59 protein-coding genes and 1 pseudogene (1 of these 60 running past the window's edge) are annotated in these 57,671 nt (G+C 53.1%); 56 read left to right on the top strand and 4 right to left on the bottom strand.

Annotated elements, in window-relative coordinates; genetic code table 11:
* A protein-coding gene (locus tag NUV48_07595; protein MCR4442004.1) for a metalloregulator ArsR/SmtB family transcription factor crosses the window boundary here: on the bottom strand, positions 1–114 show its 5' portion. It extends 234 nt beyond the left edge of the window; only the first 114 of its 348 coding nucleotides appear in the window; it begins with the start codon at positions 112–114; the stop codon falls past the left edge of the window.
* A gap of 216 nt (positions 115–330) precedes the next feature.
* Here NUV48_07595 and NUV48_07590 point away from each other — a divergent pair, with 216 nt between their 5' ends.
* The 6 genes from NUV48_07590 (at position 331) to NUV48_07565 (ending at position 3,860) form a co-directional block, all read left to right on the top strand.
* Positions 331–810, top strand: coding sequence for a permease (locus NUV48_07590; GenBank protein MCR4442003.1), 480 nt, complete (start codon positions 331–333; stop codon positions 808–810).
* Positions 807–1,334 carry a permease gene (locus NUV48_07585; protein ID MCR4442002.1) on the top strand — a complete coding sequence of 176 codons (528 nt, stop codon included), beginning with the start codon at positions 807–809 and terminating at the stop codon, positions 1,332–1,334. Before NUV48_07590 ends, NUV48_07585 begins: the two co-directional genes overlap by 4 nt.
* 129 nt (positions 1,335–1,463) lie before the next feature.
* On the top strand, positions 1,464–1,793 hold the full coding sequence (locus tag NUV48_07580) for a nucleotidyltransferase domain-containing protein (protein MCR4442001.1): 330 nt from the start codon (positions 1,464–1,466) through the stop codon (positions 1,791–1,793).
* Positions 1,783–1,971, top strand: coding sequence for a HEPN domain-containing protein (locus tag NUV48_07575; GenBank protein ID MCR4442000.1), 189 nt, complete (start codon positions 1,783–1,785; stop codon positions 1,969–1,971). The genes NUV48_07580 and NUV48_07575 overlap by 11 nt, the downstream gene beginning before the upstream one ends.
* Before the next feature lie 401 nt (positions 1,972–2,372).
* Positions 2,373–2,630 carry a thioredoxin family protein gene (locus NUV48_07570; GenBank protein MCR4441999.1) on the top strand — a complete coding sequence of 86 codons (258 nt, stop codon included), beginning with the start codon at positions 2,373–2,375 and terminating at the stop codon, positions 2,628–2,630.
* Between the two features lie 63 nt (positions 2,631–2,693).
* Entirely contained in the window at positions 2,694–3,860 is a 1,167-nt protein-coding gene (locus NUV48_07565; protein ID MCR4441998.1) for a permease, read from the top strand.
* Positions 3,861–3,959: 99 nt separating this feature from the next.
* On the opposite strand, the gene arsB is transcribed toward NUV48_07565, so the two are convergent.
* Complete coding sequence (gene arsB / locus NUV48_07560) at positions 3,960–5,015, bottom strand: ACR3 family arsenite efflux transporter (GenBank protein ID MCR4441997.1); 1,056 nt, start codon at positions 5,013–5,015, stop codon at positions 3,960–3,962.
* A gap of 237 nt (positions 5,016–5,252) precedes the next feature.
* Here arsB and NUV48_07555 point away from each other — a divergent pair, with 237 nt between their 5' ends.
* The gene (locus tag NUV48_07555) at positions 5,253–5,696 is read left to right on the top strand and encodes a MarR family transcriptional regulator (protein ID MCR4441996.1); all 444 of its coding nucleotides are present in this window, start codon (positions 5,253–5,255) and stop codon (positions 5,694–5,696) included.
* A gap of 19 nt (positions 5,697–5,715) precedes the next feature.
* Positions 5,716–6,993: an arsenite methyltransferase gene (arsM, locus tag NUV48_07550; protein MCR4441995.1), complete on the top strand. Its 1,278-nt coding sequence runs from the start codon at positions 5,716–5,718 to the stop codon at positions 6,991–6,993.
* Here arsM and NUV48_07545 read toward each other — a convergent pair.
* Positions 6,940–7,743 carry a polysaccharide deacetylase family protein gene (locus tag NUV48_07545; protein ID MCR4441994.1) on the bottom strand — a complete coding sequence of 268 codons (804 nt, stop codon included), beginning with the start codon at positions 7,741–7,743 and terminating at the stop codon, positions 6,940–6,942. The genes arsM and NUV48_07545 overlap by 54 nt on opposite strands.
* 240 nt (positions 7,744–7,983) lie before the next feature.
* Between NUV48_07545 and NUV48_07540 the strand changes: the two genes are divergently transcribed.
* From NUV48_07540 to NUV48_07415, 26 genes are all read left to right on the top strand, one after another.
* The gene (locus NUV48_07540) at positions 7,984–9,180 is read left to right on the top strand and encodes an alanine--glyoxylate aminotransferase family protein (protein MCR4441993.1); all 1,197 of its coding nucleotides are present in this window, start codon (positions 7,984–7,986) and stop codon (positions 9,178–9,180) included.
* A gap of 1 nt (position 9,181) precedes the next feature.
* The gene (locus NUV48_07535; protein ID MCR4441992.1) at positions 9,182–10,078 is read left to right on the top strand and encodes a dihydrodipicolinate synthase family protein; all 897 of its coding nucleotides are present in this window, start codon (positions 9,182–9,184) and stop codon (positions 10,076–10,078) included.
* A gap of 353 nt (positions 10,079–10,431) precedes the next feature.
* On the top strand, positions 10,432–11,346 hold the full coding sequence (locus NUV48_07530) for a phosphate butyryltransferase (protein MCR4441991.1): 915 nt from the start codon (positions 10,432–10,434) through the stop codon (positions 11,344–11,346).
* A gap of 28 nt (positions 11,347–11,374) precedes the next feature.
* Entirely contained in the window at positions 11,375–12,451 is a 1,077-nt protein-coding gene (gene buk, locus NUV48_07525; protein MCR4441990.1) for a butyrate kinase, read from the top strand.
* 146 nt (positions 12,452–12,597) lie between these two features.
* Positions 12,598–13,473 carry a B12-binding domain-containing radical SAM protein gene (locus tag NUV48_07520; protein ID MCR4441989.1) on the top strand — a complete coding sequence of 292 codons (876 nt, stop codon included), beginning with the start codon at positions 12,598–12,600 and terminating at the stop codon, positions 13,471–13,473.
* 39 nt (positions 13,474–13,512) lie between these two features.
* A complete protein-coding gene (locus tag NUV48_07515; GenBank protein MCR4441988.1) occupies positions 13,513–13,935 on the top strand; it encodes a DUF3842 family protein in 423 nt (140 codons plus the stop codon).
* A 215-nt stretch (positions 13,936–14,150) separates the two neighbouring features.
* Positions 14,151–14,762 carry a 4Fe-4S binding protein gene (locus tag NUV48_07510; GenBank protein MCR4441987.1) on the top strand — a complete coding sequence of 204 codons (612 nt, stop codon included), beginning with the start codon at positions 14,151–14,153 and terminating at the stop codon, positions 14,760–14,762.
* A complete protein-coding gene (locus tag NUV48_07505; protein MCR4441986.1) occupies positions 14,763–16,202 on the top strand; it encodes a hypothetical protein in 1,440 nt (479 codons plus the stop codon).
* A 47-nt stretch (positions 16,203–16,249) separates the two neighbouring features.
* Positions 16,250–17,494 carry a benzoate/H(+) symporter BenE family transporter gene (locus NUV48_07500; protein ID MCR4441985.1) on the top strand — a complete coding sequence of 415 codons (1,245 nt, stop codon included), beginning with the start codon at positions 16,250–16,252 and terminating at the stop codon, positions 17,492–17,494.
* 28 nt (positions 17,495–17,522) lie between these two features.
* Positions 17,523–18,341: a quinolinate phosphoribosyl transferase gene (locus tag NUV48_07495; GenBank protein ID MCR4441984.1), complete on the top strand. Its 819-nt coding sequence runs from the start codon at positions 17,523–17,525 to the stop codon at positions 18,339–18,341.
* Between the two features lies 1 nt (position 18,342).
* Positions 18,343–19,245: a molybdopterin-binding protein gene (locus NUV48_07490; protein ID MCR4441983.1), complete on the top strand. Its 903-nt coding sequence runs from the start codon at positions 18,343–18,345 to the stop codon at positions 19,243–19,245.
* 27 nt (positions 19,246–19,272) lie between these two features.
* Positions 19,273–20,058: a fumarylacetoacetate hydrolase family protein gene (locus tag NUV48_07485; GenBank protein ID MCR4441982.1), complete on the top strand. Its 786-nt coding sequence runs from the start codon at positions 19,273–19,275 to the stop codon at positions 20,056–20,058.
* Between the two features lie 18 nt (positions 20,059–20,076).
* Positions 20,077–20,985 (top strand): acetaldehyde dehydrogenase (acetylating), encoded by a 909-nt coding sequence (locus NUV48_07480; protein ID MCR4441981.1) that lies wholly within the window; start codon positions 20,077–20,079, stop codon positions 20,983–20,985.
* Complete coding sequence (gene dmpG, locus NUV48_07475; GenBank protein ID MCR4441980.1) at positions 20,982–21,989, top strand: 4-hydroxy-2-oxovalerate aldolase; 1,008 nt, start codon at positions 20,982–20,984, stop codon at positions 21,987–21,989. The genes NUV48_07480 and dmpG overlap by 4 nt, the downstream gene beginning before the upstream one ends.
* Positions 21,990–22,021: 32 nt before the next feature.
* Positions 22,022–23,134 carry a Xaa-Pro peptidase family protein gene (locus NUV48_07470; GenBank protein ID MCR4441979.1) on the top strand — a complete coding sequence of 371 codons (1,113 nt, stop codon included), beginning with the start codon at positions 22,022–22,024 and terminating at the stop codon, positions 23,132–23,134.
* Positions 23,135–23,209: 75 nt separating this feature from the next.
* Positions 23,210–23,983 (top strand): IclR family transcriptional regulator, encoded by a 774-nt coding sequence (locus NUV48_07465; GenBank protein ID MCR4441978.1) that lies wholly within the window; start codon positions 23,210–23,212, stop codon positions 23,981–23,983.
* A gap of 373 nt (positions 23,984–24,356) precedes the next feature.
* Positions 24,357–25,757, top strand: a complete 1,401-nt coding sequence (locus tag NUV48_07460) for a sigma 54-interacting transcriptional regulator (protein MCR4441977.1) — start codon at positions 24,357–24,359, stop codon at positions 25,755–25,757.
* Between the two features lie 23 nt (positions 25,758–25,780).
* The gene (locus NUV48_07455) at positions 25,781–27,877 is read left to right on the top strand and encodes a sigma 54-interacting transcriptional regulator (protein MCR4441976.1); all 2,097 of its coding nucleotides are present in this window, start codon (positions 25,781–25,783) and stop codon (positions 27,875–27,877) included.
* 287 nt (positions 27,878–28,164) lie between these two features.
* On the top strand, positions 28,165–28,851 hold the full coding sequence (atoD, locus tag NUV48_07450) for an acetate CoA-transferase subunit alpha (protein ID MCR4441975.1): 687 nt from the start codon (positions 28,165–28,167) through the stop codon (positions 28,849–28,851).
* Between the two features lies 1 nt (position 28,852).
* Positions 28,853–29,506 (top strand): CoA transferase subunit B, encoded by a 654-nt coding sequence (locus tag NUV48_07445; GenBank protein MCR4441974.1) that lies wholly within the window; start codon positions 28,853–28,855, stop codon positions 29,504–29,506.
* Positions 29,507–29,560: 54 nt separating this feature from the next.
* The gene (locus NUV48_07440) at positions 29,561–30,736 is read left to right on the top strand and encodes an acetyl-CoA C-acetyltransferase (GenBank protein ID MCR4441973.1); all 1,176 of its coding nucleotides are present in this window, start codon (positions 29,561–29,563) and stop codon (positions 30,734–30,736) included.
* Between the two features lie 145 nt (positions 30,737–30,881).
* Entirely contained in the window at positions 30,882–31,271 is a 390-nt protein-coding gene (locus NUV48_07435; protein MCR4441972.1) for a hypothetical protein, read from the top strand.
* A gap of 22 nt (positions 31,272–31,293) precedes the next feature.
* Positions 31,294–31,848 carry a UbiX family flavin prenyltransferase gene (locus tag NUV48_07430; protein MCR4441971.1) on the top strand — a complete coding sequence of 185 codons (555 nt, stop codon included), beginning with the start codon at positions 31,294–31,296 and terminating at the stop codon, positions 31,846–31,848.
* A 68-nt stretch (positions 31,849–31,916) separates the two neighbouring features.
* Positions 31,917–32,963: a branched-chain amino acid aminotransferase gene (locus NUV48_07425; GenBank protein ID MCR4441970.1), complete on the top strand. Its 1,047-nt coding sequence runs from the start codon at positions 31,917–31,919 to the stop codon at positions 32,961–32,963.
* A 22-nt stretch (positions 32,964–32,985) separates the two neighbouring features.
* Complete coding sequence (locus tag NUV48_07420) at positions 32,986–33,609, top strand: nitroreductase family protein (protein ID MCR4441969.1); 624 nt, start codon at positions 32,986–32,988, stop codon at positions 33,607–33,609.
* 22 nt (positions 33,610–33,631) lie between these two features.
* Positions 33,632–33,871, top strand: a complete 240-nt coding sequence (locus NUV48_07415; GenBank protein ID MCR4441968.1) for a thioredoxin family protein — start codon at positions 33,632–33,634, stop codon at positions 33,869–33,871.
* 329 nt (positions 33,872–34,200) lie between these two features.
* Here the strand turns inward: NUV48_07415 and tyrS are convergent, their stop codons facing one another.
* A complete protein-coding gene (tyrS, locus tag NUV48_07410) occupies positions 34,201–35,436 on the bottom strand; it encodes a tyrosine--tRNA ligase (GenBank protein MCR4441967.1) in 1,236 nt (411 codons plus the stop codon).
* A 192-nt stretch (positions 35,437–35,628) separates the two neighbouring features.
* Here tyrS and NUV48_07405 point away from each other — a divergent pair.
* The 22 genes and pseudogenes from NUV48_07405 to NUV48_07300 all read left to right on the top strand — a co-directional run bounded on the left by NUV48_07405 (position 35,629) and on the right by NUV48_07300 (position 57,473).
* Positions 35,629–35,928 (top strand): annotated as a pseudogene (locus NUV48_07405) (hydroxylamine reductase).
* Between the two features lie 108 nt (positions 35,929–36,036).
* The gene (locus NUV48_07400) at positions 36,037–36,564 is read left to right on the top strand and encodes a DUF2148 domain-containing protein (GenBank protein MCR4441966.1); all 528 of its coding nucleotides are present in this window, start codon (positions 36,037–36,039) and stop codon (positions 36,562–36,564) included.
* An 18-nt stretch (positions 36,565–36,582) separates the two neighbouring features.
* Complete coding sequence (locus NUV48_07395; protein MCR4441965.1) at positions 36,583–37,233, top strand: class II aldolase/adducin family protein; 651 nt, start codon at positions 36,583–36,585, stop codon at positions 37,231–37,233.
* A 202-nt stretch (positions 37,234–37,435) separates the two neighbouring features.
* Positions 37,436–38,566, top strand: a complete 1,131-nt coding sequence (locus tag NUV48_07390) for a hypothetical protein (protein ID MCR4441964.1) — start codon at positions 37,436–37,438, stop codon at positions 38,564–38,566.
* Positions 38,563–39,804 (top strand): CpaF family protein, encoded by a 1,242-nt coding sequence (locus NUV48_07385; GenBank protein ID MCR4441963.1) that lies wholly within the window; start codon positions 38,563–38,565, stop codon positions 39,802–39,804. Before NUV48_07390 ends, NUV48_07385 begins: the two co-directional genes overlap by 4 nt.
* Before the next feature lie 10 nt (positions 39,805–39,814).
* Positions 39,815–40,672, top strand: coding sequence for a type II secretion system F family protein (locus NUV48_07380; protein MCR4441962.1), 858 nt, complete (start codon positions 39,815–39,817; stop codon positions 40,670–40,672).
* Between the two features lies 1 nt (position 40,673).
* Complete coding sequence (locus NUV48_07375) at positions 40,674–41,498, top strand: type II secretion system F family protein (protein MCR4441961.1); 825 nt, start codon at positions 40,674–40,676, stop codon at positions 41,496–41,498.
* Positions 41,499–41,527: 29 nt separating this feature from the next.
* Positions 41,528–41,722 (top strand): hypothetical protein, encoded by a 195-nt coding sequence (locus tag NUV48_07370; GenBank protein MCR4441960.1) that lies wholly within the window; start codon positions 41,528–41,530, stop codon positions 41,720–41,722.
* Positions 41,723–41,728: 6 nt separating this feature from the next.
* Positions 41,729–42,385 carry a hypothetical protein gene (locus tag NUV48_07365; protein MCR4441959.1) on the top strand — a complete coding sequence of 219 codons (657 nt, stop codon included), beginning with the start codon at positions 41,729–41,731 and terminating at the stop codon, positions 42,383–42,385.
* A 4-nt stretch (positions 42,386–42,389) separates the two neighbouring features.
* Positions 42,390–44,171, top strand: coding sequence for a DUF5702 domain-containing protein (locus NUV48_07360; GenBank protein ID MCR4441958.1), 1,782 nt, complete (start codon positions 42,390–42,392; stop codon positions 44,169–44,171).
* A 12-nt stretch (positions 44,172–44,183) separates the two neighbouring features.
* Positions 44,184–45,062 (top strand): hypothetical protein, encoded by an 879-nt coding sequence (locus tag NUV48_07355; protein ID MCR4441957.1) that lies wholly within the window; start codon positions 44,184–44,186, stop codon positions 45,060–45,062.
* A gap of 66 nt (positions 45,063–45,128) precedes the next feature.
* Entirely contained in the window at positions 45,129–46,175 is a 1,047-nt protein-coding gene (locus NUV48_07350) for a DUF6382 domain-containing protein (protein MCR4441956.1), read from the top strand.
* Between the two features lie 50 nt (positions 46,176–46,225).
* Positions 46,226–46,897, top strand: coding sequence for a DUF2225 domain-containing protein (locus NUV48_07345; protein MCR4441955.1), 672 nt, complete (start codon positions 46,226–46,228; stop codon positions 46,895–46,897).
* Positions 46,898–47,167: 270 nt separating this feature from the next.
* Entirely contained in the window at positions 47,168–48,160 is a 993-nt protein-coding gene (locus NUV48_07340) for an efflux RND transporter periplasmic adaptor subunit (GenBank protein MCR4441954.1), read from the top strand.
* A gap of 5 nt (positions 48,161–48,165) precedes the next feature.
* Positions 48,166–49,077, top strand: coding sequence for an ABC transporter ATP-binding protein (locus tag NUV48_07335; protein MCR4441953.1), 912 nt, complete (start codon positions 48,166–48,168; stop codon positions 49,075–49,077).
* Positions 49,077–50,000: an ABC transporter ATP-binding protein gene (locus tag NUV48_07330; protein MCR4441952.1), complete on the top strand. Its 924-nt coding sequence runs from the start codon at positions 49,077–49,079 to the stop codon at positions 49,998–50,000. Before NUV48_07335 ends, NUV48_07330 begins: the two co-directional genes overlap by 1 nt.
* Positions 49,993–51,102, top strand: coding sequence for an ABC transporter permease (locus NUV48_07325; protein MCR4441951.1), 1,110 nt, complete (start codon positions 49,993–49,995; stop codon positions 51,100–51,102). Before NUV48_07330 ends, NUV48_07325 begins: the two co-directional genes overlap by 8 nt.
* Positions 51,103–51,119: 17 nt before the next feature.
* Positions 51,120–51,731 (top strand): TetR/AcrR family transcriptional regulator, encoded by a 612-nt coding sequence (locus tag NUV48_07320; GenBank protein ID MCR4441950.1) that lies wholly within the window; start codon positions 51,120–51,122, stop codon positions 51,729–51,731.
* A gap of 128 nt (positions 51,732–51,859) precedes the next feature.
* Positions 51,860–53,557 (top strand): sensor histidine kinase, encoded by a 1,698-nt coding sequence (locus NUV48_07315; protein ID MCR4441949.1) that lies wholly within the window; start codon positions 51,860–51,862, stop codon positions 53,555–53,557.
* A gap of 25 nt (positions 53,558–53,582) precedes the next feature.
* Complete coding sequence (locus tag NUV48_07310) at positions 53,583–54,326, top strand: LytTR family DNA-binding domain-containing protein (GenBank protein ID MCR4441948.1); 744 nt, start codon at positions 53,583–53,585, stop codon at positions 54,324–54,326.
* A gap of 300 nt (positions 54,327–54,626) precedes the next feature.
* Entirely contained in the window at positions 54,627–56,183 is a 1,557-nt protein-coding gene (locus NUV48_07305) for a hypothetical protein (protein ID MCR4441947.1), read from the top strand.
* Positions 56,184–56,261: 78 nt separating this feature from the next.
* Positions 56,262–57,473 (top strand): CoA transferase, encoded by a 1,212-nt coding sequence (locus NUV48_07300; GenBank protein MCR4441946.1) that lies wholly within the window; start codon positions 56,262–56,264, stop codon positions 57,471–57,473.
* Positions 57,474–57,671 lie beyond the last annotated feature (198 nt).

The following is a 57,671-nucleotide window of genomic DNA, read 5'->3' as shown; positions in this document are numbered from 1 at the left end:
GATTATTTCGCACACGCACATTTCTTCCGCGGCGAGCATCTCCACAATTTTGAGACGCGTGGGTTCGGCGACCGCTTTCAGGCGCTCGGCGGCCCTTGAATACTTGTCGGCCATGTTAACCTCCTTAAAAGAGCAGAATTTTAAGATTCCATCCTGATTTTTTCGTTATTGTTATATTTATTATAACTCATATGGTTGTCTTCAAGCATATATAAAAGAATTTAAATTTATAAAAATTATCATATGCCAAATTATTGAAATGCCGGCCGGTATTGATTATAATTACAATTACGCGTAAAGCGAAAAACCGAAAGGCTGGTGACATATGAGATGTTTACCGCTTTTTTATATGCTGCCGCGGCCGTTTTTTTGGTCTGGTCTTACGCCAGGGACTCGAAGAAAACCAAAACGGCGTTGATCAAGGCGTGGAAGGCTTTTGCCAATATCCTGCCGGATTTTGCGGTCGTCTTGGCTCTTATCGGGATTATGCTGACTTACCTTTCGCCGGAGACGATCGCTGCCCTGATTGGCCAAGAGAGCGGTATCGCCGGAATGATCCTGTCGTCGCTGGTCGGGTCCGCCACCCTGATACCCGGGTTTGTGGCTTTTCCCCTGGCCGCGTCATTGCTCAAGCAGGGGGCCGGGGTGATGCAGATCGCCGTCTTTGTGTCCACCCTGATGATGGTGGGGCTCGTTACCGCTCCCTTGGAAACGAAATATTTCGGCCGCCGTGAAACCATGATCCGCAACTTTTACAGCTTCGTCTTTTCCTTTTTTGTTGCGGCGGTGATCGGGGTGGTCGTAGGATGAAGGCGGAATTGAAAAGGTATCGCTGGTTCTTTTTGCTCCTTGTTATTGATTTGTTGCTGGCCGCGTATAATCCGGACGAAGGCAGAACTGTTTTCAAGCACACCTCCGCCATCTTTCTTCAAATGTTGGGTGTTCTCCCTCCGATCTTCCTGATCCTCGGCCTGCTGGACACCTGGGTTCCGCGAGAGACCGTCATCCGGCACTTGGGCGAAGAGTCGGGGATAAAAGGGATCGGTTTGAGTTTTCTGCTCGGCGCGGCAGCCGCAGGGCCTCTTTATGCCGCTTTTCCGATTGCGGCACTGATGGCCCAAAAAGGGGTAAAGTACCGGAACATCATCATCTTTCTTGGGGCATGGTCCACCATGAAGATCCCCATGTTTCTTTTCGAGCTGACTTCGCTGGGCAGCCGGTTTGCCGTTACCCGCCTGCTCTTCAATGTTCCGGGGATCCTTCTCATGGCCTGGCTGGTGGACAGGGTGGTCGGGGAAGCGGAAAAAGAATCCTTTTACCGCAGGCACAGCTGAAGCTCAGGCAAGCATAATTCTCGGAATGTTAGATGTTCTAGAGTCTAGAGTATAAAAATATGGGGGGAAAATATAGTCAGATCATGATTATAGAACCAATAAATAGTATAATATAACCGGGTGGTGCATATGGAACAAATAACAAACTACATAGAATTGAACAGAGTTGTGGATGCTCTCCAGAAAAACCTCAGCCCGAAGAAAATATACCTGTTTGGTTCTTATGCTTATGGTCAACCAGATCAGGGAAGCGATATCGATCTTTGCATTATTACTGATGATAGCAGCAAAAGAAAGATAGAGGTTTTAAGACAGGCAAGGCGGGCTTTGGCATATATTGTTTCGCTGCCTGTAGACCTTTTAGTCTATAGAAATGAAGAATTTGAGGAACGGGCGCGTCTTTCAACTACTTTGGAGCACAAGATTATGAACGAAGGGATTATTATTTATGAACAATAGGGAAATCGCCAGGGAATGGTTTCTCTATGCCGCCCAAGACCTTCAATCGGCTGTTTACCTTCAGGGTATGAGGCCTGTTCCTGTGGAAATTATCTGCTATCACTGCCAGCAGAGCGCTGAAAAATATCTTAAAGGTTATATTGCATTAAACGGCGGAGAAATTAAAATAGACAGATGATACTTATATCAGTAGATTTAGCGGACCATGAAGCTTGTCTGACCACAGTGAAAGACTGTGGTTCTTATATTTTGGTGTAAAACCAAAAAAGTAATAATACAAGACCGCTTGGAGGTGCTCAGTTATCTTGTTCCATAATGTTCTTATGAACATAAATCGTCGATATCAGAAGCTAGATGGCAAAAATGATGCCTAATTTGAATAATATGCTTTCATTCATTCATTTTGCCTCCCTGAAAGTGTTTGCAATCCGCCGACCGATTAAGTAATATAATCATATAAAAATATATTTATATAAATCGAGGAGAGATGAAAAAATGGCGAAAAACTGGTACCCGGTTATTGACTATTCCTTTAAATAAAATCAGCATTTATTAAAATAAACTCATGGAGGTGCAATCGTGGATATTAAAATTGTCGGCACAGGGTGCGCAAAATGCAAAAAGCTCGAGGAAGTTGTCCGCGAAGCAGTGCAGGAATTAAACGTGGACGCTCAAATAGGAAAGATTTCCGACCTCAAAGAAATCGCCAAAACCAGCATCTTAATGACCCCCGGTCTGATTATCGACGGGAAAGTGAAACTTTCCGGGAAAGTGCCCTCCAAGGAAGAGACAACCAAGATCATCAAGGCGTCTCTTCCTTATAAACAGGTATTCTGAGGGACATTTTTAGGGAGTTCAAATAAAATTATTTAAATATGATTATTCAGAGGTAATATGAAAATGAAAGAATGGCAAAAATTCATGCTTTACCTGGGGGTTTTTCTGGTCGCCTACCTGATGCCCTTCAATAACTCTGCCGTGGCGGCGGCCACCCTGGAAGCGTTTAAAATGTTGAATGAGTACGCCCGGGAACATGTGCTTTTTTGTCTTGTTCCCGCTTTCTTTATCGCCGGCGCGATTGCCATCTTTGTCTCCCAAAATGCGGTCCTGAAGTATTTCGGCTCCGGGGCCAAGAAATGGCTTTCCTACTCGGTGGCGTCAGTCTCGGGAGCCGTGCTGGCAGTATGCTCCTGCACGGTTTTGCCTCTGTTTGCCGGGATATATACAAGGGGCGCCGGAATTGGTCCCGCTGTGGCCTTCCTTTATTCCGGCCCGGCTATTAACGTGCTGGCCATCATCCTCACCGCCCGGGTCCTGGGCTGGGAACTGGGTGTGGCGCGTGCAGTGGGAGCAGTGCTGTTCGCAGTAATAATCGGATTAATCATGGCCCTGCTTTACGGCAAGGAAGATGCCGGCAGGGAAGGTCTTGACCTTGGCGATAACGGGGGTGAAGAAAGAAGAAAGGGGTGGCAAAACCTTTTATACTTTGCCAATCTCGTTTTTATCCTGATTTTTGCCGCCTGGGCCAAACCCCAGTCTCAGGAAGGATTCTGGCACTTCGTCTATAAAATCCACTGGCCGATAACATTTGTCTTGCTGGCCATACTGGCTTATATCCTGATGCGCTGGTTCGACAAGGAAGAACTCACTCAATGGGTTGATTCTTCCTGGGATTTTGCCAAAAAGATTTTGCCTCTTCTCCTGGGCGGAGTACTGGTGGCCGGTTTTCTGATGGGACGCCCGGGCACTGATGGCGGAATCATTCCCTCAAGGTGGATTTCAGCCCTGGTAGGCGGCAATTCGTTGGGAGCCAACCTTATTGCCTCCGTCGTGGGAGCCTTCATGTATTTTGCCACCCTGACCGAAGTGCCCATTATCCAGGGTTTGATGGGAGCCGGCATGGGCAAAGGTCCGGTCCTGGCGCTGTTGTTGGCCGGCCCGGCTTTAAGCCTGCCCAACATGCTGGTCATCCGCAGCATTATGGGAACAAAGAAAACCGTGACTTATGTTCTCCTGGTTATTGTCATGGCCACCCTCACCGGGCTTGTTTTCGGCAACATGGTTTGAGACTGGCGGGCATTGGTTAACCCGGAAATCTGCGGTCTGCGCATAGATAGATATGCCCGGGAGCCGACGGCGGCCCCGGGCGTTTTGCTGTCATCAGGCTCACGGCAGTTCATGGCGGAAGTATTTGCGCCGGAAATACAGCGCCACGTTGACCAGGCTTATCAACACCGGCACCTCCACCAGCGGGCCGATCACGGTGGCGAAGGCCTGGGCCGAGTGGATGCCGAATACCGCCACCGCCACGGCGATGGCCAGCTCGAAATCGTTGCTGGCGGCAGTGAAAGCGATGGTGGTCGTCCTGGGATAATCTGCGCCGATCCACTTGCCGATAAAGAAGGTAACCAGCCACATGAACACAAAGTATAAGGTCAGGGGGATCACGACCCTGATGACGTCCAGGGGCAGCGTAATTATCACTTCACCCTTCAAGGAGAACATGACAAAAATAGTAAACAGCAGCGCGATCAGGGTTAAACGGCTGACGCGCGGTATATAGTTTTGCTCATACCAGTCCCGGCCCCTGGACTTGACCAGCACGGAACGGCTTATGTAGCCGGCCAGAAAGGGAATACCCAGGTAAATAAACACGCTCTTGGCGATTTCACCCATGGAAACATCGACTACCACGCTGGAAAGACCCAGCCAGGCCGGGATGACCGTTAAAAAGATATAGGCGTATATGGAATAGGTGAGCACCTGAAATATGGCGTTGAAGGCCACCAGACCAGCCACGTATTCCGGGTGGCCGCCGGCCAGGTCGTTCCACACCAGCACCATGGCGATGCAGCGGGCAAGCCCCACCAGGATAACGCCGGTCATTAGCTCTGGTTTGTCAGGCAACAGCAAAACAGCCAGGATAAACATCACCACGGGACCGACCACCCAGTTTTGAATCAATGACAGGGTGAGCAGCTTTTTGTCTTGAAAGACGGTCGGCAGCTCTTCGTAGCGCACTTTGGCCAGGGGAGGGTACATCATTAGAATAAGTCCTATCGCGATGGCCAAGTTGGTGGTTCCCACCTGGAATTTCCCCCAAAAATCGGCCATTTTGGGGAACGCATATCCCGCCCCAAGCCCTACGGCCATAGCCAGGAATATCCACAAGGTCAGATAGCGGTCCAAAAATGACAGCTTTTTAGCAACCTGTTCATTCATCGCTTAAACCTCCTCATTTATTTAACCTCCTACATAAAATGAACATGAAATCATGAATTTAAATATTTGGTTATAACTCTTATCTTCTTATTATAGGTGCTTTTTTAGCGAAAGGCAACAGGGCCTTGGAAATATTCAAGGAAATATTTAACATCCGGCAGCGAAATATTGGCCGCGAAAAAATAGTTGTAAAATACAACTGTTTTATATTACAATAATAAGCAGGAGGTGACGGGTGTGGAAGATGCGGGTTTGGCCGGCAGGTTGAGGGAGGCGATCCGGCTGCTGGTGAGAAGAACGGGAGTCCTGCAGAAAGCGGAAGCGTCCTGCTGCGGGATAACCCTTGCCCAGTGCCACGCGCTGATTGAGATCGGGAGGAGCGGGGAATTGTCGCTTAATGACCTGGCCGGCAGGTTGAACCTGGACAAAAGCACGGCGAGCAGGACGGTCGAGGGTCTGGCAAGCTGCGGCCTGGTCGAACGGGAGATAAACCCTGAGAACCGCCGCTCTGTCGCGATCAGGCTAACGGGGAAAGGCATGGCGTCCTGCCGGGCGATAGAAGAAAAGATGGACTCGTATTTTGGGAAGGTGCTTGGCGCCATACCGGCAGATAAAAGGCAGCAGGTCGTAGAGAGCCTGGAAATGCTTCTGAAGGTCCTGGAAGACGAGAAATGCTGTTAACAAAGGAGAGAATGAGAGTATGGAAATCGAAACGATCCGCGAAGCGGTGCGAAAAAGGTACGCCCGGGCGATCATGGACAAGAAGGGGTGCTGCGGCGGAGAAACGCAAGGAGGCTGCTGCGGGAACGGGGATAAGGCGGCAACCGGCCTCATAACCGGCGGGATTTACGGGCAGGGCGAAATTGAAGGACTGCCAGCCGGCCTGCTGGAGTCTTCGTTTGGCTGCGGCAACCCGGCGATGCTGGCTGACCTTCATCCCGGCGAGACCGTGCTGGACCTGGGCAGCGGCGCCGGGCTGGACGTGTTGCTGTCGGCCAGGCGCGTCGGGCCTTACGGCAAGGCGTACGGGCTGGACATGACCGGGGAAATGCTGAGAGAAGCCAAAAAAAACCAGGAAAAAGCAGGAATCAAGAATGTGGAGTTTTTGCAGGGATACATTGAAGAAATCCCGCTTCCCGACAATTCGGTCGATGTGGTGATTTCCAACTGCGTGATCAATCTGTCGGGCGACAAGGGCAAGGTGATCCGGGAAGCCTTCCGGGTCCTCAAGCCCGGCGGCAGGTTTGCCGTTTCGGACATTGTCCTCAAAAGGCCGCTGCCGCCCGAAGCGCTGCAGGACCTGGAGCGCTGGACCTCCTGCATTGCAGGCGCGCTCCTGGAGGATGAGTACAGAAAGCATCTTTTGGAGGCCGGTTTCAGGGATGTTGAAATCACGGTGACCAGGGAATATGATTTTGCCGGAAATTTGGCCGGGACGAATGCCGCGCGGTTTTACAAAGGCGACTGGAGCGAGCTGAGCGGAACCGTGGTCAGCGCGTTTGTCAAGGCGAAAAAACCAGCCATGGTCCTTTGCGCCGGCAGGGATTACCTGATCCGCCCGGCAAGCGGGGAAGACTTTGATGATGTGTGCAGCCTGCTGGCGGATGCCGGCCTCACAGCAGCGGGCATAGACAGGGAAAACATCTCGAATTACCTGGTCGGCGACATAACCGGCATCGCCGGCGTGATCGGGTTGGAGCGCGCCGGGGATGCGGCACTGCTTCGTTCGCTGGCCGTCCGGCCAGAATGGCGAAAAGCAGGTCTGGGCGCAGCTTTGGTGGAAGAAGCCCTGCGCAAGGCTAAAGAAGCGGGCTGCCGGGAAGTCTACCTGCTTACTGCCACGGCCGGCAGGTACATGGAAAGATGGGGCTTTGCCGGGACGACGCTTGCTGATGCTCCCACCAAGCTCCTGGAAGGATCGGCCCTAAGTACCGCCTGCCCGGCGACGAGCCTGTGCATGAAGCTGGTCCTGGACTGAATTGCCTGGTTTTTTGGCTCTGGACTCAACCAGTTCATCCAAGGTCACAGGCTTGTAGCCTTTCTCTAGCAAGCCCGGCAGGATCAGCTTCAACGCTTCCAGGGTATTGCTCCGGTCTCCGCCCTGGTCGTGCATAAGGATGATATCGCCGGGTCTTGCGTTTTGGAGGACCCTCTCGGAAATGGTCCTGGCGGAAATGTTTGACCAGTCTCGCGTGTCCTGCGACCAGGTCCAGATAACTACCTGGTAGTTTAAAGCTTCGGCAGCTGCCACGATTTTTTCGTCGTAATAACCGTCGGGGGGACGGAAAAAATGAGGCCTCGTGCCGCTCAAGTTGTAAATCAACTGATCGGCCCGGCGCAGGTCGTCGATCAAGGCTTCCAAAGAGAGTTTATCTACCCTGCTGTGGGTGTACATGTGGTTGCCGACGGTATGCCCTTCCCTGGCTTCTCTCACCAGGATTGCCGGGAACTTTTCCACCTGCCTGCCGACAACGAAAAACGTGGCCTTGACCCCGAATTGATTGAGCACGTCGAGGACCTGCGGCGTAAAGGTGGGGCTCGGCCCGTCGTCGAAGGTGAGCGCGATGAGCTTCTGGTCAACGGGAACTCTCCAGATGATTTTGCCTGTTGATTCCCAGCGCAGCCGGTCTTTGTAAACAGGGAGTATTCCCCGGTAAAGGACGAGATTCAACAGGATAAGCGCGAGCAAAAGCGAAAGCGACGTCGCTGTTCTGAGGCTCTTTTTCACAAGTCCACCCCCGCCGATATACTTTTGCGCATTCTTTTTATTATTATTTTGCTCAAAGGGTTTTTATGACGGGTAGGAAGTTGAAGAAGGTGTTTCCCCTTCAAAAGAGAATTAAATCATATGCTGGCATGCTGGCCGGTATGCGGCTGCGGGGAATTGAGAAGCGCCGCAATTGGGGAGAGCGTGCCTGGTTTCCGGTGTGTAGAAAATTGAACTCTTAAACCAAAAGGAGGAGAAAAAGTGAACGCCGAATTCGGACAGTTGAACCCAGGATTCCGCCTTTTACTGGGTCCGGGTCCCGTGGAAACCTCTTCGCGGGTCTTGCGGGCCATGTCCAGCAGCATGCTGGGCCACCTCGATCCCCAGTTCATGGAAGTAATGAATGAGACGATGGAACTGCTTCGATACGCTTTCCAGACCAGAAACGAGCTGACCCTGCCCATGTCGGGCACGGGGAGCGCCGGGATGGAGACGGTGATGGTCAACCTGGTGGAGCCTGGAGACAGGGTTGTCGTCTGCGTCAAGGGGGTCTTCGGGCAGAGGCTCCGCGACGTGGCCGGAAGGTGCGGGGCGGAAGTTGTCAGTGTGGAAGCGCCCTGGGGGTCGCCAATCGAACCGGAGCAGGTAAGAAAAGCCTTGAAAGATGCTGGCGACGCCAAGCTGGTAGCCATTGTCCACGCCGAAACTTCTACGGGGGTCCTGCAGCCGCTGGAGGAAATATCGCAAATAGCCAAAGAATACGGGGCGCTGCTGGTGGTGGATGCGGTTACTTCCCTGGGAGGCGTTGAACTGAAGGTTGACGAGTGGGGGATCGATGCCTGCTACAGCGGAACGCAAAAGGCGCTGAGCTGCCCGCCCGGCCTTTCGCCCGTGACACTTAATGAAACAGCCAGGAAGGTTTTGAACGGCAGGAAGAGCAGGGTGCAGAGCTGGTACCTGGATTTGTCCATGATCCAGAATTACTGGGGCCAAGAAAGGGTTTACCACCATACCGCTCCCATCAATATGATCTACGGGTTGCGGGAAGCCCTGCTGATTGTCAGGGAGGAAGGGCTTGAACCCAGGTTCGCCCGGCACAAGCTGAATTCCCGCGCCTTTATAAAAGGTGTTGAGGCCATGGGCCTGAAAATGATCGTCAAGGAGAGCTACAGGCTGCCCACGCTCAACACCGTGGCCGTCCCGGAAGGCGTCGATGACGCCGGGGTCAGGAGATTCCTGCTGGAGAAGTACGGCATCGAGATCGGCGGGGGCCTGGGCGTTTTCAAGGGCAAGGCCTGGAGGGTAGGACTGATGGGCGAGTCCTCGCAGCGGAGGAATGTGCTGCTTCTGCTGGTCGCCTTGGCCGACGCGATGTCCCGGCAAGGCTTGCGGGTAAGCGCGGGACCGGCGCTGGAAGCCGCGCTTGAAGTGTACAACAGCGGACAAGGGGAGGGTTGATATGGACGGGCTGCGGATTAAAGGCGTTATTCCTCCCATGCTCACTCCCTTCAAGGAAAACGGCGACGTGGACTATGAAAAGCACGCCCGCAACATGGAGCGGTGGAATGAGGCGAACCTGTGCGGTTACCTGGTGCTGGGTTCAAATTCCGAGGCCGCCTATTTGACCGAGGAAGAAAAGCTGGAAATGGTGAGAATAACGGCCAGGCGCGCCAAAAAAGGCAGGCTGGTCATAGCCGGTACGGGGATGGAGTCGACCAGGGAAACCATCAGGCTGACCAACCAGGTTGCGGACCTGGGAGCGCAGGCCGCCCTGGTGCTCACGCCGTTTTATTACGCCGATAAGATGAATGACGAGGTCCTGATCAGGCACTTCACGGAGGTGGCCGACAAGGCGAAAATACCGATCCTGATATACAACGTGACAAAGTACACTCATGTCAATATATCAGCCCGGGCTGTGGGCATATTAAGCCGGCATCCAAATATAATAGGGATGAAGGACAGTTCGGGAGACATCCCGCAGCTCGTTAAATTCTTAGACGCTGTTCCCGACAGCTTCAACCTGATGGTGGGGACGGCCTCTTCCTGGTACCCGGCCTTGACCCTGGGGGTAAAAGCGGGCATACATGCACTGGCCAATATAGCGCCGAACGAGTGCGCGCTGGTACAGGAGGCTTATGATCAAGGCGACGATGCCCTGGCCAGGGAAACATACCTGCGTTTGTTCCCGGTAAACGCGGCGGTTACAGGCACTTACGGCGTAGCCGGCTTGAAGTACGCTGCTGACCTGCTCGGTTACGAGGGCGGCTGTGTAAGAAGCCCGCTTCTTCCCCTCAAGGAAGACGAAAAGGTAAGGCTTAAGGAGGTCCTTGCGAAAGCCGGGCTTCTGGATTAAAACCAGAGGTGTTGAAACGGGGCCGAATTAAAAAGTATACAGGATAATTATCATCATTATGCAGGAAGTCGGGGGATGGATTTCGAATTATATAATTGATATGCTTAAACAAAACCATATTTAATTTAAATTGTGTTTTACGAAAAGGCGCAGGCAGGAATTCAGGTCTGGCGGGCAAGCTCGCCGGCCTTTTGCCTTTCTTTGGGGGGTGTATTATAAAACAGGAAAGAAAGCGGGGGAGTACTATATCAGCATTGCGAATTTTTCCATGATTATCAAATATTGCGGCAGCGAAAAAGTCCGTGTTTCGACGACCAATGAGGGTTGACTGCGCAAAAAAAGGAGGAGCGAAGATGATGAAAACCATGAGGGAAGTGCGGGAAGCGGCGGCGGTTTTAGGGCCTAAAAGAATAGCCGTGGCCGCGGCGGAAGACGGGGACGTGCTGGAAGCGTTGAAGATGTCCTGCCGGATGAAGCTGGCCGAGCCGGTCTTGTTCGGGGACGGCGGAAAGATAAAAAAAGCCGCTGAAAGGTTGGAATTCAACATATCGAGCTTTGAACTGGTCGATGAGCCGGACCAGTACCAGGCGGCACTGAAAGCGGCAGCCGCGGTGCGCAGGGGAGAAGCGGATATTATCATGAAAGGGCTGCTCGGAACCTCCACCTTTTTAAAAGCCGTCCTGGACAAGGAAAACGGCCTGCGGGCAGGAAGCATATTAAGCCATGTGTCCGTTTTCGAAGTGCCCAGGATCTCACGTCTTCTGATACTTACGGACTGTGCCATGAACATCGCGCCCGGCTTGCGGGAAAAAGTGCAGATAATCAACAACGCCGTCCGCGTGGCCGGGGCTTTGAAGATCAGCCCGGTCAGGGTGGCGGCGGTGGGCGCCGTGGAAACGGTAAACCAGGACATGCCGGCGACCCTGGATGCCGCGCTTTTAGCCAAGATGAGCGAAAGAGGCCAGATCAGGGGCGCCGTTGTTGACGGGCCGCTGGCCCTTGACAACGCCGTTTCGGCAGAAGCGGCCCGCCACAAGGGGATTGACAGTCCCGTGGCCGGGGTGGCGGACATAATCCTGCTGCCGGATATTGAAGCCGGCAACATCATGTATAAAACCCTGGTTTACTTGTCAGAGGCGGAAAGCGCCGGGGTGGTGATGGGCGCTTGCGCGCCGGTCGTTTTGACTTCACGGGCCGACCCGGCGCAGGCAAAACTGAACTCGATCGCCCTGAGCCTGGTCATCGCTTCGGCAGGCGCGGGCGCTTGAAAAGCCGTATTGTTAAGGAGGAGATGCCCTGATGAAAAAGGAAAGGATCCTGGTCATCAATCCAGGCTCCACATCGACCAAGATAGCGGTTTTCGAAGGTGAAAACGTTGCAGCGGAGAAAAACATTGACCATGACGCCGCGGTGATTAAGAAATACGCGCGCGTGGCGGACCAGCTGGAGTTCAGGAAAAAAGCGGTCCTGGATTTTTTGCAGGAAGCGGGGATCCCTGCGGGGAGCCTGGATTGCGTTGTGGGCCGGGGTGGTTTGCTGAGGCCCATTAGCGGCGGGACTTACCTGGTGGATGAGGCGATGTGCCGCGAGCTGCAAAACGCTGAGAAGGAACACGCCTCAAACCTGGGGGCGTTGATTTCCTGGGAAATTGCCAGGCCCCTGGGCATCTGTTCTTACATCGCGGACCCCGTGGTGGTGGACGAGATGGAGCCGCTGGCCCGCCTGAGCGGTTTGAAAGGAATAGAAAGAAAAAGCGTTTTCCATGCCCTCAATCAAAAGGCCGTGGCCCGCCAGGCGGCGGCCGCACTTAACAAAGGGTACGGGGAATGCTGCCTGATCGTCGCTCACCTTGGCGGCGGCATTTCCGTGGGCGCCCACCGCAACGGGCGCGTAATCGACGTCAACAACGCCCTGGACGGGGACGGCCCCTTTTCCCCGGAGCGGGCCGGGGGCATGCCTGTATGCGCCGTTATCGACCTTTGCCTGCACAGCGGCCTGGGGGAGAAGGAAATAAAGAAACGCCTGGTGGGCGGGGGCGGGCTCGTAAGCTACCTGGGGACCAACGACGCAAGGAAGGTTGAGGCCATGATCAGGGAGGGAAACGAAGAAGCCCGCCTGGTTTTCGAAGCCATGGCCTACCAGGTGGCCAAGGAAATCGGCTCGTGCGCCGCGGTATTGAAGGGCAGGGTGGATGCCGTCGTGTTGACCGGCGGCCTGGCCCACTCCGGGATGCTGGTGGGGTGGATCAGGGAACGGGTCGAGTTTATTGCCCCCGTCCTGGTCTATCCTGGAGAGGGGGAAATGGAAGCGCTGGCTGCGGCGGGGCTGCGCGTCCTGCGCGGGGAAGAACCGCCCCGGAGGTATGAGTGTTAGAGCGAGAAAAAAAGACTGATATGGCGAAAACGCGCGGGCGGGAATTGGTTCCCGGCGCGTTTTAATTTATCTGACCGGTGACAAAAGGGTGGATCTTGTTATAATAGAGATATATTAGGATTTAATGAAGAAAAGGATGGACTGCCGTGCGCTACGAAGGAACGATCTACCGTCCTCCCAGCGAGGCCAGCAGCCTGATCATCCAGGCGACGGTCGGGTGTCCCCACAACAAGTGCAACTTTTGCCGGATGTACAAGGACAAGAAATTTAAGATACGCCCGGTCCGGGAAATCAAGGAAGACCTGGATATGGCCAGGGATTGTTACGGGCCGGGGGTGAGGAGCCTGTTCTTTGCCGACGGCAATACCATCCTGATGAAAACAAAAGACTTGGTGGAGATCTTTCAGCATGCGTGCCGGCTTTTTCCCGGTCTCCAGCGTATTACGGTGTACGGGTCGGCCCGCTATATCGTTTTGAAAACTTGTGATGAGTTAAGAGAGCTCAGGGAAGCGGGCCTGACCAGGCTCCACTCCGGCATGGAGTCGGGGGACGACCGGGTCCTAAAGCTCATCAACAAGGGGACGACTTCCCGGCAGATAATCGAAGCGGGACTGCTGCTCAAATCGGCGGGCATCGAGCTGAGTGAGTATTACATGGTGGGAGTGGGGGGGCGCGAATTGTGGCGGGACCATGCGGTAAACAGCGCCCGTGTCCTCAACCGGATCAATCCCGACTTCATTCGCCTGCGGACATTCACGCCTTACCCAGGCACACCCATGCATGAAGCTTACAAGCGGGGAGAATTCGGCCTGCTCAGTCCTCACGAGGCGTTAATGGAAACAAGGCTGTTTATCGAAAACCTGGAGGGGATCGACAGCAGGCTTTTCAGCGATCACATTTCCAACTACTGGTATGTCGAGGGCCGGCTGCCCGGCGACCGGGAGGAGATGCTCAGGCAGGTCGATTACGCTTTGACGATTGACGAGAGGAACTTCCGCGACCCCGAAGAAGGATACTTGTGATGCGCGTTCTTTTTATGCAAATATGATGGGGTGAATAGGATGAGCATTTTAGTGATTGACGGCATGGGCGGGGGACTGGGCGCCCAGATTGTCATGCAGCTGCGCCAGCAGATGCCGGACAGGGAAATCATCGCGGTGGGCACCAATTCCGTGGCCACCACCAATATGGTCAAGGCGGGCGCGAACAAAGGAGCGACAGGGGCCAACGCCGTTAGGGTTTGCCTGCGAAACGCGGCGTGCGTTGTGGGACCGATCGGGATTATCATTGCCGATTCCATGCTGGGAGAGATAACGGCCGAAATAGCCGCGCTGATAAGCGGCGCTCCCGTGCCCAAGGTGCTGGTGCCCGTCAACCACAAAAATTTGGAAATTGTGGGGCTGCAAGCGCAGCCCACCATGGCGGAATTGATCAAGGCCACTGTCCAGAGAGTAAAGGAAATCACCGGCAATCGAAGCGAATAACAGCGAATAATAAATAATTAAGAAAGTGCTCCTACCAAGGCGGCACTTTTTTTATGAAAAAATTTAAAAAGCAAGAAGGAATATTTATTAAGGCAGCGAATATATATTATAATAACGAACACTGTTCGACAATACAGAACATATGGGGGGCGGTATATGAATAAAATGCGGGTTAAAAACTTTATCTTGGATTCTGAGACAAGGGAGGCGGGATTATGAAGCTGATCACCATGGTTGCCAGGATCGATGAAGAAAAATGCACAGGGTGCCAGACATGCGTCAAGGTATGCCCTACGCTGGCTATTAAAATGAATGGCCGGAAAGCGAAGGTGGATGTGGAGAAATGCCGCGGGTGCGGGAACTGCAATCAGAGGTGCCCTTCCTACGCGGTGACAATGGAAAAGCTGGATAAGCCTTACAAGGTTTTCGTGCGTATTGATGACCTGCCGTACGAAAAAATCGAAGGATTATGCAAAAAAGCCAAACTCAATCCGGAACAGATTATCTGCTACTGCACGGCTACACGCGCGGAAGAAGCTGCTGCCGCAATACTGAAAGGGGCGGTTTCCCCGGAAGAGGTATCACTTTTGACCGGCATAAGAACAGGCTGCAAGGTGGAATGCATCCAGCCGGTACTGCGTCTTCTGGAGGCCAACGGGGTTAAGCCCAAACGGCCGGAAGGCGGTTTCCAGTGGTACGGGAGGACGCCGACGGCCTGGGAAATACCGGAAGAAGTGAAAGAGAAATATAACCACCGGGGGTTTTATTTCAACGAGGACATAAAGCTTCTTGACGCGGTCAGGGAAGCCGGGAAGGAGGGAAAATAAATGAATAGGGCGGTTATAACCCCACAAAAACCCCGGGTTTCTCAATACGGGGTCGATCCTAAATACATTACCAAGAGGGTCTCGGAATACCCGGAAATGACTTCAATCGTGTTAAAAGACCTTTTTCCCGATACCCCGGAAGTGATTTACCCGGGCGAAAAGGGTGTTCCGGCGGTGAGGGAAGCTGCCGAAAAGGCCCTGGAAAAGGTCGATATGAGCATGATTAAACCTGGAGACTCTGTCAATGTTTGCGCGTCGCACCACGGTTTTACGCTGCTCGGCGGCGAGCCTTACGCGGAACTATTGAGGGCGGTCAGGGACGTCATCGTCCGCAAGACCGGCACGGAGAATGTTCGATTGAGGGCCGGCGTGGGCTTGCGGTTCCGTGAAACCGAGGAGTACATGAAATCGTTTAAGCTGGATGAGTATTACAAGGGGAAAGTGAAGGGCGTCGCTCCTGTCGACGAGGGTATTCCCATCGAAACCGAAATAGGCACCCTTTACGGCATCAAGGCTGTCTATGACGCGGACTGGATTGTGCACGTGCACAACTCGGACGTGAGGGAAGTGCACTTCCACCGCCAGGTCGACAGGGCTGTGAAACCGTTCGGCATGTCTTATGCCAGGATTGAGACACGTTCCACCTATCACCAGAACCTCGGTCCGAGAGCGGCAAACTTCGTGGCGCGCTCCATTTTCGCTTCCGAATTTGTGCAAAAAAAATTTGCCTTTGCCGCTTTCCTGGACATGTCGCCATCGGGTGTCGTCGGGGTAGATGCGGATAACGATCTTTACGCCTTGAACGACAGGGTCACTGTGGGCGGCTGCAAAAACTACGGGAAAATAATGACCCTGCTTGGCGAGATCGATGAATGTATTGCCGCATTGGATTTCCCCTGCCCGGTTCCCTACGTTTTTGCGGCCGGCGTCATTTATGCCAACTTCACCGGGGCCAACATGGACCTTTTTGACCTGGACGTGCCGCTGCCGCCGTATACATGGTATACGGAAGCCTTCTACGGAAAGAACGGTCCCCTCGTCAAGGACGTGCCGCCTGTGAACCCGGCCATTAAGATGGCTGTTCACAATTACGCCTGGGGAGGGTACCCGAGCGCCTTTTTCAGTGAGCACATACCGACGGTGGTCGTGGGAAGAGAGCAGGCCGAGGTCATGAACCGCGACCCGCAGAATATTGAATACATGTCTTGTTCCGTGGTGGCGGACAGCCTGGATGCGGCCATGAAATTCGCCTACCACACCGCGAAGACAGACAAGGTCATCATTTTTGACGGCGCCGCGGGTGGGATCAATGTCAGCGAATCACTGGCCAAGCTGCTGAAAGAAAAGGCTCCCCAGGTCAACAAGCTGGTCGATGAAGAATTACTTCCCAAATGGCTGCGCCAGCGCGGTGTCGACCCGGCAATTATTCAGAAATCCTAGTCTCTAGTATAACGATTGTCAAGTATACTTATGAAAGGAGACAGTTTATGAGTACCGAAACTGCCAACAGCAATAAAGGCATCATGGAAAAAGCCCCCGGGTTTGCCAGCGGAATAGCGGATTTTTCCAAGCATTTCAACGCCAAAACGGTAACAGCCGGAGTCGTGGCCGCAGTCTTTGGCTGCACCGGTCCTGCGCTCATCATTATGAATGCCGCCCAGGCCGGGAAACTCACCCCTGGCCAGACCATCTCCTGGCTTTTTGCCGTGTACTTTTTCGGCGGGTTGATCAGCATATTCTTCGGGCTGAAATACAAGCAGCCCATTAACGGCGCTTGGTCAATCCCCGGGGCCGTGATGCTCATCGACGCCCTGAAGGCCAACTCCATCTCCGATGCGGCAGGAGCCTACCTGCTGGCGGGCATAATAGTGCTTATCCTCGGGTTATCGGGGTTGATCGGCAAAGTGATGAAGTGGCTGCCGGTGCCTATTGTTATGGCCATGATTGCCGGCGCCATGATAAGATTTGGCACGGGGATCGTCACTTCCACCAAAGCGGCTCCCTTGATCGGTTTTTTAACGCTGGCCGGCTATTTCCTGGCGCCGAAGATTTCCAAGAAACTGCCGCCCATCCTGACGGCGCTTGTTCTCGGTATCGCCGCCGCTGGTTTTGCCGGGCAGCTGAATTTTTCCGGGGTCAAGTACACCTTGATTGGGCCTGAATTGGTAATACCCACCTTTGGGACCGGGGCCATCCTTTCCATTGCCATTCCTCTCGCTGTCCTCGTAATGGGAGCAGAAAATGCCCAGGCCTATGGGGTGCTGGTTGCCCAGGGGTATAAACCGCCCATCAACGCCATGACCATAGTCAGCGGCATCGGGGGGATGATCACCGCATTTTTCGGCGGGCATAACGCCAATATAGCCGGCCCGATGACGGCCATATGCTCTTCGGAGGAAGCCGGGGAAGCCAAGGAGGGCAGGTACGTGGCCACTGTTGTCAACGGCGTCCTGTTCGGCGGGTTCGGCTTGATTGCCAGCATAGCGGTGACATTCGTCAGCGGGCTGCCGAGTTCTTTGATCAGCATTGTGGCCGGCCTGGCCATGATAGGCGTGCTGATCAGCTCTTTCGAGTACGGTTTCAGCACCAGGAAATTCCGGACGGGAGCCTTTTTCGCCCTGGTTATCGCCATGTCGGGAATCACTATCCTGAAGATAAGTTCGCCCTTCTGGGCCTTACTGGGCGGAGTTCTTGTCTCGCTGATCGCCGAGCGGAAGGATTTTGAAGGCTGAGCCTAATCTATTTCTACAGGAGGTCATCATGAGAACTGCCGGGGACCTGCGTGACGACATTTTTGCACCAGTTATGAAAAGAAGGGTTCAGGCCAACGTCACGATAGAGGGGCGGGGTGTTCTCTGCGGAATGGCGCAGGCCGGAGAAAAACTGAACTCCCTGGGAGCCGTCATCCACCTGCAGGTGGATGACGGCACTCCTGTAGAGAAAGGACAGGTGATCCTTTCTTTTGCGGGAAATCCTAAAACCATCGCCCTGGCCGAGGACCTGGTGATGGGCTGTATAGCAAAACCTTCCGGGATTGCCACGGCTTCCCGGAAAGCCGTCGAGCTGGCCCGGGGCAAGGTAAAGATTGTATGCGGCGCCTGGAAAAAGATGCCGGTTGAAATGAAACACCTGGTCCGCCAGGCCATCGTGACTGGAGGCGCGGCCAGCAGGATTGTCGAAGGGCCCTTTCTTTACCTGGACAAGAACTATGTGCGCATATTCGGGGGTGTAGCCAAGGCCCTGGAAGCGGTCGGCGGTTTTTTTGACCATGTCAAAGTGGTGCAGCTGAGGGGAGAGGCTGAGGAAATCGTTTCGGAAACGGAAGCCGCGCTGCGTGGAGGGGCTCATGTATTAATGGTGGATACCGGTTCCCCGGAAGATCTGCTGAAAGTAAGCCGCAAAGTGAAAGAAGCGGGGATGAGAGATAGGATCCAACTCGCTTTTGCCGGCTCGGTCAAGATCAGCGATATACCCGTATTTATAGAATATGACGTGGATATTTTGGATATCGGTTCCCAAATAATCGATGCCCCCCTGCTGGACCTTAAAATGGACGTAGTTCACGTGGAGGAGGGCTGACATGCAGCTTAATCTGTTGGAGAAAACGGAACTCAGGATTACCGGCATCAGGCTTGAAAACGTCAACCTGACAAAGCTGGCCGGAGCCGTGGCCGATACCTTGAAGCTGCCGCAGGAAAAAGTGGTCGTGGTTGATGTGCGCAGCGACCAGGTCGCGGTGGATATTTTGCAGGATACCGTGGAAGCAGAGCAGGTTTTCGGCAAGAAAGAAGCGCTGCTTCGAGCGATGGAAAAGATAGAAGGTGTTGTGACCACTCCTTATACGGACATTCATTCCGAGGGGATACTGGGCTGCCTTGCCCTGGAAGAAGGAGAGGCGAGGCTGGCCCTTGAACGTTCGCAGGGGATCGTCCGGGAAATGATCGCCAGGAAGAAAGGCAGGGTAAAGGTATTTCCTACCGGTTTCGAAATAATCGAGGGTCAGATAGAGGATACCAATACACCGTATATTTCCAAAAAGATGGAAGAAGCCGGATATATCGTGGAAAGAGGGGCCGTGCTCAAAGACGCGCTTGAAGACATAGTGCGCGAGCTGAGCGAGGCCGCGGGCAATTCCGGCGTGGTCATTACCACCGGCGGGGTCGGCGCGGAAAACAAGGATTTTAGCATCGAAGCCATCCAGAGCCTAGACCCGGAGGCGGCCACCCCTTATATCGTCAAGTTCACCCAGGGCCAGGGCAGGCATGTCAAGGACGGCGTGAGAATCGGCGTGGGAGCGTACGGCGGCTGCCTGCTGGTCGCTTTACCCGGCCCGCACGACGAGGTTAGGACAGCGATCCCGGTGTTGATAGACGGGCTTAAAAAGAATTATGACAAGAAACACCTGGCCAGGCTCCTGGTCGAAGCTTTGCAAAAGCGCTTGCATGATAAAACGGGGTGCCGTGCAGGCCGGGGAACACATTAAAACAACGAAAAAAGGAGGAACTTGCGGGTGACAAGTGAAGAGATCAGCCGCCTGGCAGCCGAATTAAGGCAGGCGGCGAAGGAGAAACAGCCCATTCCGGCCCTGACGGAAAGAAAACCGGACCTGTCAATCGAAGAAGCGTACAGGATACAGCTGGAAAACGTTGAAATGGCGGTTGGGGAAGGAAAGAGGATTGTCGGAAAAAAGATCGGCCTGACCAGCAAAGCCATGCAGCAGTTTTTGGGGGTAGGAGAACCGGACTACGGGCACCTTTTTGACAGCATGGTCTGGGACGAGGAGGCGCCGGTCAGCACCGGAACCTTGCTCCAGCCCAAGGTCGAGGCGGAAATAGCTTTCGTGCTGGGCGAGGATTTGCAGGGTCCCGGCATAACCTTAACCGACGTTCTCAGGGCCACGGAAGGAGTAATTCCCGCCTTCGAGGTTATCGACAGCAGGATTAAGGACTGGAAGATCAAAATACAGGACACCATTGCGGACAATGCTTCCAGCGCCGGTATTGTACTGGGTTCGCAGCTAGTGCCGGTGGACAGGGTCAATTTGAAACATGTGGGACTTGTGCTGGAAAAAAACGGGATTATCGTGGAGACGGCGGCCGGCGCGGCGGTTATGGGGCACCCGGCTTTGGCCGTGGCCTGGCTGGCCAATAAGCTGGGCACGATGGGGGTTCCTCTGAAAAAAGGAGAAATAATTCTCTCCGGTTCCTTGACCAAAGCCCTGGAGGTCAGGGCGGGCGACCTGTTTATCGCTGCTTTCGGCGGGTTGGGGAGTGTAAAAGTTTTATTCAGTGATTGATGCGGGGAGGATACGAACATGAAGAAAAAGATAAAAGCCGCCATCCTGGGGCCCGGAAACATCGGGACGGACCTGATGTTTAAGATTGTCAACAGGGCCAGGAGTATTGAGCTGGAGATGGTATCAGGCATTTATGGGGATTCGGAAGGTTTGAAACTGGCGGCGCAGCTAGGACTTAAGACCTCCACCGGGGGCATTGAGCCGATTTTGCGAGACGAGGAAATAAAAATAGTCTTTGATTGCACCAGCGCCAAGGCCCATTTGAAACATGCGCCGCTTCTTATGCAGCACGGCAAAACAGCAGTCGACCTGACCCCGGCGGCGGTTGGGCCGTATCTTGTCCCGGCTGTCAATATGCAGGACAACATCGAGAGCGTCAACGTGAACCTGGTGACCTGCGGGGGGCAGGCCACAGTACCTATTGTGGCCGCTGTAAACGCGGCCTGCGGGGTGGAATACGCCGAAATCGTGGCCACCATCTCCAGCCGGAGCGCAGGACCGGGAACACGGCAAAACATAGACGAGTTCACCCAGACCACGGCGGATAGCCTGGTAAAGGTTGGCGGAGCCAGGAGGGCCAAAGCGATCATTATTTTGAATCCGGCTGAACCTCCCATAATGATGAGAAACACCATATACTGCCGTGTAACCAGTCCCGACGAGAAGGCTGTCGCGCGCAGCGTCGCGCAGATGGTGGAAAAGGTGAAAGAATACGTACCGGGATATACCATGAAACTGCCTCCCCTGCTGGATGGGGACAAGGTGACGGTGATGATCGAGGTGGAAGGCGAGGGCCTGTATTTGCCCCGGTATGCCGGCAATCTTGATATAATTACGGCTGCCGCCCTGGGCGTCGGGGAAAGGATTGCCGCAAGCCTGCTGGCGAAAGAGACCGGCGGTTCCGGGGAAAGGAGGGTCGTTCAATGAAAAAGGTCAGGATTTTTGATACCACGTTGAGGGATGGAATGCACGCTGTCAGCCACCAGTTGTCGCCGGAGGACATGGCGGCCATCGCCCAGACCCTGGATTCCGCGGGCGTCGATACCGTGGAAGTGGGACACGGGGACGGGCTGGGAGGAGCATCGTTCCAGTACGGTTTCTCCAAGGCGACGGACGAAGATTACTTGAAAGCTGTTTCTTCGGTCTTGAAAAAGGCAAAAATGGACGTGCTGCTTATACCCGGCATCGGGACTAAAAAAGACCTGGAAGTGGCGGTCAAGCATGGGGCGAAGGTCGTGCGCGTGGCCACGCACGTTACCGAGGCGGATATCGGGGAGCAGCATATCAAGATGGCCAAGTCCTTCGGCCTGGAAGCCATCGGTTTTTTAATGATGGCGCACATGGCGCCGGTGGAAAAGGTGGTTGAACAGGCCAAGCTTTTTGAAAGCTACGGCGCCGACGCCGTGTATATAACCGATTCCGCCGGAGCTATGGTTCCACAGGACGTGGCGCGCCGCGTCGAGGCCGTGAGGAGCGCGGTGCAGGTTCCGGTGGGCTATCACGCCCACAACAACCTGGGACTGGCCATAGGCAACTCCCTGGCCGCATACGAAGCGGGCGCTTCCTTCATCGACGGAACGTTGAAAGGACTGGGGGCCGGGGCCGGCAACGCCCAAACGGAAGTGCTCGCGGCGGTTTTCGATAAAATAAAAGTGGAAACAGGAATAAACCTCTACAAGATCATGGATGCCGCCGAAGAGGTGGTTGGACCCCTCATGCACAGGCCCCAGTCGATCGACAGGGCCGCTTTGACCCTGGGCTGGGCTGGCGTGTACGGCAGTTTCCTGCTTCATACGCTGCGCGCGGCAGAAAAATTCAAGGTAGACCCCCGGGACGTACTGGTGGAACTGGGAAAAAGAAAAACAGTGGGCGGGCAGGAAGACCTGATCATCGAGGTGGCCTATGAATTGAGCCGCAAAACGGCGGGATGAATGAGACTAAAGAGGTTAAAGGGGGAGTTGGGGTGAATAAAACGGCGTTTAAAAAGAGGATGGAAAAGCTGCAGTCAGCAATGCGGGCGGAGGGGATAGATGTCTGCCTGCTGGTTGACCGGGAAAACCTCCTGTATTTCGGCGGGATAGAGCAGGTGGAGTGTATGGCTGTGGTCGTTCCCCGGGAAGGAACCCCGCAAGGCACGACGCTCTCCCTGGACGTTCCGTGGGTGCGGGCCAACTGCGCCCTGGAAAAAGTCAGGGGCTACCGTTTCCCTGCTGAAACCCTGGCTGGTTCTATTATTGAAATCATAAAGGAGTTCGGCTATACAAACCCGGTTATCGGATTTGAACGATATTTTGTCGGGTTCGCCGTGTTCGACACGCTAAGAAAACATTTTGATGCCGGGAAGTTTTGCAACGCATCCGGGATAATCTATAAGCTGCGGGCCGTCAAGGACTGCGAGGAAATTGACAAGATCAAAAAAGCCTCACAGGCCGTTATTGCGGGAATGAAAGCTGCCGTCAGAGCGATCAGGCCGGGAGTGAGGGAAATCGACCTGGCGGCGGAAGCAGAATATGCCGCCATGAAATCAGGTTCGCAGGGAACTCCTTTCAGGATACAAATAGTATCAGGCGAAAAAACCATGCTTACGCACCCCTTTTCTGATAGCAAAACGGTAAAAGAAGGAGAGATAGTGCTTATCCATATCGGGGCAAGGGTTCAGGGCTACACGGCCAAGATGTGCAGGACCGCGGCAGTTGGCGCTGTTCCAAAAGAACAAAAAATGGTTTATGAGGTTTTGAAAAAGGCCCAGCGTGCGGGAATCGCCGCTATGAAACCGGGCGTGCCGTGCAGCGAAGTGGACAGGGCCGCAAGACAGGAGATTTATGAAGCGGGCTTTGATGACGCCGACTTCCTGGATGTCATTGGCCACGGCATTGGCTTAAGGCAGTCCGAATTCTATCCCATGATCGGCAAGAATTTTTCTTATACGTTACAAGCCAATATGGTCGTGGATATACTCCTGCCTTCAATCTACAGGCCGGGAGCGGGGGGTTCCCGCATTACCGACACCATCTGGATAAGGGGGGACGGCGCCGAAGTATTGACAAACTATCCCGCCGATTTGATACAGGCATAAACACTATTTTCAGAATGTGTTATAATAACTCCGTAAAAACTTTTCTCAATGTGATTTAGGGGGATAGCCAGCCGGATGGAATCAAACCACAGGAACGGCCATACTATTCAATCGGTGGAAAGGGCTCTCAACATCCTGGAAGAGTTCAGCGGCAAAGAAAAAGAGCTGGGAGTCACCGAAATAGCCAAACGGCTCGGCCTGAAAAAAAACACCTGTTTTGGGCTGCTAAAGACGCTGCAAAACAGGGGCTATGTGGAGCAAAACCCCGACACCGGAAAATACCGGCTGGGTTTAAAGATATTTCAGCTGGGCCAGGTCTATGAAGAGGGGCTGGAACTGAGAGAGATCGCCAGGCCGTACCTGCAGGATCTGGTTGAAAAAACCAGGGAAACAGTGCACCTGGTTGTTCGGAACCGGGCGGAGGCCGTTTATATCGAAAAAGTTGAAGGACCAAGCGCAATCAACATTATTTCCCAGGTCGGCAGGAGCGTCAACCTTCATTGCACGGGCGTCGGCAAGGCGCTTTTGGCCTATTTCCCGGAAAATCTGTACCGGGAAGTGCTGGCAAGGGGCTTGGGCAGGTTCACGGAAAAAACGATTACCGATCCCGGGGAGCTGGCAAAATCTTTGGAAGCAATAAGGGAAAAAGGATACAGCATAGACGACGAAGAAATAGAGATCGGGCTGCGCTGCATTGCCGCGCCTATATTCAACCACCGGAAAGAAGCGATAGCGGCCATCAGCATTTCCGGGCCTAAAACCAGGATCACGGATGAAAAAATTGAAGAATTCGCCCGGCTGGTTAAAACTGCTACCGGCAGTATTTCCATCAAACTGGGATACAGGTGAGAAGATAAAAATGAATCAGCATCTCGGCAAACCGGACCTGCCCTGCCGGAGGATTTTACCCGCCGGGTGGCGAGCAGGTCTTTTCGTTTGCCGTTCCCCTGTGCTGGATAACAGGAGCGCGAAATTGGGCGCGCTTATTTATTATGCAAGAACTGTGCCGGGATGACGGAGAACCGTGCCGTCCTTGCGGCCGCCTGCAGACGGGATTTTTCAGGATTTCTTTTTGCTGCAGAAGGAAAAACGTATGCGAGGGCGAAAACAATAAAAGAGGATTGCGGCGCACGCAGGATGCATATGGCCCTGCATGTATGCAATAATGCACACAAGCGCTTTGGCTGTGCATACGGGGACAACTGGCGAAGGCGGGAATGGCGTGGACAAATGGTTTTTGAAAGAAGAAAACGAATTATTAATGAAAATAATTGACTCCTCATATGACGGGATTTTTATCACCGACAGCGAGGGGGCGGCCATTTATTTCAATGACGCCTATTTGCGCATATCGGGATTGAAGCGAGAGAAGATACTGGGACGCCGTCTGCAGGACCTGGTTGCCGAGAATGAAATACCGGACGCCTGTTCACCGGAGGTGATCAGGACAAAAAAGCCGGTCACCAAGGTGATTGATTATTATAACGGCGTCTCGGCCCTTGTCACCAGCATCCCCGTATTCAACGACGAGGGAAGGCTGCTCAGGGTTTTTTCCAATGTTCGCGACATCACTGATTTGCTCAAGCTGCGGGAGGAATTAAAAAGCACGAGCGACCTGAATATGGAATACCGCCAGCAGTTGTGGCAGATGCACCGGGAGTCGCAAAAGTCAGGAAGGTTTGTGGTGGAAAGCCCTGCCATGCGGAATATCCGGCGGCTGGCCTTGAGGGTCTCCCAGGTTTCTTCGCCTGTGCTGATCCAGGGCGAATCCGGGGTGGGCAAGGACGTGCTGGCCCGCTACATCCATGAGGCGGCTGATCCTTCTTCTTCGCGACCGTTCATCCAGATCAACTGCAGCGCGATCCCGGAAAACCTGCTGGAGTCAGAGCTTTTCGGTTATGAGCCGGGCGCCTTTACCGGGGCGGCCAAAGGCGGGAAAAGAGGCTTGTTTGAACTGGCCAACGACGGGACGCTCTTTCTTGATGAGATCGGCGCCATGCCTCATTCCACGCAGGTTAAACTCCTTGATGTTCTGCAGAGAAACCAGGTTTACCGCTTGGGGGGGACCAGGACGGTCAACATCGATACGCGCATCATTGCCGCCACCAACAGCGATCTCGAAAAGATGGTCCGTGAAAACCGTTTTCGCCAGGACCTCTTCTACCGCCTGAACGTGATTCCCGTGCATATTCCACCGCTGCGCGAGCGGAAAGAGGACATCGTTCCCCTGGTATTCCATTTCTTAGAAGTTAACAATGACCGGTTCGGCTTTCAGAAAAAGATTTCGCCGCAGGCGCTGGAGACCCTCACCAGGTATGACTGGCCGGGCAATGTGCGCGAACTCAAAAACCTGGTGGAACGGATGATTGTTCTGGCAGACGGGGAGACAATAGACGAAAAGTGTATCCCCAGCCACATCAAAAAAGCGGTGGAAAAGGAACCAGGCGTTTTGCCCGTTGATTTGGATACGTTCGACTTAAAGGAGATCCAGAGCCGGGTGGAAGGCGAGGTTATCAAAAGAGCGTTAACGGTGTGCGGTTCTATGCGCAAGGCGGCCAGGGCCCTGGGAATCGACCTTTCCACCCTGGTGCGCAAGAAGAAGAAATACAATCTACAGGCATGATCCTGCCAGGGAGGCGAGGCTCGATGAAAAAGGCCGGGGATTTCATGACGCCCCAACCATTCTGTCTCAAGGCCGAGGACCCTGTCGGGCGCGCGGCGGCAGAATTCCGCAAAAGGATGATTGACGGGGCGCCGGTGGTTGACGACGAGGGAAGGGTGATCGGCCTGTTCACCAAGGGACACCTGATGGACGTGGTGGCCGGGGGACTGCCCAACACCACGCCGGTAAAGCAGCTGATGAAACAAGAAGTGATTACCGCGCGGGTGGATACACCGTTCCACGAGGTCTGCCAGGCGAAGGTGGGGAGGATGCCCGTCGTTGATGAGAAAAACAAAATAACGGGCATAATCACGCGCACGGACCTGATGGAGACGTTTTACCGGGATATGGAACAGTCTCACGACAAGCTCAAGGTCATCCTGGAATCGCTGTACAACGCAATTATCGCCGTTGACTCGCAAGGCATCATAACGAACTGGAATCCCGCCGCGGAAAGGATAACCGGCATTAAAGCGCGCAAGGCGGTGGGCAGGTTTGTGATGGACATAATACCCCAGAGCGGCCTGCTGGAAGTGCTGCGCACCGGGGAGTGCCGCTACAGTAAAAAGATCCAGTTCGGGCCGGTGACGGCTATCACCAACAGGTCTCCCATAATTAAAGACGGCAAGGTGACGGGGGCTGTCGCCGTTTTGCAGGACATCTCCGATCTGGAAGCGATTGCCAGCGAACTGAAGGCTTCCCAGGCCTTGAACAAGGAGCTTGATGCCATAATCGACTCGGTTTACGAGGGCCTGTACATTACGGACGGCAAAGGTTACACGACCAGGATCAACAAATCATATACCAGGATCACAGGCATCAAGCCTGAAGAGGTGATCGGCTGGCACATGAAAGACCTGGTGGAAAAGGGCTACTACTCCCAGTCGGTGACGCTCATCGTCCTGGAGAAGAAAGAGCCTGTGACCATCATGCACACCATCAAAGGGAGCAAGAGGTGCCTGATCACCGGGAACCCCATTTTTAACGAGAACGGCGAAATCATTTGCGTGGTGACGACGGTCAGGGACATTACGGAATTGATTAACCTGAAGGAAAAGCTGGAAAAAACGGAAGAGCTGACGAGAAAATACCACCTGGAGCTGGCCCACTTGCGGCAGCAGCAGCTGGAAAAATCGGAAGTTATAGGACAAAGCAGGGAAATCAAGCTGGTCATGGAACTCGCTTACAGGGCCTCGCAGGTCGATGCCAATGTATTGCTGCTGGGAGAGACGGGGGTGGGCAAGGACGTCATTGCCCTGTGGATCCATAAAGAAAGCCCGCGAAAGGACGGGCCGTTTATCAAAGTCAACTGCGCGGCTATACCTGAAAGCCTGCTGGAGTCCGAGCTGTTCGGCTACGAGAAAGGGGCCTTCACCGGCGCGCAGAACAGGGGCAAGCCGGGCATGTTTGAACTTGCCGATACAGGCACTATTTTGCTGGATGAAGTTGGCGACCTGCCTTTAAGCCTGCAGGCAAAGCTGCTGCGGGTGATCCAGGAAAAAGAGATTACGAGGATTGGGGGGACAAGGCCGCAGAAGCTGGACCTGCGGATCATCGCCGCCACCAACCAAAACCTTGCGGAACTGGTGAAGAAAGGGAAATTCAGGGAGGACCTGTATTACCGGTTGAATGTCATTCCCATTTATATCCCGCCGCTCAGGGAAAGGCGGGAGGATATCACCCTTCTGGCCAAGCATTACCTGGACTTTTACAACAGCAAATACAACAGGAAAAAGCAGCTGGATCATTCCGCCCTGGAGACGCTTTCCAGGTATGATTGGCCGGGAAACGTGCGCGAGCTGAGGAACCTCCTGGAGCGGGTAGTGGTAATCATCAATGATGATGTCATTACCAGGGACCACTTGAAGAGCTTGACGGAAAAAAGAGAGAGGGAAACACCTGCTGCCGGCGGGGATAAACAGATGCTGCTGGAAGAAGCCGTGGCCAGGGTGGAGAGGGAACTGATCGCCAAGGCCCTGGAAAGCCAGGGCAGCACGCGCAAGGCGGCGTCTTTGCTGGGCATAAGCCAGCCGACAGTTGTGAGAAAAGCCAGGAAGTACGGCCTGAAAACCGCCGATTGATGCAATGGCGCATCATAGCGATACAATAATGCATCATGTGCATATATCCATTGAGGTTAGTTAAAAAGGACGGAAATCTATTGTTTAACCGCGCTTGCGATGCGAATGCGTATCACCGGCGCGGTTTTTTAGACTGCGTGAATTATACAGCCTTTGATAAAGCGGGTTTTACCGGCTTCGAGAATTTCGGCACGGTCTTTGCATTAACAATTTATAGACTTGATGCATGAGGGATAAACAAGGCGAAGATTCATTTATTGAGTTTAAAAACGCGGAGGAGGTTAAAGATGGGCAAGAGCAAGATTATCTCAGTGCAGGAAGCCGTGGGCAAAGTAAAAGACGGCGATGTCATCATGATCGGCGGATTTTTGGGTGTAGGCGCTCCGGAAAGGCTGGTCGACGCCCTGGTGGAAAAAGGGGTGAAAAACCTCACGGTAATCGGCAACGATACCGCCTTTCCCGACAAGGGGATAGGGAAGCTGGTGGTCAGCAAGCAGGCCAAGAAGGTTATCGTTTCTCACATCGGAACAAACCCGGAGACGGGCCGCCAGATGAACGCCGGCGAACTGGAGGTAGAACTTGTGCCCCAGGGGACGCTGGCGGAAAGAATCCGCGCGGCAGGAGCGGGGCTGGGTGGAATTCTCACACCCACCGGTATCGGCACGATCGTTGAAGAGGGTAAGAAAAAGCTGGAGGTCTACGGCAAAGAATACCTGCTGGAACTGCCCCTTAAGGCCGGCATTGCCTTTATCAAAGCCCACAAGGCTGATAAAAAGGGCAACCTGGTTTACCGTTATTCCAGCCGGAATTTCAACCCCCTTATGGCCATGGCCGCCGATTACGTGGTTGTGGAAGCCGAGCAGCTTGTAGAGGTGGGCGAAATCGATCCCGATGAAGTGATGACGCCCCATGTGTTGGTTGATGCCATTGCGGCGCCGGAAAGCGGCTGCGCAAAGCAAAAAGGAGGTGCTTAAAATGAATCCCCGCGAACTGATCGTGAAAAGAGTGGCCAAAGAATTCAAAGACGGCGACCTGGCCAACCTGGGCATCGGTATGCCGACACTTGTAGCCAATTATCTACCCGCGGGCGTGGAGGTGACCCTGCAGTCGGAAAACGGCTTCGTAGGCATGGGACCGACTCCTCCGCCTGGACAGGAAGACAAGGACCTGACAAACGCAGGCGCCCAGCCGGTCACGATACTTCCAGACGCGGCTTTCTTCGACAGCGCAATGTCTTTTGCCCTGATCCGCGGCGGCCACCTCGACATTACGGTGCTTGGAGCGCTGCAGGTGGATGCCGAAGGGAATTTGGCCAACTGGATGATCCCGGGTAAAATGGTGCCCGGGATGGGCGGGGCGATGGACCTGACGGTTGGAGCCAAGAAAGTGATCATTGCGATGGAACACACTGCCAAGGACGGGAGCCCGAAGATCCTGAAAAAATGCAACCTTCCTCTAACCGCAAAAGGCCAGGTTGATATGATCGTCACCGAAATGGCCGTCATTGAAGTGACCAAGGAGGGTCTTGTGTTGAAAGAGGTAGCGCCGGGGCTGACTGCCGAAGACGTGCGGAAAGCCACGGAAGCTGAATTGATCGTCAGGCCGGACCTGAAAGTGATGGAAGTTTAAACGGGCCGACAGCGGAATTTTGAATGAACAATAAGAAAATATGGAGGGAAGAATATGAAAGAGGTTGTGATCCTGAGCGCGGTCAGGACGCCCATTGGTTCCTTCGGGGGCTCTTTGGCCGGCGTATCGGCGGTGGAACTGGGTTCTCTGGTCATTAAAGAAGCGCTGGCCAGGGCCGGGGCGACACCTGAAATGGTGGACGAAGTCATTATGGGCTGCATCCTGCAGGCAGGACTGGGTCAAAACGTGGCCCGCCAGGCCTCGATTAAAGCCGGTCTGCCCATCAGCACGCCGTCCATGACCGTCAACAAGGTTTGCGGCTCCGGGCTAAAAGCCGTGATCCTCGGGGTCCAGGCGATTGCCGCCGGCGATGCCAGCCTGGTTGTGGCGGGCGGTACGGAAAACATGTCGCAGGCGCCCTACCTCGTGCCCAAGGCGCGTTTTGGTTACCGCATGGGGCACGGGCAATTGATGGATTCCATGATCGTTGACGGGCTGTGGTGCGCCATGTCGGACTACCACATGGGCGTAACCGCCGAGAACATAGCGGAACGCTGGGGCATTTCCCGGAAAGAGCAGGACGAGTTTGCCGCAGCCAGCCAGAACAAGGCGGAAAAAGCGATCAAGGAGAGGCGCTTTGCCGATGAGATCACGCCGGTGATGGTGCCGGCCAAAGGCGGGTATACGGAATTTGCCGTAGACGAATTCCCGCGCCCGGGCGTGACTGTGGAAGCCCTCGGCAAACTTAAACCGGCGTTTAAAAAAGACGGGACGGTTACCGCCGGTAACGCTTCGGGGATCAATGACGGCGCGGCCGCGCTGGTTCTCGCTTCCAGGGAAAAAGCCCTTGAGCTTGGCAAGAAAGGCATGGCGCGTTTTGTGGCCGGCGCTTCGGCAGCGGTGGACCCGGCCGTAATGGGTATCGGGCCGGTTGAAGCCACGAAAAAAGCGCTGGCTAAAGCCGGCTGGAAGCTGGAAGACGTGGAACTCATCGAGGCCAACGAGGCCTTTGCCGCCCAATCCATCGCCGTGGCCAGGGACCTTGGCTTCAACATGGACATAGTTAACGTCAACGGCGGCGCCATCGCCTTGGGCCACCCCATCGGCGCGAGCGGGGCGCGGATACTTGTCACCCTTCTGCACGAAATGCAAAAGAGGGATGCCAAGAAAGGGCTGGCGACCCTCTGCATCGGCGGCGGCCAGGGAGTTGCCGCCCTGGTGGAAAGATGAAATAGGGATAATAAAAAAATTGTTTAAACGGCGCCTGAACGGCGCCAATTATTTTCCGCTGCACAGGCATAATGGGTGTATAATTAATAAAAAACCTTTTAACAACTCGGAAGGGTAAAACGGTGAAGAGGGTGAAGGAGGAAACATGGCCGGCATAATTACCGAGAGGATCGATGACGGCAGGTACTCCCTGGAGGCTGTCGCGATCGACAGTTCCGGCGGAGTCAGCATTTACCTGGGAGGCGGAGAAAAGCCCCATATCGGGACGGTGGCCGTGAGCCAGCCAAGACCAAGTTTAAGCGGAGACGGGACAATAAGCTGCACGACTTCGGTGTTCAATCTCTTGCACCACAAAGACGACAAGCTGGCCGTGCCCCTTGCGGAAATGCTCTGCCGGGCGCTTAACCAGGTGGTGGTTGTCACGGCGGGAATTCATATCGAGCAGGCTACGAGTCAAGAAATAATGAAGTTTTACGAAAACGCGGACATGATTGGCCGGAAAATCCTGGGGCGCTTGAAGCGGTCGCAGGAATGAAGCATTGAAGGGAGCGAGGAAAGTGAAACTGGTTGTTGCGATTACCGGCGCTTCGGGAGCGATTTACGGCATACGGGTGCTGGAACAGCTCAAACAAAAAGGGGTCGAGACTCACCTGGTAATAACCGAGTGGGGCAGGGAAATCATCGAGCAGGAAACCCGGTACACGGTGGAAGAGGTCAGAGCCCTGGCGGATTACAACTATGATGAAAAAAACCTGGCCGCCCGGATTTCCAGCGGATCTTTCAGGTGTGACGGCATGATCGTGGTCCCCTGCAGCATGAAGACTTTGTCGGGAATTGCCAGCGGATATGCGGAAGACCTGCCGACCCGGGCCGCGGACGTGATGCTCAAGGAGCAAAGGAAGCTGGTTCTGATTGTGCGGGAGACGCCTTTAAACGCGGTTCACCTGGAAAACATGCTGAAACTGGCCCGCCTAGGGGTAGTGATCATGCCGCCGGTTCCTGCTTTCTATACCCGGCCGAAGGACCTGGACGAAGTCATTCACCAGACGGTGGGCCGGGCGCTGGACCAGTTCGGGATAGAAATCGAGAATCTTAAAAGGTATTTACAATAGTTCTACAACTGGTTTAAGATTAAATAGTGGTTAATTGATTTTTTTATTAAAAAGGAGGAGTATCGCAAGTGAGACCGCCGTACGATGACACCTCAAAACTTGGTTTCGGCAAGTATTACACCGACTACATGTTTGTCATGAAATACAGCGAAGGAAAAGGATGGCACGACAGGGAGATCAAGAAGTATGAGCCATTAATGCTGGACCCTGCCGCCTGCGTGCTCCATTATTCTCAGGAAATATTTGAGGGGTTGAAAGCCTACCTTTCCAAAGACGGGCGTATTCTCCTGTTCCGCCCGGAAGAAAACGCGCGCCGGATGAACCGTTCGGCGCGGCGCCTGTATATGCCGGAAATACCGGAGGAAGAATTCCTGCGGGCTCTTTCGGAACTGGTAATAAAAGAAAAGCACTGGATTCCAGGGGACCCCGGCACCTCTCTGTACATTCGCCCCACCATGCTGGGAGTGGAGGCCTTCCTGGGCGTAAAACCAGCCAAGGAATACCTGTTTTACATCATTCTTTCGCCTGTAGGCCCTTATTACAAGGAAGGGTTTAACCCTATCGGCATTTACGTCGAAGACAGGCTTGTCCGGGCCTCGGTCGGAGGGGTGGGCGATGTGAAAACGGGCGGCAACTACGGCGCGAGCCTGCTGGCGGGGATGAAAGCCCAGGAAAAAGGCTTTGCCCAGGTGCTTTACCTTGATGCCAAGGAGAACCGCTATGTTGAAGAGGTCGGCTCATCCAACGTGTTTTTTGTGATCGACGGGGTGCTTGTTACGCCGCCCTTAACCGGGTCCATCCTCCCGGGAATAACCAGGGATTCTGTGCTCAAGATGTCTCCGGACCTTGGTTACCGGGTGGAGGAAAGGCTGATTACCATCGACGAGGTTCTGGAAAGCATCGCTTCCGGCAGGTTGACCGAAATGTTTGGCACCGGCACGGCTGCCGTAATTTCCCCGGTTGGCCTTTTGTGCTATAAGGAGAAAGAGTATGCGATCAATAATAAGCAGGTCGGCGAGGTGACGGCCAACCTGTACAAAAGATTGGTAGACATCCAGTACGGGCTGGCCGAAGACCCTTATGGCTGGGTTCGTGAAATCGGAAGAATTAATTAATATTTAGAAGGGAGTACAGTTTATGGAATTCAGGGAACTTGTGACCCAGAGGCGCAGTATCCGCAGGTTTAAGCCTGATCCGGTGAGCATGGAAGATATCAAGGAGATCATTGCCGCGGCCGTTGAGGCGCCGAATGCCGGGAATGAGCAGATGTGGCACTTCATGATCATCACGAACGAGAAAAAGAAAGAGCAAATGGCCGAAATCATTACGAACCGCCTGGAGAGATTGGCTGCTGCTGTTGGTTTGACGGCGGAACAGGTCAAGCCTGTGATAAAGACGGCGACTTTTTTTTCGCAGGCCCCGGTGGTTATCGCCGTAACGACAAGGCCGTACCGCTCCAAGGTTGACCAGATGTTGAAAGAAAGCGGCCTCAGCGACAGAGAAATCGATGAACTTCGTTCGCGGCCTGATTTGCAGAGCATCGGGGCGGTTATCCAGAACCTGCTCCTGGCAGCCTGGGAAAAAGGATACGGCAGCTGCTGGATGACAGGTCCCTGCGTGGCCCGGCCAGAGCTGGAAGCTTTTCTGGGTGTCACGGGTCCACGTTCCCTGGCGGCTTTAGTCCCGATCGGCAGGGCGGAAATCGTCCCGGCCACGCGAGGCCGGAAGCCTATAGAAGAAGTAATCACAATAGTTGAATGAAATAACAATTGGAGGGTAAACTGTGGACATTAGGATTTACGCTAAGGAGGAGAAAATATGTAACCGTATCGAAAGGGACGTTATCAGGGCGCTGGCCGTCCTTGACGTGATAGCGTATGTGGATGTGGTAAGCGATCCCGGCGAAATCAGGGAAGCCGGCATTGTGACAACGCCGTGCCTGACCATAAACGGCAACCCAAAGGTTTACGGGAGCATACCATCAAAAGATGAAATAATTCAATTCATCAAGGAAGAACTGTAATAGACTGAACGGCTCGTTGAATGATTGGCCCACAAAAGCAAACTCCAGGCGGATGGCCTGGAGTTTTATCATTAAATAGGGATCAGCGGGCATTTTGCCTGGCGGCAGGTTAGTATTCGCTGGTTAGAGCCCGCTCGGTATCCGAAATGATCTCTTCCATTATTTCATAGTCGGGTTTTTTATCCTGCTGTATTATTGTATACATTAACGCAATCCCCCAACAATACCGCAATTCATGTTTTAATGTTAACATGAATCAATACAAAAAACAAGTGGTTGAGCGAAAAATATTGTATACATGGATTGCTGGATGCGGGGAACAGCGCAGGTTAAACCAGCTTGACCAGGTGATAAACTTTCTTGCCTTTTCGCAAAAGAAGCCTGTTTTCGGAGAAATCGGCCAGGGTAACCGGGCGGTTGAAATCGTCGATCCTTTCTTTGCCGATGTAAATGCCTCCCTGTTCGACCAGCCGCCGCCCTTCGCTCTTGGAGGAAGCCAGGCCGGTTTCCAGGAGCAGGGCGAGGACATCAAGACCTTTTTCCAGGCGGTCCTTTGGCACTTCCGTAAAGGGCACGGAGCCGCTGCCGGGATTCGCGCTGCCGAAGAGGGCCCTGGCGCCTTTTTGGACGCTGCGGGCTTCCTCTTCGCCGTGGACAAGTTTTGTCACTTCGTAAGCCAGGGCCTCCTTGGCTTCGTTTATTTTTTCGCCCGGCAGGCTGCCCAGGCGGTTCACTTCCTCCATGGGGAGAAAGGTAAGCAGGGCCAGGCAGTTTTTGACATCCGGGTCATCCACATTGCGCCAGTACTGGTAAAAGTCATAAGGTTTCGTTTTTTGAGGGTCCAGCCACACCGCGCCGGATTCTGTTTTACCCATTTTTTTACCCTCGCTGGTTGTGAGCAGCCGGAAAGTGAGGCCGTAAGAGGAGGCGTTTTCTTCTCTCCTGATCAGGTCTACACCGAAAATAATGTTGGACCACTGGTCGTTGCCGCCCATTTGCAGCCTGCAGTTGTATTTACGGTAGAGTTCGAGAAAATCATAGGACTGCATCAGCATGTAGTTGAATTCCAAAAACGAGAGCCCTTTTTCCAGCCTGTTTTTGAAACACTCCGCCGCCAGCATTTTATTGACGGAAAAATGTTTGCCTATGTCCCGGAGGAATTCCACATATCTTAATTCAAGCAGCCAGTCGGCGTTGTTGACCATGATTGCTTTGCCTTCGCTGAAATCGATGAAGCGGGAAAACTGTTTTTTAAACGATTCCGCATTGCGGTTGATCTGTTCGAGGGTCAGCATTTTACGCATGTCGGTCCTGCCGGAAGGGTCGCCCACCATAGCCGTCCCGCCTCCCAGGAGGGCGATGGGCTTGTGCCCGGCTTTTTGCATGTGCATCATGACCATGATTTGAATGAAATGACCCACGTGCAGGCTGTCGGCGGTGGGATCGAAACCGATGTAAAACGTTACGGGTTCGCGGGCGAGGAGGTCCTTTATTTCTTCTTCGTGGGTGGCCTGCTCGATGTAGCCTCTTTCCTGCAGTGTATCATAGACGCTCGTCTTGGACATTTGATATTCTCTCCTTTGGATGCTGCCGGCATTATATATACTAAACTAATACATCGTTCTCCCCGCTGTCAAGAAAAATGCCGCCGCGTTAAACTGTTTTTGCCGCAAAACGCTTAAAAGGCCAGGTCTTCAATGGCTCGCAGGTCCAGGATGGCGATGGAACTGGGCAAGATTAACCTTCGCTGCATGGAGCTGCTGGACATCGGCCAGTGCAACGACGCCTATTCGGCGATCAAGATCGCGGAAGCACTTGCCGGGGTTTTCCAGTGCGGGATTAACGAACTGCCGCTTTCGCTCGTCCTTTCCTGGTACGAGCAAAAGGCCGTGGCCATCCTCCTGACGCTGCTTTATTTGGGAATCAGGAAAATACGCCTGGGTCCTTCGCTGCCGGCTTTCATCTCCCCGAACGTGCTGAAGGTTTTGGTGAACAATTTCGAGTTGATGCCGGTAACGGAAGCGGAAAGCGACCTGAAGGCGATCCTGGGAGAATAAAAACCAGTTTTTTTAAAACTACCCTTGCGGTAGTTTTTCTTTTATAATAGAAAGAGTACAGGATTAAGCCGGGAAAGGGCATTTTCCCGGGCGAGGGGAGAGATGGAAATGGAAGAGAATTTGAAGGATGCCCTTTTAAAGGCGGCGGAGTTCATGGCGATCGCCGCCAGGACAGCCCCCAAAGCCGCTGGGAAGGACTTTATCCAAATAAAGATAGTCAGCGGTGACGATCTGAAAAAACTGGCCGGGGCGATGGTTGAGTATGGAAATGAAAGCAATAAGAAGAATTTTGATCGGGACGGGGAAAACGTGAGGAACTCGGATGCGGTGCTCCTGCTTTCGCTTGCGGCGCCGCAGCCTACCGGTCTCAACTGCGGGGCCTGCGGCAAGGAAAAATGCGTCGAGCTGCAGGCTGTTGAAGGTCCGGAATTCAAAGGACCGCTTTGCGCCTGGCGCATCTTGGATCTCGGCATTGCCCTCGGTTCTGCCGCCAAAACGGCCAGCATCTTCAACCTGGACAACCGGATCATGTACCGCGTGGGGGTTGCGGCCAGGAAACTCGGCTTGATTGAAGGCGAGCTGGCCGTGGGCATACCGGTCTCGGTTACTGGTAAAAGCATCTATTTCGACAGGTAGAGGCCGGTCTTGGTTAAGGTGGTTTTGGAAGAACAGCGTAAAAAGGTAATATCAATTGCCCAAAAAGCCAGGGAGTCCGGTCTGGTTGCCCTGACATTCGGCAACTTCAGCCTGCGGGACAGGGAGACGGGATATGTTTGCATAACTCCATCGGGGCTGGATTACAGGGAGCTGGTTCCCGGGGACATTGTCGTGGTAGACCTGGAAAGGAACGTTATCCAGGGTTCCAGGAAGCCTTCGGCGGAAACGCCCATGCACCTTGCTGTATACCGGAAAAGGCCCGACGTTTTTGGCATTTGTCATACCCATTCGCCGTATGCCACGGCCTGGGCCTCCTGTAAGACTGTCCTTCCTGTTCTTGTTGCCGAACTGGCGGCGCTGGTTGGGGAGGAAGTTGTAAAAACAGCTCCCTACCGCCCTATGGGGACCGTAGAGCTGGGAGAAATCGCTGCCGGCTCCCTGGGAGACAGGTATGCCGTGCTGCTGGCAAATCATGGCCTGCTTGCTGTCGGGCCTGATCTTGAGGCGGCTTATGCCAATGCAGTAGTGGTGGAGGAAGGCGCCAGGATTGCTTACCTGGTCAGAAATATAGGCGAGGCCAGGCTGCTTTCGCCGGATGAATGCCGCAGCCTGAAGCAATGGGCGGATGAAAAATACGGGCAAAAGTGAAATGATCGAAAAATGAGGTTGTTTTAAATAGGTTCCGGGCTCCGGGTATAAGCCGGGCCTTTTTGTTTTTTGGCCCTGACCGCATAACGGAAATGAGTCAAAAATAACAAAATTTTAATATATGACAGTGCAGGAAAATATAATAATATGTAGAATATTAAAGAATAAACGGCATAAAATGTAAGTGAAGAAGGAATTTGCAGTGGCGAGAATACATGTTGTTATTGCCGACAAAGATGAAGAATACTCCGGCAGCCTGGTGGATTTTTTGCTTTCCCACTATTCCAGCAGGTTTGAGGTGACCTCCTTTAATGAGGATTCTTTTTTGCGCGACTACCTGGAAAAGAAAAAAGAGTCTGTCGATCTGCTCCTCCTTGGCCCCGGGTTTACGTTGGAGAAGCGTGACTGGGACGGTGCTGGTGTCGTCGTTTTTCTGGCAGGGGAAGAACCTTTGCCTGAAAATGAAAAGGAAACGATTTTCAAGTACCAGTGCGGTGAGAGGCTGGTCAACCAGATAATGGATATTTATGCCCGAAAAAACAGCAAGTTTTCTTTCCCGCCGGGCGGCAGCAAAAAGACGCGAGTGGTCGCCTTTTATTCGGCAGCCGGGGGAACGGGCAAAACGACGCTGGCCGTGGGGTCTTCGCTTCATTCGGCCTGGGAAGGCAAGAGCGTTTTTTATTTGAACCTGGAAATGACGCCTTCTACGGAACTCTTTTTCAGCGGCGAACAGGGCTGCAGCCTTTCCAATGTTCTTTTTTTCCTCAGAAAAGGCGGCGGGGACCTTGCCCACAAAGTGGACGGCGCCAGGTGCGAGGACTGTTTCCATAATGGTATTTATTTTTTTAAGCCGCATGCAAGTGCCCTGGATTTGAAGGAAAACCTGGCCAGCGAACTGCGTCTGCTGGTAAACATCCTGGGCCTGACCAGGCGTTACGACCGCATCTTTGTTGATATGTCGGCCTGCCTGGACAGCAACAACCTGGCTGTCCTCGAAGCCTGCGACGAGATAATGATGGTGGTCACCGGGGATGTTGTTCAGGCGAAAAAAACGAACGCCCTGCTGAAAGAGCTGCAGTCCATCGAGAACAGTAAGGGTGCCGGATTGCTCGGAAAAATCAAGTATGTTGTCAACATGTGCGAGACGAGAAACCCTCCTGAAGCCAGGCCCCCAGGTTTCGCCGGACAAGATGTTTATTGCGAGGTTCCCCGTGTCGGTTCACTGGTGATACCGCGGCATGGCAAATACGGACTCGATCTTAATTCCTGTTTCGGGGAAGCCATTTATCGATTGAATGCCGGGTTTTCACAGAACGACGGCGGCAGGTGGTGAGGTGGCTGGAAAAGAAAGAACGGCTGATCGGCGAAATCAGGGATGAGGTCAGCAGGCGCGTCGATTTTAGCGAAGAACCGTCGGACGAAGAAGTGGAAGAACTGATAACCAGGGTTGTTTTCGAGAAAACACGGGAGTATTACCTGGACCTTTCGGAAAGGCAAGAGGTTATCAGGCAGGTGTTCAACGCGATGCGGCGGCTCGGAGAACTCCAGCCCCTGATGGAGGATAATTCCATTACGGAAATCATGGTTAACGGGCCGGAACATGTTTTTATTGAGAGGGGCGGCAGCGTTTACGAAACGAATATAACCATCGAGAGCCGGGAGAAGCTTGAGGACATGATCCAGTCGATTGTGTCCAGGGTTAACAGAGCTGTCAACGAAGCCTCTCCGCTTGTCGATGCCAGGTTGAAAGACGGTTCCCGGGTAAGCGTTATCCTTCCCCCGGTGGCCTTGGACGGCCCGGTCATGAACATCAGGAAGTTCCCTGAAAGGCCCCTGACGGTGGACGAACTGGTTGCCGGGGGCACGTTGACCGGGGAAGCCGCCGAGTTTCTCGGCAGGCTGGTAAAGGCTCGCTACAACATTTTCATTTGCGGCGGCACCGGTTCAGGAAAAACCACGTTTCTCAACACCCTGGCCAATTTTATTCCGCTGTCCGAGAGAATAGTTACCATTGAGGACTCGGCGGAACTGCAGCTAAAAGCCCTCAAGAACGTGGTGAGGATGGAAGCGAGAAACGCCAATACGGAGGGGCGGGGACAGGTAACGCTGCGCGACTTGATCAAAATGTCACTGCGCCTTAGGCCCGACAGGATTATCGTCGGGGAAGTGCGGGGACCGGAAGCCCTGGACATGCTGCAGGCCATGAACACGGGGCATGAAGGGTCTTTATCGACGGGCCACGCCAATACGCCGGGCGATATGCTGAGGAGGTTGGAGACCATGGTGCTGATGGGTACTCCTTTGCCCTTAGAAGCTGTCAGGCAGCAGATCGCTTCAGCCCTCGACATAGTCGTCCACCTGTCGCGCTTGCGCGACAGTTCGCGCCGTGTCCTGGAAATAACGGAGGTTGCGGGCTGTGAAAAAGGGGAGATTGTCCTCAATCCCCTTTTCGTTTTCCGGCAAACGGCCGCCGCCGGCGACGGAATTGTTAACGGTAGCCTGCAGAGGACGGGCAATCCTCTTCTGAACAGGCACAAGCTGAAAATGGCCGGCCTACCCGGCGAAAGTTGAGGCCGCGGCGATGATTGCCGGTATAGTCTTATGTTCGGCGGTTTTGTCCCTGGTCGTTTATTTTACCGCGCAGCGACTTAAAAAAGAGCGGCGGCGGGCGGCGCTGCAGGAAGCGAAAAATGAACTCCCGGACTACGGCGTTTATAATATGAACGGCGGGGAAAAAGTGTTTTATACGCTGTTGGCGGCCGGGTTCCTTTTCGCCCTCGCCTACGTCTTTTACCGGAGCGTTTTTATCGCCGCCTTGGCAGCACCCTTTGCCGTTTTTTACCCACGGATAAAGAGCAGGGAACTGGCTGCCGCCCGCAAATACGAGTTAAACCTGCAGTTTAAGGATGCCCTGGATTCTCTAGCCGCTTCGCTGTCGGCCGGCAGGTCGGTGGAGAATGCCTTCAAGGAAGTGGTGAAGGACCTGGCACTGTTATATCCCGGTGCGGATGCCTACATCATCAGGGAGTTTGCCGTAATTGCCGGAAGGATTGAGATGAACGAGCCGGTTGAAGACGCCCTGGCCGGGTTTGCCAGGCGTTCCGGTCTTGAAGATATTGCGAATTTTGCCGAGGTTTTTGCCATCGGTAAAAAAAGCGGCGGGAACATGGTGGAGATCATGAGGACGACTTCCTCCGTGATCGGCGATAAGCTCCGGATCAAAGAAGAAATCAATACCCTGTTGTCCCAGAGAAAAATGGAGCAAAAAGTATTGAACGTGATGCCGGTACTGCTGCTCATCCTCCTTTCCTGGAGCGCCGGCGACTATATGGCCCCGGTTTTTCAGACCGCTTTCGGAAGGTTTGCCATGACGGCGGCAGTCTTGCTGCTGGCCGCGGCGTATTATATATCCAGGAAGATTACGGATATCGAGGTGTAACATGCCGATAAAAAATTTCTGGCAGTACGGCGGCAATAAAGCGGCAAAAGACGACCTGGTCGACTATCCTCTAAAATGGCTGCTGCCGCTTGGTTTACTGGCTGTCGAGCTATTGAAATGCGACGGGGCCGGGCGAGCGAACCGGAGAACAGCCTGGCAGCTGGCCGAGCTTTACGGCGCGGAAAACGCCGGCAGGCGCCTTAAGCTTCACCAGGCCGCTAAAGCAGCGCACATGACGGCGGGGGCGGCGCTGTCGGCATTTTTAGGGCTGGCGGCCGCCCAAAGAGACGCCGCTTTTCTCCTTTTTTGCCTGGTCCTGACCGGCGGCCTCTATTTGCTTCCCGATTACGAACTGCAAAAAAAGGTTAAGCAAAGGCGGTTCCTGCTTCAGGCGGATTTTCCAGGCTTTTTGAACAGGATTACGCTTCTTTTGGGTGCCGGGATGACCATAACCGGAGCCTGGGAAAAGATCGCGAAAGAAACTCACAAAAACACCCCGCTTTACAGGGAATTGAGGAGAAGCCTGGTAGAGATAGAAGCGGGCAAACCGCACTTGAGGGCTTATGAGGACTTTGCCCAAAGATGCAGGATACCTGAAATCAACAGGTTCGTTTCAGCAGTCGTCCGCAATATTAGAAAGGGAAACGCTGAGCTTGTCCTTATCCTCAGCGCCCAGGGGAGCGATTGCTGGGAAATGCGCAAGCACACGGCGAGGCGGCTGGGCGAGGAAGCTTCAACCAGAATGCTGTTCCCGCTGGCGCTGATGCTTATTGCGATCATGCTCATTGTTTCCACGCCGGCGGTGCTGGCGATCAGGGGATTTTAATCGATGGAGTCGAAAGGAAGGGGAAGCAAGTGGGGCAAAAGATGAGAAACATCATCTGCGGAGAAGAAGGCCTCGGGACGGTCGAACTGGTGATGGTCCTGGCCGTACTGGTAGGGATAGCCCTGGTGTTCAGGCATTATGTTTTTGATTTTGTGGATGCGATCATGAAAAACATTTTCGGAACGGAAATGGATAATATCATGAAGCAGCCGCTGCAAAAATAAGGCAGGATGAAAAGGTTTGCTCCCGCCTTGATGAAGGAGGAAGGTAGTTTCACCGTTGAAGCGGCGCTTGTTTTTACCGTCCTGGTGCTGGCCTTTGCCTTCCTGACGGCAGCCCTCCTTATTCTGTACCAGCAGGTCCTTCTTAACAGGACGGCGGCAGCCGCCGCTGAAGCAGCCGCAGCTCTGTGGCCCGAAGGAGAAGGGCTGTATGAGGGGCTGTTTCCCGTGTTAGATGAGGCCAGCCTTGAAGCACCCGCTGAGGAGAATGCCGACCCGGCGGAGAAAACCGGGCGGCTCTTTATAGAACAAAGCATCCAATCAGTTGTTTACCAACGGTTGGCCGGGGGCGTTATCAAACCGGTCAAAACCACAGCTGTTCTTAATATTAAGAACGGCTTGCTCACAAGGAACGTCCTGGTGGTGATTACCCAGGAAATAAATGTTCCCGGCGGAAAAATACTTTCCTTTTTCGGCGGCAGGAAAACGCTGCCCCTGTCGGGGAAGGGGACGGCGAGCATTATTAAACCGGCCCAGTATATCAGGAATGTCGACTTAACCCTCGAATACGCGGAAAGGATTAATGAAATGAGCGGTGGGCTTAACAAGCTCAGCGAACTGAAGGAACGAATCGGGAAATGGGCAAAAAGCCGCCGAGGCGGGTAGGAGCATGAATGTAGTGAAAAACTGCCGCGGTGCCGTAACATTGTTTCTCGTGATCATTTTTACGGCTCTGCTTGTCCTGACAGGAGTGCTGGTTGACGCCGCAAGGATCATGGCGGCTGAAAACCGTGTCAGCGCAACTTTGGCCTCTGCGGCCAGGTCAGCCCTGGCTGCCTGCCATGAAGGGCTGTCCGCCGAATTCGGGATATACGGCAGCCTGGTTAAGAGCGGAGATATTGAAGAGTACTTGCGAAGAAATCTGAAAGAAGAAGCCGGCGGTTTCAACATGGTCAGGTATGAGGTCTTATCCGTTCAGACCGCGGCCGGCGCGAGCGACAGCCTGGAAAACAACGAAACAATAAAGGAACAAATCCTGCAGTACGTGAAATACAGAGTGCCCCTTTCCACTTCGGAAAACCTGTTGGAAAGGCTGGCCGGCTGCGGCCTGGAAGGGAAAGCCGGGTTCATGGAGTCCGGCCGGCAGGCCGCTGCGGCGAGGGCCAGGCTTAAGACGGAATGCGCGGCGATAAATAAAAGAAAGGAAGAGATCATAGTTTCTCTTGGCGATTTAAGAGAAGCGCCGATCGGCTTTGCCCAAAAAGCGGCTTCCGCCCTGGAGGAACTGGAGGAGATGCTTGATTCCCGTTTGATGCCGCTTATTAAAGAATATGAAGACAATGTCCGGGCCTATAACGAAAAAAACGGCAGCCCAAAAGAATTTTTAAATGAAGAGACAGCCCTTTTGCGGCAAAAGGTTGACATTCTCCGCAAGCAAATAAATCAAAGCGCAGCAGCGCTGGAAAGGATCGACAGCGGGCGGGCGGGGCCTCCAGGGGTGAGCGGCCGGCATGCTCCCATTTTGGATGAGTATTTGGCCGCTTTTCGCGAGATGGAAGGGTTAGTGCTGGCTGACCTGAGCGTAAAGCCGCAGGTTAAGCATAACGGCGCCGGTTTAAGCCGGGTCTTGGATTTTATCGAAAAAAGGCTGCCGCTGAAAAAGATGCGTGACAACGGCATCGAGCGTGAAATACCCGGCGAGGCGGAAGGCGAAGAGGGCTGGAGCGTTTTTTTGACGGGCGCAGGCAGGCTCGAACCCCAAGAGATAAACGAGGGATTAGCCGCTTCAGAGGGTGAAAGGGTTTCCTCGTATTTGCGCCAGCTGGGGCAGAGGACGGCTGACCTGGCCTTGCAGGGCCGCGACAATTTTTATCTGACCTGGTATATCATGGACAAGTGCACTTACCTCACTTCGGCCACAGTGCGCGACCATTATTTCCAAAAGGGTGAAGTCGAATACATAATAGGCGGGAATGCGTCCGAATTGACAAACTTGCTAACGGTCTTCCGGAAGATTTTCTTTTTGCGCTACGCGGTCAATGTGCTGCAGTGTTTCCTTGAAAGCAGAATCACGCATCCTTTTTTCCGGCTGGCTTCCGCCTTGGCGGGCGGAATTCCGCCTGCCTGCACGGATGTCGCCAGGTTGTACCAGGGCGAAGAGGTTCCCTTTTACCCGGAATTGCCAGGGTTGAAAATGAAGTATTCCGACTATTTACGCCTGTTTTTGCTGCTGCAAAGCGAGGAAACGCGGCTTGACAGGATAAAACAGCTGATGGAGGTCAATATGAGGGAGATGCGCCAGGAAGAGAATTTTGCGCTTTCCGCTTACCGGGCTGCGTGCCGGGCCGCGGCCGAAGTGGAAATCAACCTCTGGTTTATACCGGCACTGCACCTTGAGAATTTCAAGAGCGGCAAATACCGTTTGAAGTGTGAAACTTTTGTCGGGTATTGAGGAGAGGTGCGGGTGAAGAGACTGGGCAGCAGGGGATCCTTAACAGTTGAAGCCGCAGTTGCTCTTCCTTTTTTCTTATTCGGTTTTATACTTTATCTTTTTGTCGTCAAAGCGGCCTGCATTCAAATGGCGCTGGACTGTGCGGTCAGGGAGACCGCCAGGGAAATAGCGTCCTCGGCTTACCCGCTCTCTTTTTATAATGAATGGGAAGACGAGCGGGAAGAAAAACCGAAGGCGCAGGAGGAAAATGGTCCACCTGATTTGACCGGGCAAATAATCAGGAAACTGCTCAGCGGAGAACTAAATGAAAATGACCTGGAAGGATTTATCGGGGAAGCGGCCAAAGGCGCTGGGAGCGACCTTTTAAGAGTATTTCCCCCAGGAATAGACAGCGCCGGGCAGTATGCAGCTGAGAAAATAATGCAAAAGAATATGGACCTGCGGTATCTTGAGCCGGGTAAGCTCACCCTGCGTTTAGTTGAACTGCCCAAGAGCGAATACGCATTTAAGGAAAAAACTGGCAACCCGCTTTACCTTGAATACGGCCTGGTTCCCGGCAAGGACTTCGGCCCGGATGATGTTGTCGTTCTGGCAGACTACCTCCTGGAGATACCGCTTCCTTTTTTAAAAGAGGCGGTATTTACCATAAGACATGCGGCGATTGAAAGGGCCTGGCTTTCGGGTTCTAACGGCGTTGTCACGGAACACAAAGAAAAAGGGCTGTTTGAGCAAGACGCGGATGAAGAAGCGGTAACGGTTTATGTCACCCGCACCGGCAAAAAGTATCATTCCAGCGGGTGCCGCTACCTGCGAAAAAGCAAGATACCTGTTACCCTGAAAGAGGCCAAAAGGCAGTACGAGCCCTGCAAGGTCTGCCGGCCGCCCCGCTGAAAGGGCGTTAAATCTTTAAATCCAGGAAAGAAAAAGCGTTGGAAAAATAAGAGGTAAGAGAGATTGATGGAAGAAAACGTTTTTACCTTTTTGCAAAACAGGGCAAATGTCCGCTGGGAGAAGGATTCTTCCGGCAGCTGGCTTGTATTTGACATTAACGGAGAGGAAAGGATCCTGCAGTACCAAGTGGAGATGATCAGGCATAATCGCCGGCTGCAGGCAGTAATTGTCCATAAACGGCAGGTTAACGAAAGGGTCGAATTGTGGTACGAAGCGGGGGAAACGGTTCCTCTGGCCAATTACCTGCGCGAGAAAAACCTGACGAGGGATGGGTTGCTGGATGTCCTTGATTTGATGATCAAATGCGTTTCCGGGTGTAAAAACTATTTTTTGTATGACAGGTGTTTTCTACTGGATATCGACTACCTGTTTATTCACCCGCGCAGCCTGACGGTCTTTTTCGTCTATCTTCCGTTGTTGCTGGGAGGGGATGCCGAAAGCAATTTCCAGCGGTTTTTACGGCAGTTGTCAACAGCCTGGCGGCCGGAGAAAAACGGCGACGGCTTGCACCTGCAGCGAATTATCCAGGAATTGTGCGCTGCGGAACGGATAAGGTTTGAAGAAATGGCGCGGGTGCTCAAAGAGTGCCGGTATTCTTATTTTAAACGGTGTGAACAAAAAAGAGGCCCTGAAGAGAAACCGTTTCGTCTTGCTCCTGAACAGGATGAGGCAGGGAAAGAAGGAAAAGCGAGCGATAAAGGCGAAAAGGAAGCCTTGCTGGCCGGCCTAAAAACCTTTTCCTTTATTGTTGCCCTGGAAGCGGCTGTCGTTGCCTTCTTTTCTTTCTTGACGACCTCAAAAGGAGAGGGTGGAAGCGTTGCCGACCGTTTGACCCTAGGACTCATCCTTACGGCAGTTAATATTCTCTTGCTGGGCGTGATCTTCCGGAAAACGCCTGGGCAAGGGTCAAAAAAGGATAAGACGGAATACCTTGGGGCAGGCTGGCAGGATTGCTTGACCAAACGAATGGCCAGGGACAAGGAAGTACTGCGCAAAGAAATGGAATTGCAGCAACAAAGAAAGAAAAATCGGGACAAAAGGCCTGGAAATTAATAATATTATATGGTAAAATTTATTAGAGTTTACCAGAGGAAAGGTGCTTCATGGACGCAGCTGTATATTTATATGACAAAACACTGGTTTGTCTTAACTGTGACGCTCGCTTTAAAACGAAGAAGGTCAGGACCAGCAGGGTTGTCATAACTAAAAAGGATGCTGATTTTTGCACTTATTACGAGGGAGAAAACCCTTATTTTTATGAAGTCGGGGTCTGCCCTCGCTGCGGCTGCGCTTTTACGGAAAATTTCATTTTGCCTACGCCGGATAAAAAAGAGGTTTTAAGAAAGGAATACGTAATGAAAGTACAGCCGGTCGACCTCTGCGGGCCAAGAAATATTGAGGACGCCCTCCGGTGTTACAAGTTGTGCCTGTTATGCGCAAATTTTCTCCACCAGCCAAAATCGATCATTGCCGGGATTTTGCTGAGGATAGCCTGGCTTTACCGCTACCTGGGCAACAAGGAAGAGGAAGAAAGGTACCTTGTCAGGTCCGTGTCTTTGTTTGAAGAAGTTTATTCGTATGAGGACCCGGACAAGGTGCCCATAGAGAAACACAGGCTGATTTATTTGATTGGCGAGCTTCACGGCAGGCTCGGCCGCTACCTGGAGGCAAGGAAATGGTTCAACCTTCTTTTCTCTGAAAAAGGGCTTGAGCCTGCCCTGAACAGGCTGGCCAGGGAACAGTGGGAGAATTACAGGTCTGCCCTGACAAGTTAGAGGTACGGGGATGGGAAAATAGCAACTAAGGTTCAAATTCCGGTTACCCCAAAATAGGATTATTTCAAATGTCCTCTTTTCGAGAAAAAAGGTTGGTTGACCATAAACGATGGCGAACTAACCTTTTTGTTTTTTTTAATACGTTTTTGTCAGGGAACCGGCTTGGATTTGTTCGCTAATAGTGCTATCATGAAACCAAGTAAACTGATTTTATGACAGCAGTATACTTGTCCGAGAGTACAGCGAAAAAGGGGAGAGGAGAGTATGGTTGTGGATAAAAAGAGGCGAGCGGCGGCAGCGGCAGCGGTCCTGATGCTTCTTTTGACCGGGAGTTACCTGGTTTATAAAGGGTTTTTCAGCCGGACAGGGGACGTTATCCAGGCTACCGGCACGATTGAGGCCACCACCATTGAACTGAACGCCAGGTCGGCGGGAGCCGTTGAAAGAATAGCCGTCAAGGCTGGGGATTATGTTAAACAAGGACAGCTGGTGGCGGAGCTTTCCCGCAAGGACCTTGTTGCCCAGAGGGAAAGGGATGAATTGGCCGTTGTCAAGGCGGAGGCTTCCTTGAATGACCTGCTGTCAGGCGCTCGGGTCCAGGAAAAGAACGAAGCGGCCGCCAATGTGAAAATAGCCCGGGCCGATTACCAGAAGGCTTCCGACGACCTGGCGAGAATGGAGGCCCTTTACGAAGAAGGGGCAGTTCCTGCCGTAGAGGTGGAACAGGCCCGCACGGCCTGTGAAATAAGCAAAAGCAAGCTGGAAGCGGCGGAAGCCAGATTAAGCCTGCTGGAAGAGGGAAGCCGGCCTGAACAGATTGAGGCGGCCCGTGCCGAGGTGGAAAGATGCAGGGCGGTCCTGAAAGCGAGCGAAGCCCTGCTTGAAGATTTGAAATTATACTCCCCGGTGGACGGGGTTGTGCTGTCAAAGAACTATGAGGAAGGCGAGTTTGTCCAGCTGGGAGCTTCAATTGCCACCGTCGCCGATTTGAACGACCTCTGGATCAGGGTATACATCCCCACGGACGACCTGCCCAGGGTGAAACTGGGGCAAAAGGTCAGTTTCAGCGTGAGCGGCTTCAACAAGAGTTTTGAGGGACTGGTGGAGGAAATTGCCTCCCGGGGCGAGTTTACTCCCAAAACGATCCAAACAAAAAAGGAAAGGACCAATGTCGTTTTCGCCGTGAAAATCAGGATCGACAGCGCCGGAGGCGTTCTCAAACCGGGAATGCCGGCGGATGTCAGCTTTGACCGGGAGCAGTGAAACACATGATACGGATAACGAGGTTGAGCAAATCGTTCGGAAAAGTTGAAGCCGTGAGGGCCGTTGACCTGAAGGTGGAAAAGGGCGAGATTGTGGGACTGGTGGGCCCGGACGGAGCGGGGAAGACGACCCTGATGAGGATGATCTGCGGTCTCATTACTCCGGACCAGGGGGAGGTCCTGCTGATGGGGAAAAAACCCGAACAGCTGGAAGAGCTTAGGGAAAAGCTGGGTTATATGCCCCAGCGGTTCAGCCTGTACGGCGACCTGACGGTCATGGAGAACATCAGTTTTTTCGGAGCCATGTACGGGCTGGATAAAGGCCTGATCCGCCAAAGGGCCGATGAGATCCTTGAGCTGACCAATCTCCTGCCCTATAAAGACCGCTTGGCCGACAATTTGTCCGGGGGAATGAAGCAGAAGCTGGCCCTGACCAGCGCCCTGGTTACCAGGCCGGACCTCCTGGTGCTTGACGAGCCGACATACGGAGTAGACCCGGAGTCGCGCAAGGAATTCTGGAAGATACTTTACCGCTTAAACAAGGAAGGTAGAACCATCCTCGTTTCCACGCCCTATATGGATGAGGCGGAACTTTGCATGAGGGTGGCCTTCATTGACCGGGGCAGGATCTCGGCTGCCGGCTCGCCGGCGAAGCTGAAGGAGGAGTTCCCCTATTGCCTGCTGGAACTGAAGGCGGCGGCACTAAGCGAAGCAAGCTCGCTTGCTTCGCTTCCCGGGGTTATCGATGCTTATTTTTACGGCGATAAATTCCACCTGGTTGTGGAAAAGAACGAGGACAACATAGCCCTGGTTAAGGCAGGGCTCAGGGAAAGGAATATTGGGATTATCTCCCTGGAGGAAACAGTTCCTTCCATGGAGGATATTTTCGTGGCCCTGGCCGGGAAAGAGGTGAGCTGATGGAAGACGTCATCGTTACGGAAAACCTGACCAAAGCCTTTGGCGGTTTTGTCGCCGTGGATAAATTGAACATCAGGATTGGCAGGGGAGAAATATATGGGTTTCTGGGACCCAACGGGGCGGGAAAAACCACGGCCATCAGGATGCTCTGCGGCATTCTTGAGCCGACGTCAGGTTCGGCAACGGTCCTGGGCTATGACCTGATGAAAGAGACGGAAAAGATCAAAGCGAGAATCGGCTACATGTCCCAAAAATTCAGCCTTTACGAAGACCTGACCGTGGAAGAGAACTTGAGCTTTTACGCCGGCATCTATAACGTCCCTCGCCGGGAGAGAGCGGAGCGCATCCGGGAAATGATTGCCATGGCCCGGCTGCTGGGGAGAGAAAAGGAACTGGTCGCCAATTTGAGCGGCGGCTGGAAGCAGCGCCTGGCCCTTGGATGCGCCATCATCGCCCGCCCTTCGCTGGTCTTTCTTGACGAACCGACCAGCGGAGTGAGCCCCACCAGCCGCCGCGCGTTTTTTAACCTCATCCGGGAAATGGCCGTGTCCGGGACGACCGTAATGGTCACCACCCATTTCATGGACGAAGCCGAACGCTGCCACAAAATCGCCTTCATCTCGGAAGGAGAGCTGCTGGCGGTGGACGCTCCGGGCAACTTGAAAAAAAGCGTTCTCCGCGGGCACCTGGTGGAGCTGGCTCTGCCCGGGGCCATGGAGAGGATGGAAGAAATAGCGGCCCTTCCTTATGTGAAGGACTGCACCGTTCACGGGCCGCTTCTCCATGTGCTGTTGGACGGCGCGGGGAATGAAGAGGACCTTTACAAAGCTGTCGGCGTGAGACCGAAAGCCATTATCCCGTCTTTGGAAGACGTTTTCGTGGCCTTGTCCAAACGACGCAGGGGAGGGACCGAGAATGCATAGAATCCTGGCCGTTTTATACAAGGAATTCTTACAGATCCGCAGGGACAGGATGACTTTGGCCCTGACGTTTATGCTCCCTTTAGTGCAGCTTTTGCTGTTTGGTTTTGCCATCCAGACCGAAGTAAAACACATTTCCACGGTGGTTTTCGATCAGTCTCTTACCGCCGAAAGCAGGGAAATGCTGGATGCTTTCAGCGCTTCAGGGTACTTCGACGTAAAATACACGGCAAACAGCTATGACGAAGTCAACGAGATGATCGACAGCGGGAAGGCCAAAGCAGGAATCATTTTCCCTCCGGACTATGCGCGGAACTTGAGGAGGGGCGAACAGGCCTCTATCCAGGTAATAGTGGACGCCAGCGACAGCATGGTTTCCAACCAGGCCGTTGCCGTGGCCAATTCCATCGGCCTTATCAAGTCCCAGGATGTCCTGGCCCGCAGGGTTCATATTACAGGGCCTCCTTACGATATCAGGGTCCGTTCCTGGTACAACCCGGACGGGATTACCGCGTATTACATGGTTCCTGCCATCCTCGGCATCCTGGTGACCCTTTCCATGGTCATGCTTACTGCCATGGGGATAGTGAGGGAAAGAGAGCGCGGCACCCTGGAGCAGCTGATGGTGACGCCGGTAAAATCCTATGAGCTGATGGTCGGGAAAATACTGCCGTACATTGTGCTGGGCTACATTCAGATAACCCTGGCTCTGCTGATCGGCAAAATTGTCTTTCATGTTCCCATCAAGGGAAGCCTGTTGGAGCTTTACCTGCTGACCCTCTTTTTTATCACGGCTTCCCTGGGTTTGGGCATACTCGTCTCCAATATAGCCAGGACCCAGATGCAGGCCATGCAGCTGGCCTTCTTCTTCATGCTTCCCAGCATCATGCTTTCCGGGTTCATGTTCCCGCGCGACGCCATGCCCAGGTTGATATATTACATCGGCGCCCTGATTCCGTTAACGTATTATCTCGATATTATCCGGGGCATCGTGCTGAAGGGGATTGGGTTGGGCTACCTGGTGGGACAGGTTTCGTGCCTGCTGGTTTTTTCGGTGGTCCTGTTGACCGTCAGCACCCTTAAGTTTAAGAAGAAAGTCGGCTAGGACCGGGCGAATCAAGTGTGGACAGGGAGGGGGGAATTGTCATTAAAGAGAGGATCATTGCGGCATTTACGGAATTATCACGGCAGAAAGGGTTTTACAGGATCACGGTCGACGAGATCGCCGCCGGTGCGGGAGTGAGCAAGCGGACGGTTTACCGCTATTTCAACAGCAAGGACGAGATAATCGAGGCTGTTATCGACAAGCTTCTTTCCACGGTTGGCGGCAGGCTGGAAAAAATAATCGCCTCCGACAAGGAACCCGATAAAAAGTTTGAAGACATCCTCAACATTTTTTATCACGTCGGCCGCACTTTCATAAACCCGATGGTTATGCAGGATTTAAACCGGCACTACCCGCAGTACTGGGAAAAGATCGACAAATACCGGATGGAGAGGGCGCACCTTCTGATTGGCATTTTCCTCAAAGAGGGCCAAAACAGGCTTGCCGGGAGCATAGACCCCCGGATCGCCGCCGCCGCAGTGCTGGCTTCCGTCCAGGCCGTCTTAAACCCCGAATTCATCCTGGCCAACCAGCTGACGTTCGAGGAGGCGGCCAGGCAGCTGGTAGAATTCTTCAAGCACGGGTTCATAAGGGACACGGGCGGCGCTTCGCCGGCCGCCAACGCTTAAGCGGGGTTGTTTGCTGCCGCTTTGGATTGGACAAAGTAGCCAGTATAATAAAAAAATGATAAAATTTATAATGAAATAATGAAGTCACATTCAATAGGTCACGAACAAAAAGAGGGAGATGAGGCCGTTTGATCAAGGACATTACGCTGCAGCTTTATACCGGCCTGACGGTGGTTCTTCTTTTTGTTTTTCTTCTCAGCAGGGCGAGAGTTTTTAAGACCATCATGCTGAGGAGGGAGATCAAATACCCCGAACAGGTTCTGCTGGCCACATTTTTCGGAATAATTGGGATATTGGGAACATATAACGGTCTTCCTGTTTACGGGGCCATTGCCAACAACAGGGCGGTAGGACCGATTGTGGCAGGACTTATGGCGGGACCCGTGGTCGGACTGGGGGCAGGCCTGATCGCGGGTTGCCACCGTTATATGCTGGGCGGTTTTACGGCCGGGACCAGCGCCGTTTCAACCATCCTCGAAGGACTGCTGGCCGGGTTCATTCATCATAAGTTTCGGTACAAGAAAGACAGGTGGTTTTCCGCCCTGGTGGTTGCTTTTATCCTGGAAGTGTTTCATATGGGACTCCTCCTGCTGATACCGAAACCGCTGGAGCAGGCGGTACGCCTTGTGTCGGTAATAGGTCCCCCCATGATCATTATAAACTCTTTCGGCGTGGCAGCATTTATTGCCATTCTGGACAGCGTCCACCGGGCACAGGAAAAGGTTGAGGCCACGGCCGCACAGTTTGCTTTGAAAATTGCCAACGATACCCTGCCTTACCTTCGCAAAGGGCTTAACTGCGCTTCTGCTCAAAAAACAGCCGGGATCATTTTTGGAAAGGTGGAGGAGCTGGGAGCAGTCGCCATAACTTCCCCCGACAAGATTTTGGCTTTCGTGGGGGCAGGAAGCGACCATCACCAAGCGGGCAATGATGTTATTACCAGCAGTACACGTGAAGTCCTGCAGACGGGGCGCTTCAAACTTGTCCAGGAGAAAGCAGGAATCGGCTGCCCCGTGGCGGAATGCCCTCTTTCCTCAAAGGTCGTCGTTCCCTTGAAGGAAAATAATGAAGTTATTGGCGCCCTGGTCCTTTACAAGCTGACTGAAAACAGCATTACCCCGTTTGAAACTGAACTTGCCTTAGGGCTGGGGCAGCTGTTTTCGACGCAGATTGAAATAAGCAGGGGGCAGCGCCAGGCTCATTTGCTGGCACAGGCCGAAATAAGGGCGCTGCAGGCGCAGATCAATCCCCATTTTCTTTTCAACGCCCTCAATACCATCGTTTATTACTGCCGGAAAGAGCAGGAAACGGCTAGAGACCTTCTTATTCACCTGGGCGAGTTTTACCGGAACAATTTAAGTAAGCTAGATAAGCTGGTGAGCCTGGAGACGGAAATAAAACACGTCGATTCTTATGTGAAGATCGAGCAGGCCAGGTTTCGTGATAAATTAAAGGTAATCTATAATATAGATCCAAAGTGCAACTGTCTCATCCCTCCGTTGATTCTCCAGCCCCTGGTGGAGAATGCCATTAAACACGGCATTTTTCCCAAAAAGGAAGGGGGAAAGGTCGTTATTACCGGAAAAGCGCGCGGCGACAAGGCATACCTGATTGTTGAAGACGATGGTGTCGGCATGCCGCCGGATTTGCTTGAAAAAGTGCTGCAGTATGACCCAAAACGCAAAAACATCGGGCTTTCCAACGTGCACAGCCGTTTGCAAAACATTTATGGAAACAGCTTTGGCTTGAAGATAGAAAGCAAGCTCGGGAAAGGAACAAGGGTCACTGTACCCATTCCACTTGGAGAAAACGGTGCTGTTTTTTAAATTCTCAAAAGGGGAGTTTTAGGAAATGATAAAGGCGCTGCTGGTTGATGATGAATTTCCCGCAAGAGGAGAATTAAGGTGTCTTCTAGAGGAAATTGGACACGTAGAAGTGGTCGGCGAATGTGAGGATGGAGAAGAAGCGGTTGATTTTGTCAAAGAGAATGATGTTGACGTGGTATTCCTGGACATAAAAATGAGCGTAAAAGACGGCGTTTCGGCGGCCTGGGAAGTGGCTAATCTTCCTTCCCCGCCCAGAATTGTATTTGTCACCGGGTTTGACGATTATGCCGTAAAAGCGTTCGAGTTAAATGCTGTGGATTACCTGGTCAAGCCTTTTTCTAAAACGCGTCTTGAACAAACAATTTGTAAGCTCCATGAGTTTTTCGGGTCAAGCAGTGCGCTGCCAGGCGCCGAGTTTGACAGTGGTGTTGGCAGTGAGATTATCACGCTCTGGTCAGCAGATCGCCTGGTCGTAGTGAAGATCCCGGAAGTATTTTACGCAAGGGTTGAGAAAAAAGGCAAGGTGATTGTTTGCACCGAGAAAGGGACTTTTTTAACAAGTTTCACGCTCAGGGAAATCGCGCGGAAACTGGCGCCGCCCGTCTTTTTGCAAACACACAAAAGCTTTATTGTCAACACTAAAAAGATAAGGGAAATAATCCCCTGGTTTAACAAGACATACGTTTTATCACTGGAAGGATGCGCCGAAGAGAAAATACCCGTGAGCCGTTATTACATTAAACAGTTCAAGAAGAGCATGGGAATATAGAACATTTCATCGGGCAAAAGGGACCGGTTGGGTCCCTTTTTTCTTGTCTTGGCCGGCAACTGCGAACTTTTATCGGCATATAAGATATACTTGTTAATGAAGCAAGAATATTTTGATTATAGAGGGAGGTGTAAGGACATGGACGGGCTGACGGCGTTCGCATACTGGGGCACGGCCCTGCTGCTGGTATTGAACACTTATTTGGTCTACAAGCGCAAGATAGAGATCACGGACGAAAAACCCAAGGTTGATCATTGACCCGGTTAAACTTCAAAGAAAGTAAAACGAGGGGGGATAATAATGGCTGAATACCTGGCGAAAAACTGGGTGATTATTTTCTTAATGGTTGTCTACATGGGTGTTTGTCTTTATATCGGTTACTATTTCAAGGCAAAAGCCGCGAGGGGGGTTTCCGAGTACTATGTGGCCAAGAGGGAAATCCCGGGTTGGGTTGTAGCCCTGGCATTCTACTCGACTTTTTTAAGCACAAACACTTATATCGGGCAGGCGGGGTCATCCTTTAGTTTTGGACTGTCGTGGGTCTGGATAGCTGTATACTGGACTGTTTTCTGCATGCTGTCCTGGCATGTGCTGGGCCCGCGGATGAGAAATCAGACGGCGAAACTCGGTTCGGTCACTCTTCCCGACTATTTTGACTACCGCTATAAGAGTTCACTTTCCCGCGCCATCCGCATTCTCGCCGCGGTAATAATTATCTTTTCCACAATCTGGTATATGGTGGGGATTGCCAAGGGCTGCGCCCACCTGCTGACCTCCCTTTTAGGGATGCCTTATGCCTGGGGAGCTTTCTTGATTATCTTCCTGACTACGCTGTATACAATATGGGGAGGGATGTACAGCGTGCTGTGGACCGATGCCATCCAGGGCATCATCATGTTTGTGGTGGCTGTTCTGATGGTTGCAGTACCGTTTCTCTATGTTGGCAGCATAAGCGGAGTCATGAGCGCCGTCACGAACTCAGCGCACGTGACCGCGGCCGGGAAGCCTATCGGCGCCGGTCTGGTCACCTATGGGGCCATGGTCGCGCCGCTCTATATCTTTGGCATCGGCGCCTCGGTAGGCATCAAGCAAATTGCGGAACCCCGCTGCCTGATCCGCTTTTATTCAATCAAAGATACGCACGCGATGAAGACCGCAATGCTGTGGGCACCCGTCCTACTGGGCGTAACGCTGGTTTCCATCCTGGGGATTGGAGCCTTTGTCCATGCCATGGTCACGCCCGAAGAGGCCGCTGTTTTGGTCAAGAAAACGGATACGGTCATCGGGTTCATGCTGGATAGGTTCGGCAACCCGTGGGTGTCGGGGATTTGCATGGCCGGTTTGTTTGCCGCCGGCATGTCTTCGCTTGCTTCCGTGACCCTGATCGTTGGTACGGCTCTTGTCGGGGACATCAGGAACATTATCGGGGCGCCGCTTTCTCCCCAGAAAAACATCTTCTGGACAAAGGTGTGCATGCTTATTTACTGCACCCTGGTTTTCATCGTCACCCTCAAACCGCCGGCGGGCATCGTGGAAATGACGGCGTATTCAGGAGCGATATTCGGCGCCAGTTACTTCCCGGCAGTTTTCGGCGGTCTCTATTTCAGGTGGGGAACAGGCCACGGGGCTTTCTATTCCATGCTGATCGGGCTTTTAACCTGCGTCTGGTGGCGTGAGTTCGTCCGCTTTGACGTACCGGGGATGAAAAACATCCAGGAGATCATACCGTCTCTGATTGTCAGTTTCATTGCTTACGTGATTATCAGCAAACTCACCCAGAAACATGCCCCGAGCAAAGAACACCTGGACGGTATTTTTGGTCCGGAAAAGGGCGGCGGCGAGTTCATAAAAGCTTAAAACCATGAATGAAGGGGAGAGGAAACTGGTTTCCTCTCCCAGAATTTAACATTATTTGGAAAAAGAGGTGAATGCGAAGTGGTAGGACCTTTGGAAGGAATCAGGGTAACAGACTTAAGCCATGTCCTGGCGGCGCCTTTTACCACGATGATCCTGGCGGACCTCGGCGCCGAAGTGATCAAGGTGGAACCTTTTATCGGCGACGATTCCAGGGAATTCGGCCCGTTCGTTAAAGAAAAGGAAGGCGACGGGGTGCAAAGCGGCTATTTTATCAGTATCAACAGGAATAAAAAGAGCATCTGCGTTGACCTTAAAAAACCGGAAGGGAAAAAGATACTGCAAGAACTGATAAAGGTTTCGGACGTGGTAGTGGAAAACTTCAGGCCTGATACCATGAAAAAATTGGGGTTTTCTTTTGAGGAAATCAGCAGGATCAACCCGGCGGCCATATACTGCTCCATTTGCGGCTTCGGCCATGACACCCCGCCTGAATTTGCTTCCAAGCCGGCCTACGACATGGTTGCCCAGGCCTACAGCGGACTGATGAGCATAACCGGGCCCGAGGGGGGACCGCCATGCCGGGTGGGTACTTCTGTCGGCGACATCGTGGCTGGACACCAGGCAGCCATCGGCATCTTGAGCGCCCTGTGGTACAGGCAGAAAACAGGAAGGGGCCAGCATGTCGATTCCTCAATGGTCGATGGGCTGGTTTACATCCTGGAGAATGCCATTGCCCGTTACACCATCCTGGGTGAGATTCCGGAGCCCCTGGGCAGCGCGCATCCCACGATTACGCCTTTTCAAGGGTTTGAAACCAGCGACGGCTGGATCATCACGCCTATTGGCAATGACAAGCTTTGGGAAAGTTTTTGTAAAGCGCTTAAACGGGAAGATTTGCTTGAGGAGCCTGATTTTAAAACGAATCCTCTGCGGACAAAAAATAAACAGAAATTGATTCCCATCCTGGCAGAAGTGATCAAAACGAAAACAACGGCTGAATGGATAAAAATATTCGAAGAATTTGCCCTGCCCTATTCTCCAATCAACACCGTCAGGGACGTAGTGCACGACCCGGTGATAAACTACCGGAAAATGATAGCAGAAATTGATCAGCCCAGGGTGGGAAAAATGAAAATAGTGGGGACCCCCTTCCGCCTGTCGGAAACCCCCGGCGCTGTCAGGGCTGCCGCCCCGCTCCTCGGTGAGCATACGGACCAGGTATTAAAAACCCTGTTGAATTATTCAAGCGAGAAAATTACAGAACTGAGAGAAAAAAATGTAATAAAATAACCCATCGGGTTTAAAAATTATTGAGCGAAACTTGAATCGTTTGTGGTAGCTTTACACAAAGGCTGAATGTGCGGTGCTTGTTTAAAAGCGGTGGGCCAGGGAGAACTCCCTGGCCCGTATTCAATCCAGAAAAAGGTGGTTTTGAAAAATGAGTACAAGCGCAAGAATTGACGAACTAAGGGAGCGGAGCAGGAAAGC

It is taken from the genome of Peptococcaceae bacterium (assembly GCA_024655825.1).
GTDB lineage: Bacteria > Bacillota > Peptococcia > DRI-13 > PHAD01 > JANLFJ01.
This window is presented reverse-complemented; position numbering and strand designations above follow the sequence as displayed.

What these genes read in the sequence shown, in the direction of transcription:
- NUV48_07590 (MCR4442003.1), top strand. Translation starts at nt 331, where the DNA reads ATGTTTACCGCTTTTTTATATGCTGCCGCGGCCGTTTTTTTGGTCTGG.
- NUV48_07585 (MCR4442002.1), top strand. Translation starts at nt 807, where the DNA reads ATGAAGGCGGAATTGAAAAGGTATCGCTGGTTCTTTTTGCTCCTTGTT.
- NUV48_07580 (MCR4442001.1), top strand. Translation starts at nt 1,464, where the DNA reads ATGGAACAAATAACAAACTACATAGAATTGAACAGAGTTGTGGATGCT.
- NUV48_07575 (MCR4442000.1), top strand. Translation starts at nt 1,783, where the DNA reads ATGAACAATAGGGAAATCGCCAGGGAATGGTTTCTCTATGCCGCCCAA.
- NUV48_07565 (MCR4441998.1), top strand. Translation starts at nt 2,694, where the DNA reads ATGAAAGAATGGCAAAAATTCATGCTTTACCTGGGGGTTTTTCTGGTC.
- arsB (MCR4441997.1), bottom strand. Translation starts at nt 5,015, where the DNA reads ATGAATGAACAGGTTGCTAAAAAGCTGTCATTTTTGGACCGCTATCTG.
- arsM (MCR4441995.1), top strand. Translation starts at nt 5,716, where the DNA reads ATGGAAATCGAAACGATCCGCGAAGCGGTGCGAAAAAGGTACGCCCGG.
- NUV48_07535 (MCR4441992.1), top strand. Translation starts at nt 9,182, where the DNA reads ATGGACGGGCTGCGGATTAAAGGCGTTATTCCTCCCATGCTCACTCCC.
- NUV48_07530 (MCR4441991.1), top strand. Translation starts at nt 10,432, where the DNA reads ATGATGAAAACCATGAGGGAAGTGCGGGAAGCGGCGGCGGTTTTAGGG.
- NUV48_07515 (MCR4441988.1), top strand. Translation starts at nt 13,513, where the DNA reads ATGAGCATTTTAGTGATTGACGGCATGGGCGGGGGACTGGGCGCCCAG.
- NUV48_07510 (MCR4441987.1), top strand. Translation starts at nt 14,151, where the DNA reads ATGAAGCTGATCACCATGGTTGCCAGGATCGATGAAGAAAAATGCACA.
- NUV48_07505 (MCR4441986.1), top strand. Translation starts at nt 14,763, where the DNA reads ATGAATAGGGCGGTTATAACCCCACAAAAACCCCGGGTTTCTCAATAC.
- NUV48_07500 (MCR4441985.1), top strand. Translation starts at nt 16,250, where the DNA reads ATGAGTACCGAAACTGCCAACAGCAATAAAGGCATCATGGAAAAAGCC.
- NUV48_07495 (MCR4441984.1), top strand. Translation starts at nt 17,523, where the DNA reads ATGAGAACTGCCGGGGACCTGCGTGACGACATTTTTGCACCAGTTATG.
- NUV48_07490 (MCR4441983.1), top strand. Translation starts at nt 18,343, where the DNA reads ATGCAGCTTAATCTGTTGGAGAAAACGGAACTCAGGATTACCGGCATC.
- NUV48_07480 (MCR4441981.1), top strand. Translation starts at nt 20,077, where the DNA reads ATGAAGAAAAAGATAAAAGCCGCCATCCTGGGGCCCGGAAACATCGGG.
- dmpG (MCR4441980.1), top strand. Translation starts at nt 20,982, where the DNA reads ATGAAAAAGGTCAGGATTTTTGATACCACGTTGAGGGATGGAATGCAC.
- NUV48_07465 (MCR4441978.1), top strand. Translation starts at nt 23,210, where the DNA reads ATGGAATCAAACCACAGGAACGGCCATACTATTCAATCGGTGGAAAGG.
- NUV48_07455 (MCR4441976.1), top strand. Translation starts at nt 25,781, where the DNA reads ATGAAAAAGGCCGGGGATTTCATGACGCCCCAACCATTCTGTCTCAAG.
- atoD (MCR4441975.1), top strand. Translation starts at nt 28,165, where the DNA reads ATGGGCAAGAGCAAGATTATCTCAGTGCAGGAAGCCGTGGGCAAAGTA.
- NUV48_07445 (MCR4441974.1), top strand. Translation starts at nt 28,853, where the DNA reads ATGAATCCCCGCGAACTGATCGTGAAAAGAGTGGCCAAAGAATTCAAA.
- NUV48_07440 (MCR4441973.1), top strand. Translation starts at nt 29,561, where the DNA reads ATGAAAGAGGTTGTGATCCTGAGCGCGGTCAGGACGCCCATTGGTTCC.
- NUV48_07435 (MCR4441972.1), top strand. Translation starts at nt 30,882, where the DNA reads ATGGCCGGCATAATTACCGAGAGGATCGATGACGGCAGGTACTCCCTG.
- NUV48_07420 (MCR4441969.1), top strand. Translation starts at nt 32,986, where the DNA reads ATGGAATTCAGGGAACTTGTGACCCAGAGGCGCAGTATCCGCAGGTTT.
- tyrS (MCR4441967.1), bottom strand. Translation starts at nt 35,436, where the DNA reads ATGTCCAAGACGAGCGTCTATGATACACTGCAGGAAAGAGGCTACATC.
- NUV48_07400 (MCR4441966.1), top strand. Translation starts at nt 36,037, where the DNA reads ATGGAAGAGAATTTGAAGGATGCCCTTTTAAAGGCGGCGGAGTTCATG.
- NUV48_07380 (MCR4441962.1), top strand. Translation starts at nt 39,815, where the DNA reads ATGATTGCCGGTATAGTCTTATGTTCGGCGGTTTTGTCCCTGGTCGTT.
- NUV48_07375 (MCR4441961.1), top strand. Translation starts at nt 40,674, where the DNA reads ATGCCGATAAAAAATTTCTGGCAGTACGGCGGCAATAAAGCGGCAAAA.
- NUV48_07365 (MCR4441959.1), top strand. Translation starts at nt 41,729, where the DNA reads ATGAAAAGGTTTGCTCCCGCCTTGATGAAGGAGGAAGGTAGTTTCACC.
- NUV48_07360 (MCR4441958.1), top strand. Translation starts at nt 42,390, where the DNA reads ATGAATGTAGTGAAAAACTGCCGCGGTGCCGTAACATTGTTTCTCGTG.
- NUV48_07350 (MCR4441956.1), top strand. Translation starts at nt 45,129, where the DNA reads ATGGAAGAAAACGTTTTTACCTTTTTGCAAAACAGGGCAAATGTCCGC.
- NUV48_07345 (MCR4441955.1), top strand. Translation starts at nt 46,226, where the DNA reads ATGGACGCAGCTGTATATTTATATGACAAAACACTGGTTTGTCTTAAC.
- NUV48_07335 (MCR4441953.1), top strand. Translation starts at nt 48,166, where the DNA reads ATGATACGGATAACGAGGTTGAGCAAATCGTTCGGAAAAGTTGAAGCC.
- NUV48_07330 (MCR4441952.1), top strand. Translation starts at nt 49,077, where the DNA reads ATGGAAGACGTCATCGTTACGGAAAACCTGACCAAAGCCTTTGGCGGT.
- NUV48_07325 (MCR4441951.1), top strand. Translation starts at nt 49,993, where the DNA reads ATGCATAGAATCCTGGCCGTTTTATACAAGGAATTCTTACAGATCCGC.
- NUV48_07310 (MCR4441948.1), top strand. Translation starts at nt 53,583, where the DNA reads ATGATAAAGGCGCTGCTGGTTGATGATGAATTTCCCGCAAGAGGAGAA.
- NUV48_07305 (MCR4441947.1), top strand. Translation starts at nt 54,627, where the DNA reads ATGGCTGAATACCTGGCGAAAAACTGGGTGATTATTTTCTTAATGGTT.